Raw genomic sequence first — 57,671 nt, forward strand, 5'->3', positions numbered from 1 at the left:
CGATATGATCGCTATACGCCATATGATGTTCCTTTCACTGTCGTATGACCACCGTGTTGTAGATGGTGCTTTAGGTGGGTCTTTTGTAAGGCGTGTGGCCGATTATTTGGAGAAATGGGATAGCAGCAGAGAGATATAAATTCTTTATTACACAAAACAAGAAGCGCCGGGTAATTTGCCCGGCGTTTCCTGTTTTGGGAGAGCGCTGTTTGGAAATTAAATTTTAAATTTTTACTAATGAAGCATATAAATGGTTTCAAGCCTCAAATCACGTTTATAGCGGAAATTCTGTGAAAATTCGTATTAACTTTGCCTTTGAAAATGGCTTACAAGTATATTGATAATTACCGCGAACAGGGCGCCCGTAAAAGATTGGTTGATGTTTTAAGAAAAAAGGGAATTGGCGATGAACACGTTTTAGAAGCTATTGGCAAAGTGAAACGTCATTGTTTTTTTGATGAAACTTTCTGGAACCAGGCTTACAGGGATATTGCGTTCCCGATAGGCGAGGGTCAAACTATCTCGCAACCCTATACTGTGGCCTATCAAACCGAACTGCTGCATATCCGTAAGGGAGATAAAGTACTTGAAATAGGCACGGGTTCTGGCTATCAAACCTGTATCCTCCTTGAGCTTGGGGCCACTGTTTATACAATAGAACGTCAGGAAAAACTCTACCACCGCACCAAATATGTATTGCCTAATGAAATGGGGTATAATGCTCACTTTTTTCTTGGCGATGGCTCCATCGGCATATCCGAATACGCACCTTATGATAAAATTATTGTTACTGCCGGTGCACCAACTGTTCCGGAGGTACTGTTAAAGCAATTGAACATAGGCGGTATCCTGGTTATCCCGGTTGGGGATGAAGAAACCCAACAGATGGTTACAATTTTGAAGGTAAGCGAAAATGACTATGAGAAAATCGTGCTGGATACCTTTAGGTTTGTGCCGTTGGTAGGGGATAAGGCGTGGTAGCCCCCCAGCCCCCTAAAGGGGGAGCTTTTGGCGCATTAATCAAATATTTAACTAACAAAATAAGGCCCGGATTTCTAAACCCGGGCCTTATTACTAAGTATGCCAATCAAAAGCTCCCCCTTTAGGGGCTGGGGGGCTATCTCTTCATCACCCTGTCTAGTTCAATTTTAGTATCGCGCTCTTTCATAGTTTCGCGTTTATCATATGTCTTTTTGCCTTGTGCAAGGCCAATTTCCAATTTGGCAAAGCCTCGTTCACTGATAAATAATGCCAGCGGAACTATGGTTAACCCTCGTTCTTCGCCGCGGGTTTGGAGCTTTTTGAGTTCTTTTTTGTTTAACAGTAAGATACGGTCGCGTTTAGCTTCATGGTTATAAAATGAGCCAAACGAGTACTCAGAAATATGCAGATTGCGTACATACAACTGGTTGTTGATGAAAGTGCAAAATGCGTCGTTAATGTTAGCTTTCCCTTGCCTTATCGATTTGATTTCGGTACCCAGCAGTTGTATGCCTGCCACATATTTGTCAAGTATATGGTATTCAAAGTAAGCTTTTTTATTTTTTATATAGATGTTATCCTGGCTCATAATTATCAAACCGCAAACTTACAAAATTAGTTTGATTGTGGCTTTACCACCAGTACAGGCACATTAACCATATGCCTCACGGAATTTACAGTAGTGCCAAATATAAGATCCTTCAATGCTTTGTGCCCGTGCGAGCCCATTACAATAAAATCAACATTTTGATCTTTCACAATTTCAGCAATGGCGCCGGCCGGATTGCCATACCCAATTTGCCCCTGCGCGTTATAACCGAGATTTTTTAGTGCGCACACATATTTATCCAGGTTGTCAAAATCAACCTGGGTTTCGTTATCCATTACCTCTCCTCCATAGTAACGGGCACCGGCAGTTTCAACAACGTGTATTAATGTATAACCAGCTTTTTTTCCTCCCTGCATAATGGCGTGACGCAGGCATTCTGTGTCATTTTTTGAAAAATCTATCGTTATACCGATATGATCATAAGTTATAGCATTGAGCTCAGTTATAGCATTGGCTATACCATGTGGTACGATAGCAGGCCGGTCGTAATGTTTAAACAACAACGGGCGTATAAACACATAGATCAGCAATATTGCTATCCCAATGACAATCGGAACCACTATAGCATAGATCCATACCGGTGATGATGTGCCGTTTACCCAATCGCCAATTTGTTCATATACCAGTTTGGCATTTAGGGCAACAATTAATAGTGCGCTTCCCCATGCCAACGCCCTTGTTTGGAAGTTGATAGCAAACTTGCCCATCCTTTTTCTGTCGGATGTGAAATGGATAAGCGGGATTACGGCAAAACCCAGTTGAAGGCTCAGTACAACCTGGCTTAAGATCAGGAGTTTTCCTAATCCTTCCTCTCCGTAATAAAGTATAGTGAATACAGCCGGTACAATAGCCAGCACCCGGGTTAAGAGTCGGCGTAACCAGGGTTCTATCCGCAGGTTGATGTGCCCCTCCATAATGATTTGGCCGGCAAGTGTGCCGGTAATGGTTGAGCTTTGGCCTGAGGCGATGAGCGCTATCGCAAATAATGTAGGAGCAATAGCTCCGAAAATATGTTCCAGTAGCTTAAATGCATCCTGAATTTCTGCAACCTCAAAATAACCATTCCTGAAAAAAGCGCTTGCAGCCAATATTAAAATAGCCGCATTTACAAAAAAGGCGAGGTTAAGGGCAATAACGGTATCAAATAGATTGAACTTAATAGCTGCCTTGAACCCTTCCTCTGTACGGGTTATTTGCCGGGTTTGTACCAGCGATGAATGCAGGTACAGGTTATGAGGCATCACCGTAGCACCAATAATGCCAATGGCTATATAAAGCATTTGCTGGCTTATTTTATCGCCTTTGAACAGATTGCCGGGAATAAAGCCCTTTGCAACTTCTATAACATCCGGTTTAACGATAAACATCTCTACCAGGAAAGACATGCCAACAACGAAGATCATCGAAATGATAAAGCCCTCAAGTTTGCGCATGCCCTTGTTCATGAGATAAAGCATCAGCACAGTATCGGTAATAGTAAGCGATACGCCCCAGATCAACGGCAGGTGAAACAGCAGTTTTAAACCGATGGCCATACCTATGATTTCGGCAAGATCGCAGGCTACTATTGCTATCTGTGCCAATATGTACAGCCAGAAGTTTACAAATCGTGGGTAGGCATTTTTAGAGGCCTGCGCAAGGTCGAGCCCGCGCACTATTCCTAATCGTGCTGCCAGCGATTGCAGGAGCAACGCTATCATGTTTGATACAAACAGTACCCAAATCAGCTTATAACCAAAAGCACTACCACCGGCAATATCTGTAGCCCAGTTTCCCGGATCCATATAGCCTACGCTTACCAGGTAAGCCGGGCCCAAAAAAGCCATCAGCTTGCGCCATCCGGTTTTGTTTTCGGTGGTTACAGATCCGTGTACATTACCTAAAGATTCGTTGTGTGTATTGTTCATAGGGCTATAAGCAGGTTATTGGCTACCTCGCGGCTGATATGCACTTCTTTATTGCCTGTTTGCACCACTACCGAATGGTCATATTCAATAATATCAGTGATTATGATTTTGCAGCCGATGGTAAGCTGTTTTTTATCTAGGTATTGTAAAAAGGATGAGCTATGATCACGTACGCCTGCAATAACGCCGCTTTGATTGATAGTTACAGCCGAAACCGGTTTTAATTCGTGCGTGTCAAAACGGCCATTACAATCCGGTATCGGGTCGCCATGAGGGTCATGTTTGGGATAACCCATAAACTTGTCGAGGCGGTCAATCAGTTCTTCCGACGAAATATGTTCCATCTCTTCAGCAAGGTCATGTACCTGGTCCCACTTAAAGTTGAGTTTCTCAACCAAAAAGTATTCCCACAACCGGTGTTTACGGATAATGCCTATAGCTATCTTTTCGCCTGAAGGGGTAAGGTTCACGCCCTGGTAAGGAGTGTAGTTGATGAGTGCCTTATCGGCAAGTTTTTTCAGCATGTCGGTAACCGAAGATGCCTTGGTATTTAGCGAGGATGCGACTTGATTTGTACTTGCATTTCCATCATTTACAGCAAGATGATAGATGGCTTTTAAGTAGTTTTCCTCGGCTAAAGTATTCATTTAAACAAATCTAATAAAAAATTTAGACTAATCTAAAAAAATAAACGTTAGGAAATATGTTTTTGTTGAAGTACTTTAAAGAAAAATTAAATTTTGCGAAGCGAGGAAAATACTATATTTGCATACAACTATGGCCGCCGAATTAGATAAAATAGACCTACAGATACTCAAGATTTTACAGGAAAACGGAAGGATAACCAATCTCCAGCTGTCTAACGAGATAGGGCTTTCACCAGCACCTACTCTTGAACGCGTGCGTAAACTTGAGAACGCCGAATACATAAAAAGCTACCATGCCCTGGTAGATGAGGAGAAGTTAGGATTAGGTATCAAAACCTTTATCCAGATCTCGCTTGATTTTCATCAGAAAAACACTATTCAAACTTTTTTGGATGAGATCAAGAATATTAAGGAGGTAACAGAATGTCATCACGTAACCGGTCAGTGCGATTTTTTACTAAAGGTGTACGTGCGTGATATTAAATCGTACGAGCAACTGATCATGGAAAAGATTAGCCGCATCACTGTGGTAAAAACATTCCAGACAATGATGATCATGTCGACCAGTAAAAAAGAGCCTATAGTGCCGCTGGAGTATTAGCCCCCCGGCCCCCTAAAGGGGGAGGTTAGGTACATATAATATAAACAAGAAAAGCTTTGCATTGGCAAAGCTTTTCTTGTTTATAAGACCTCCCCCTTTAGGGGGCCGGGGGGCTAATGTATTTGCCAGTCAATTTCTTTTTTGCCCTCTTTCTTCAATATCTCATTGGTTTTTGAAAAAGGCTTACTGCCAAAAAAACCGCGATCGGCTGAGAAAGGCGAGGGATGAGGGGAACGAATAATAAAATGTTTCTTTTCGTCTATCAAAACTGCTTTTGATTGGGCAAAAGCTCCCCAAAGTATAAATACAATGCCTTCTTTTTTATCAGAGATGGTTTTGATCACCTCATCAGTAAATTCTTCCCAACCTCTTTTTTGGTGCGAGCCTGCATTGCCAGCCCTAACGGTTAGTGTAGCATTCAATAACAACACACCTTGTTTAGCCCATTCTTCGAGGTTGCCATGCGCTGGGATTTTAAATCCCGGAATATCGTTTTGAAGCTCTTTATAGATATTCATGAGTGAGCGGGGGATGGCAATGCCTTTTTGCACTGAAAATGAAAGGCCATGAGCCTGGTGCGGCCCGTGGTAGGGGTCCTGCCCCAATATTACTACCTTTACATCATCAAAATGTGTGGAGTTAAAAGCATTGAAGATCTCGCCGTTTTTAGGATAAACAACTTGCCCCGATTGCTGCTCTTCCTTTAAAAATTGTTTAAGTTTTACCATGTAAGGTTTATCAAATTCATGTTTTAAAACCTCGAGCCATGATGGTGGTAATGCAATCGCCATAAATATTTAGATAGAAGTTGATTAAGCGTACAAATAAACAGATATTTGCGCTAATATTAGTATCACAAAATTATGTCAAATATTGTTCGGTTAGTTATTGCTTGTGTAGTGATGGGTACGGCGGTCGCGCTTTGTGCATTCGGCTTTTGGGGATGGGGTATTCCAGTTTTGTTAATAGGCGGTATCATACTGCTTAGCTTCTTCTTTAACGAAAACATGATCATTGCCCAGTATTTTTTACGCAAGGAAAATTCTGAAAAATCAGAAGAGTGGTTGTTAAAAATTACCGATTACGAAAAACAGCTGCATAAAAACCAGCATGGTTATTACAACTTGCTGATCGGCTTGATTGAATCGCGCAAAGCGCCAATGAAATCGGAGAAATACTTTAAGAAAGCTTTATCGCTGGGAATGAAGATGTCGCATAATGTTGCGTTGGCGAAGTTAAGCCTGGCCGGTATTTCAATGGCAAAACGTAACAAGCGCGAAGCCCAAATGTATTTGTCAGAAGCTTCAAAGGATGATAAGAACAAATTGCTTACCGAGCAGATCAAAATGATGAAAGGCCAGTTGGCACAGATGGATAAGCAGGTAGTAAGGGGTGGATATCGTCAGTTCTAAGAAAAAGAACAAATAGAAAAAAGGAATAAAAAATAAAAGGGACGCGAAAACCGCGTCCCTTTTATTTTTCTTCAATGGCGCTGAAATAATCAGGCGTAGCTGAATGGTTTTGATAAGGCTGAACGTAGCTGTCTGTGTATGATGAATATTCAGATTCTTCAGACGGGTTGGCCACTTCAACAAGTTTCAATAAACTCCTGATGAACGACAGGTTGAAATTGCTCCTGTTAAGTTTGATCAGGTATTCGTTTTCGGTGATCTCCAATATTGAGTTGGTCATGATATTTTGTAATATATGTTTATTACAATATTAGCTAACTCTTTTTAAATGAAAGTATTATTTTTTTTAAGCTTTTGTTAAGAAATTGTGATAGCCGGATTTTCGTTTGTTAGCATTTATTTAAAAAGCAGCGAAGGTAAGCCAACGCCGATACCAATACCGTAGAAAAAATCGGCCCAGAAGAAACGCAGCACATTAAATAGATAAATCAGTCCGATAATTGGAAAAGATACGATGGCTAACACGTTTTTTTCTTTGGCTTTCACTTTTGCCTGGTCAAATAAGTTTTTGGCATCCTGGTTTGATGGTATTGCATGCATACCTATCGACACGCCAAGCCACATCAAAAAATACGATAACGGGTGATCGACATTGAAATAACTAATGGGGATATAAGCCGGGATGCAAATAAGCAGGCATAATAAGGTATTTATAAAAAACGGGCCCATGCTTATTAAAAAGGTTGTATAAAAATTGTTGGTGTTTTCATGAATCACATAACCTACCGGGTTGGCAAATCTGAAATAACAAACATCGAAAACAGCTACTTTGCGTAACCTGCAAAAAAACAGGTGTGCAAACTCATGTACAATAACGCCGGGAAAGGTAGCAATAGAGATAAGAATACCAGGAATGAACATATTTATTTGTTTAAAGCAGAGGTGTAACCATTAGGGAATTTTTTCAGAAACTCGTCACGACTGATGATTTGTTTGCTATCAATCCTATATAAGATCCGGCCTGTATAATCTTTTGATACAGCGCTGGTATCATCCATTTTTCTGGCCTTTTGAAGGTATTGCAGCGAAAGCTGTTTTAGCGAGTCCTGTCCATTTTGTGCGTATAAACAGGCATATGCCGAGGCTACTCCTGCCCATGATTGGGCTACTGTAGAATCAAGCCCTAAAATAGCTCTTGATGTTTTTAAAAACATGGGGTAATCTTTTTTGTCATAAGCAACGCCAATTTCGGAGTTGAGTACCCACTGGTTAATGTGAAAATCAGCGCCCAGGTCTGTGCATTTGTTAAATTCGGCTAAAGCAAAAGCTGATTTATCTTTTGACAAAAATTCAATACCACGGAAATAGGCGGCCATTTGTACAAGATCGCGGGTTTCGGGCACCTCCTCGGCCGCTTTGGTCATTAATTGTGCCGCATTTGAAACATCTGATTTTGAAAAAGCCATATTGGCTTTGTTTAAATTATTGTACGCCGCATAAAAGCGCCAGTTCCAGAATATGGAAAATACAACCAGCAATAGTACACCGCCAAAAAAGAGCTTAACCCACAGCGGGAAGATCTTTTTTTCGAGATCGACGCTGCAGCTGTCGCAAATAGGATAAACCGAAAGTTTGTTAAGCGGTGTTCCATAATCCGTTTTGCATAATGCGCATACCGCATCAGGATTTGCTATTTCTTCAGGAGTTTTGGCTTCTTGAGCCGGCACACTATTTTCATTGGTTTCCGGAAGTTCTCCTTCGCCCGAAAAATATGCGGTAAAATTAGAGGTTGGCCGCATTATGGCCTTCTGAGGGAAATGTTCTCTTTTAAAAGTGAGAACGCGCAGGTTTAATTTCATTAAAATGTGATATGATCAAGGTGGATTTACACAGTGATTTTTATTGCTGTGTAAATCCTATTTCAAATATATCACAAAATGCAGAATTAAAAAAAGAAGTTACTGTTATATATCACTATGCAAACCAAGCCATTACCTCTTCTTTGGTTGGCATAGTAATATCCAGTTTTAATTTTTTGCGCATTCCGCCAAGATCGTTAAATACTTTGTTGGGGTTAGCTGCTTTTAACTCTTCAACGGTATTGAAGCCCATTGCATTTAAAACCGGTATCCACTCGGTACGTACACCGATTTTTACAAAATCTTCGGCTGTTGCAACTTTAGCCTTTTTCTCGGGGCGCATTTGGGGGAAGAATAATACTTCCTGGATGGTGCTTTGATTAGTCATCAACATAACCAATCTATCGATACCAATACCTAAACCTGATGTTGGCGGCATACCATATTCAAGGGCGCGTAAAAAGTCGTCATCCATTGCCATGGCTTCATCATCACCACGACCGGCAAGGATCAACTGCTCTTCCAAACGCTCGCGTTGGTCAATTGGATCGTTAAGTTCAGAGTAAGCGTTTGCTATCTCTTTACCATTAACGAATAACTCGAAGCGCTCTACCAGCCCGTCTTTAGTACGGTGCTTTTTGGCAAGCGGAGTCATTTCGATAGGGTAGTCGGTAATATAAGTAGGCTGGATCAGGTGATGCTCAACTTTAGCGCTGAAGATCTCATCGATCAGCTTGCCTTTGCCCATACTTGGGTTGATTTCTATTTTCAATTCTGCGCAAACCTCGCGTAAACCAGCTTCATCCATGGCTGATACATCGATACCAGTGTATTTCAGGATCGAATCATACATGGATAGCTTTTCGTACGGGCCTGCGAAGTTAATTTCATTGCTGCCAACCTGTACAACAGGGATGCCGTGAACCGCTCTTGCAACAGTCTCCAGACATTCTTCAACCATGGCCATCATCCATATGTAGTCTTTATAGGCTACATAAATTTCCATAGCGGTAAACTCCGGGTTGTGGGTACGGTCCATACCCTCGTTACGGAACATTTTACCAAACTCATAAACACCGTCAAAGCCGGCAACAATAAGCCTTTTTAAGTAAAGCTCATTAGCGATACGTAAAAACAGCGGCATATCAAGCGTGTTATGATGGGTAGCAAACGGACGGGCCGCTGCGCCACCATGTACAGGCTGCAGGATAGGGGTTTCAACCTCCATCCATCCCTGACCATTAAAGTAATTGCGCATAGCGCTGATCACTTTTGAGCGGTTGATGAAAATTTGTTTATAATCCGGGTTAACGGTTAAGTCAACATAACGCTGACGGTAACGCAATTCAGGGTCGGTAAAGCCATCGTGGATGGTTCCGTCGTCTTCACGTTTAACAACCGGCAGTGGCTTCAACGATTTTGAAAGTACAACCAATTCACGTACGTGAACCGAGATCTCGCCGGTTTGGGTAGTAAAAACGTAGCCTTTTACGCCAACGTAGTCACCAATGTCCAGCAGTTTTTTAAATACAGTGTTATATAAAGTTTTATCCTCACCAGGACAAATATCATCGCGTTTCAGGTAAATCTGCATGCGACCGGTTGAATCCTGTAATTCAGCAAACGATGCGCTGCCCATGATACGGCGGGTCATGATCCTGCCTGCAATTACAACATCCTGGTAGGCCTCGGGTTTATCCTTAAAATTATCGGCTATGTCCTGTGCCCAGGCGTTAACATTAAAAGCTTCGGCAGGGTAAGGGTTAATACCCAGTGCACGTAACTGTTGTAAAGATTCGCGGCGAATGATCTCCTGTTCGGATAATGCAATACTCATGTGATGTACGGTATTTTAATAAAGGTGCAAAAATAGCGTTTTTAATGCGTTCTTTTTAATCAAAATTTTGATTGGTAATAAATGAGTAGATAAGGAGGAAGGAAGTGGAGATACCATACAAATCCACTACTTGTATCAAATATTTTACCCCTGTAAAATAATCAGTCTCAAAAACATATTACTTTAGCAAAACCATTATAACATTCCGTAAACTATGAAAAAACTCCCTGCTCTTATTCTGTTTATATCGGCACTGTCAGTTAAGGTATTCGCCCAAACTGAAACCAATTTGTACGAACCCAATACCAAACCTCAGTTAGTGGCCAAACAATTTTCGTTTACCGAGGGACCTGCTGTTGATAAAAAAGGTAATGTGTTTTTTACCGATCAGCCTAATAACAAGATCTGGAAATACGATACTGATGGCAAGCTTTCTGTTTTCCTGGATAGCGCAGGCCGGTCAAACGGGATGTATTTTGACAAAAAAGGTAACCTGATTAGTTGTGCCGATGCTGACGACCAGCTTTGGTCTATCAGCCCTAAAGGTAAGGTGACTGTTTTACTGAAAGATTACCAGGGGCATAAATTTAACGGCCCTAATGATGTTTGGGTACGTCCGGATGGTGGCATTTACATCACCGATCCCTATTACCAGCGTGATTACTGGACCCGCAAACAACCGGACCTCGACGGACAAAAACTGTATTTCCTGGCCAAAGGCAAAGCACCGGCTATAATGGTTGATGATAAATTTGTACGCCCTAATGGCATCATAGGCACACCGGATGGCAAGACCCTGTATGTTGCCGATATCGGTGATAACAAAACCTACCGTTATGATATCAATAAAGATGGTACCCTATCTAACCGCACCCTGTTCATCGCTATGGGATGCGACGGGATGACAATAGACGAACATGGCAATATTTATATGTGCGGCAAAGGTGTTACTATAGTTAATCCCAAAGGCGAAAAGATAGGCCATATCGATATTGACGAACCCTGGACGGCCAATATCTGCTTTGGCGGCAAGAACAAAGATTTATTATTTATAACGGCATCAAAGGCAGTTTACACCTTTAAAATGAATGTAAAAGGAGTGGACTGATCTCACCCTAATATGGTATCAGTATTAGTAAATAAGCATAAACGGCAGGTGTTCAATTTTTAAAAGTGTGAACACTTGTTGTTTTTGTTTGAGTTTATTGCTTGATAATCAGGTGTTTATAAATAATAAAAAATGTATGATAAGCTGAATTGAACGGCTTGTTTCTGATAATCAGATAGTTGTAAAAACGAATTTAAAAAAGCTGAACACCCGTTTTTAAAAAGTTGAACACTTCAAAAATATCAACAAAAAGCCGAAGGTAGTACCTCCGGCTTCTTTTTTTCAAATTATTGGCTTTTAAGATCCTGAAGCGCCGGTATCTACCTTAACTTCAAGTGCTGTCCTAACTGAAGCAGGCAGGCTTGATAGCAGAGTATAGCCTGTTGCGGTTTCAATATCCTTGATGGTAGTAATGTACTTAGTCCAGTCAGAATTGATGGTGTTGATATTAGGCGTGTTTACCGCTATAACCCTTGTTGAAGCGGTAACCCTTGCAACATCACCGTCACCTTTTGGAATGATGAGGGCAACTTTCCAAACGTTGCTTGGTACGTTTACGTGACCGCTGTTAATTGTGCTGGCGGCACCGTTTGTTCCGATACCCCCGGTGCCATAGCTGCCCATAATAATATAAACCTCGTTACCGGCAACTACCTGCTCGCGCAAATAATTTTCAAGGTTTGCCCAGGTTTGCTGATTGTTTTGAGGCGCCTGCGGTATCATGTTGGTCATGAGGAAAGTTGATGAGTTAGCATCAGTTGAGCTGGTACGGTCGGCCGAAGGGCAATTATGCCCCCTGTCAAACCCGCTGCCCGAGTAGCTGTTGCTCTCTACCTGGTACCATGTTGCCGGCAAGCCGCTCCAGCCTGCAAAATTATCAAGGCGACTGGTAGCATTGGTTGTATTGGTAGCATCAAGGTGCCAGCTAACCCAGTTTGGCTCGCCTTTGGTTGCGTTATATGACTCTACATAGTATTTCTGGTCTATCAGATAGTTATCCATTGAGGCCAGTGTAGAAAGCGCGTTTGATGGGTTGCCGAAAAGCAGGTTACTGTTATCGCCGCTTGTGGGGGGCGCATCAGCACCGGCAGTAACATCACGCGGAGTTGATGCACTTGAGCCTCCGGCTGTATCGCCGCTGCCGGTATCTGGTGTACCAATGGTTATACCCGGATCGCCGGTACCTTTAAAGGTAATATCATCAATATTGATGCGGGTTGTACCTGCTTTTTTAATCTCGAACCTGACTTTGCCTGTAACGCTAACTTTAAATGAGTCGGTTACCAGTGTTGTATTGGTTTCGGTAATATCTGCGCCTACCTGGGTGTAATTCGCTCCTCCGTCGGTCGACATCAGCAACTGCCATGTCGATGTGGCATCGGTACCATATTTGCCGTGTTTTATATACAAAGTTTTAAGGCCATTGATATCAAAATTCATGGTGATATCCCCGGTACGGATCCTTACCGATTTACTGCCATCTTTCAGGTCGGCGGCAAGATTACCTATTAGTGCATCGTTAAAATTCCAGCTGCCTGTACTCAGGCTTACATCTGCCGCTGCATAGGCAGTTTTACTTCCCTGTTCAAAATCCTCGGTAATGGTATAAGGAACTGGAGCAGGGGGCGTTGTTACCGTAGTATCGCCGTTTTTTGGTGGGGTAGGCGAGTTTTTGAGGTCTTTTTGAACATCCGGCAAAGGTTAAGGTCAAACCCAGGCCGATTAGCAGGTTGTTGATTTTCATAATCGTTGTTTTTTATGACAGATAAATACAAAGCACAGCCAATGCGGTTACGCTGCGCTAATTTTAAAACCGGAAAGATTTAGGGGAAACAGAACACAGGAGCATGCAATTCACATGCTCCTGCGTGTAAGATTATTGCGCAATTACAAAGTCGTTGCCGTTGTAAGTGAACGTTTTAGAAGTATTGGAAGTTTTTCCGAAACTGTAAACCGTATAGGTCACAATATATTTCTGGCCCGGGTTAGCTGTGGCCTTATATTTTTCAACTAACACAGCGCTAAGGGCGGCGTTCAGATCAGCATCGCTCCAGAAAGTAGCGTCAGTAGCGGCACTAATGTTAAAATCAGGGTATTGCGCAACGTTAGCCCTTGCAGCAGCGGTGCCGGCTGTAGTTTGCGTACCGATATAGGTATAGTCATCTTTAACCAAAGTATAGCTGATAGCGCTGTTAAGCAGCCATTTGCTGTTATTCCTTTCAAACGATAACGTTTCGGCTGTTGAACCGGTAATCCAGTTGTTGCCATCAAACGCAAGTGCAATGACCCTTTGGCTTGTAACCTTGCTTGCACTGTAATAATTAAAGCTCACATATTTAACGTCGCCGGTTTTGGCAGTTGCCATAAGCGCTATATCAGCCTTTAATATCCCATTGATATAAGCTGTAAGGCTGGCATCATCGGCAGAGGTGAACTGGTTGTAGCTTGACCTGCCTACCGAAGCATATTGAGCCGGAGTAAGCATATAAATTTGCTGCCATGCGCCATTCAGGTACAGGTATGAAAATGTTTGTACCGTTGTAGTGCCCGAGTAATAGTTAAATGTTAATACCGCCAGTTGATTTGGCACCGGGTTTTGTGTTTTAGGGCCGTAAGGCAACCATGACAATATCTGCGCAGCACTAAAATCGGTATACTTGTTGCCTGGTAACAGTAAATAATCGGCATTGGTGAGGGTATAGGCAACATCTTTATAAACGCTATCTGCTAAGGTGATTTTTGGCGTACCTATAGCAAACGTTACGTCGGCTGTTGATTTGTCATCAACCCGCGGGTATTTTGCAGCTAAGATCTGCGGTACATATAGCTTGGCGTCGGCATCCGAAGCAAAGTTATTGCTTGTTGATGCGTAGATAGTTGCATCCAGTAATTTATAATCGGCAGGCAATAGTGTTAGCGTAAGTGCCGGGGTATGTTTAGGAGCCGAATCAGGGATTACAGGCTGTTTTTGACATGCCGTAAAAAACAAAGCTGTAAAGGCTAATAAATAAAATATCTTTTTCATTTTAATTACTTAAAAGTTTTATTAAAATTTAATTTTTAAACTGGTTACAAACGTTCTGCCTAAGCCGTAGTAAACCAATGTGCTGGCTGCATTGCCGGTTAGGTTAGCGTCATACGAGTCGGCTATATATTTGGTGTTAAGCAGGTTGTTTACGTTGCCAATTAATACAGCATTTAAACCTGCAATTTTAAACCTGAACACACCGTTAAGGTTCCAGATAGAGTAGTTCGGCAATTTGTATGGGTGCATATTCGGCTGCCCCGCATTTGCAAAGTTGAAGTCTGAATAGTAGTTGCCATAGTAAAAGTAATTACCGCCGATAGTCAGATCAGGCAATACATCTATATCAGCACCTAAAGCCGCTGTAGTTTGTGCAGCATCGCCCACTTTAATATCTTTCAGGTAAACTTTGTTAACTGTTTTTACAGCCTGCTGTTGCGAGTTATAAACGGTAGACGGGCCTGCATCATTGGTGTAATGCCAGTCGCCGTATGATAACATGCCGTTTAAAGTGATCTCTTTAATAGGCTTTAATTTCATTTCAAGTTCAAGGCCCTGGTGCAATTCGTCAACACCGGCAACGTTCACTGTATAAAGCTGGTTGGTAGCCTGATCAAAGTAAGCGGTAGCAAATGATTCGTCGTTATATTGAGTTCTGTAGGCGTTTAATTTAGCACTGAAGTGCGCCAGTTTAAGGCCATAACCCAGCTCATAGCTCAACAGTTTTTCAGATACTGAACTTGGGTTGATATTGTTGGTGAACTTTTGGAATATGTTGTCAAAGTAAGGCGGTTTGGTCATGTAACCTACGTTGGCAAACACGTTCATGGCATCATTGATGTTGTAGTTTGCACCGCCTTTAGCCTGGTAGTTAAAGAAGTTTACGTATTTGCTGGTTTGGTTCGGATCGCTGTTCAGGTAGTTATAATAGTCGGTACGTTTGTTGCCGGTACCGGTTCCTGTAACGGTTACAAAGGCCGAGAAATCATCTTTTGAATATTCGGCCTGAGCAAACGCGCCGCCCGATATTACGTTGTCTTTGTTATAATAACCAATTTTATCGCCAACAATAGCACGATGCTCAGGGTTGTTGATATCGCCCGAACGGCTGCCAAGGTTACTGGCCGAAGTAAACGGATCGTAAACATAATCGGCACCTAATAAATCGGTTACTGTTTTATAGTGAGTGCCTTTGTATGATCTTAAGTCGACACCAGCCGATAGGTTGATTGATTTGCTTAACTCGGTACGGTAGGTACTTCTTACGCCATACCAGGTATGGTCATTATGTGATGAGTAGAAGTAAGTGCTTGCAGAACCATCCGGATTAGCAAAGTTTGCTTTTTCGGCTGCCGTATAGTCATATGGCGAATAAAGGTTGCTTATCCTTGGCGCTTCGCCCTGGATGCCGCCACCACCACCTGTACCGTAAGTTGCGTAAAATACAGTTGATAAGCTTGAGCTGCCATTGATATTCCACTCATGGTTTAAAGAGAATAATGGCTTGCTGAAGTTGTTGTTATAAGGATTGATCTGTTTGCCATCCTTAACACCCAGCTCATAGTTCCAGCGGATGCCCTGAGGTGCGTTTTGCCAGTCGGAGATCAGCTCATCCGGCCTTTGGCCGTGCGTTTGGTTAGCACCCATTACCGAAAGCGATAATGTTTGGTTTGGTGTAAGCTGTTTTGATATGTTAAAGAAGTAGTTATAACCTAAAAAGTTTAAGCCATCGGCATTACCACGACCTTGAGTCCTGCTGCCTTGGAAGGTTGCTGCCCAGCCATTTTTATCCAGGCCGGTTGATAACAGAACGGCTGTTTTTTCATAGCCATCGCTACCGATGCCCTGCGAAATATAGCCACCTTTTTCGGTCTCGGTACCGCGGGTAGTGATGTTGATGGTACCACCAAAAGAAGGCACAATGATTTTTGACGCACCTAAGCCGCGTTGTAATTGTAATGAAGTAGTAACATCAGTAAGGCCCGAAAAATCCGACCAGTACAATGAACCATTCTCCATGTCATTAACAGGGATGCCGTTAATGGTTAAAGCAACGTTACCTTTTTTTGATCCGCTGTTGAAACCGCGGATGTTTATGCGCGAATCGCCATAGCCGCCATCACCCTGGGTGGCCATTACACCCGGTACAACGCTCAATAATTGCGGAATATCCTGGTTGCCCAGTTTTTCTTCAATAAAACGCTGATTTAAGGTTGTTACAGCAACAGGTGTTTTACGGTCAATAGCTACGTCGCCGGTTACTACAACTTCGTGCATTGAGCTTGCGCTTGATTTAAGCTCAATTTCACCAAGATTGTTAGTGCCCGAAAGCGTAATTTCTTTGGTGATATAACCGATGTAGGAAATAACCAACACAGTGCCATCACCATTTTCAAGGTTTAATTTGAAAGTACCGTTCAGGCTGGTTGAGGTAGCTTTGCCGCCACCTTTAACACCAACTGAAGCGCCGATAAGTGGTTCTTTAGTAGTTGCGTCAATAACTTTACCGGTGTACAAGGAGGCCGGCGCGTTTGCTGAGTTTGCAGATGCCTGTGTGTTTTTTTCTTTTACTACAATAGTATGGCCTACAATAGCATAAGTAACAGGCTGGCCTTTAAACACCCTGTCAAGCACTTTTGTTAAGGCTTCGTTTTTTACATTTAACGATACCTTGTTGCTGCCTGCAAGCAGTTCGGTTTGCATAAAAATGTCGTAACCGCTTTGCTGCTCAATTTTGTTTAGTACTGTTTGGAGACTGCTGTTCTTTTCGGCTAAAGTGATGTTTTGGCTGAAACTTTTAGCGCTGAGATGCATGCAAACTGCAAATAACAGGACGGCGATAAGCTTAATCCGCATAATAAATTTTCTTTTTGTATCCGGGCTTATCCGGAAAAAACCTTTGGTGGCGTTTTTGAATTTATTTACCCGGCCATCGTTGTGTACAGGCACAGGAAATGTAGAAAAATCCATATTTTTGTTTTGGGTTGATTAGTTTAAAAAGTATTTAGTCGATATGATTTGGATTATGTTCGCCCGAAAATATAGCCGGAAGTGGTTGCAACACTTTCGGTTTTTTTATGGGCCAAATTTGGTAAACCGGCCTTGCCGTTTACTGCATATTGGATCTTGTTATGATTTTACTATAATCTTCCTCCCGTTAATTGTGAAGTTTAAGCCACTTGTTTTTAGAATTTCAAATATTTGTGATACAGGTACATTGCGCGATATACGCCCCATGTAATGTTTTTGTGCTGTTTTGCCCTGGTATTCCACATCTACATCATACCAGCGGGACAGCTGGCGCATAATGGTTTGCAGATCGGTATTGCTGAAAACAAATTTTCCGTTTTTCCAGGCCACAGCTTCGTCAACATTGGCATTCTCAGTGATATTAATGCTGTTTGATATATTGATGGCCTGTTCACCGGGTTTTATTTTAACCGACTGGCCGGCATTATTGGTAACCCGCACACTGCCCTCAAGCAGGGTGGTTTTAGTTGCACCTTCGTCGGTGTAGCTGTTTATGTTGAAATGTGTGCCCAAAACAGTAACTGTTTGGCTTGCGGTTTTTACATTGAATGGTTTTGAAGGGTCTTTGCTTACCTCAAAATAAGCTTCGCCGGTAAGCTCAACCCTGCGTTCGTTGCCGGTAAAGGCAGTTGGATATTTTATTGATGATGCCGCGTTTAACCAGACTTTTGTACCATCGGGCAAAACAATCTGGTATTGGCCGCCGCGTGGGGTAGCCAGCATATTCATAGCAATGGCTTCGGCAGGAGCGGGGGCTGTTGGGCTTTGGGCATTATCAGTAGCTTCATAAACTACCTTGCCGTTTTCATCTTCTTTAATTACTGCATGTTGCTGACTTGCAATTTGGCCGTGTTTGGCGCTGTCCAAAACTATAGTTGAGCCATCAGCAAGCGTAAGCACTGCTTTGTTTGTTCCCGGCGGGATATCCTTATACTGATTGACGAGATTTTGCGGCTGATCTGAAGGGCGGCGTTTGTTTAGAGTAATGGTTAATGCGGCCAGCAAAATAACAGCGGCTGCGTATCCTATCCATAGTAAGTTGCTGCTTTTACGTTTAAACCCTGTGCCTTTGGCGATATTTTGCCATGCTTTGGCTTTATTAGTTGCCGAAAAAGTTTCCAGTTCATTATTGAGCTGGTGTTCGTCGGTTAACTTTTTGAATAATTCCTGATTGCTGGCGTCAGCCTGGAGCCATTGGTCAAGCTGGAGTTTTTCCTGTTCGCTCAGTTCGTTTCGCATATATTTTGCGATCAGCTGGCCCAGGTCAAAGTATGGGTCGTAATTATTCATTTTTCCTTTTCGTACATAAAGACACCTTTGTTTTGAAAGTGGATAAAGGCAGGTGCATATTTTTTAATTTTTTTTGAGTGATGGAAAATTGCGTTTGAAATAAAGCGCAAATACGAGGCACCTACGTAGCCGAAACGTTGTGCATTATGTCTACAAACACGTTACTCCTACGGAGTTTTGTATACATACTGTAAATACACAACAGTATTATCTCAAAGTCGATAAACTTTTTTAGGACGAGACACGTAGTTTTTCCAAACTCCGTAGGAGTAACGTGTTTGTAGACAAAATCAGAGATATATTTTGGCTCCGTAGGTGCCTCGTGTTAAAGAAGAGGGAGGTTAATATAGCAGCAGGAGGAAGATTACCGCTTAAAAAAGCTTAAACCAAGCGCTATAAAAGCAGTAAACATTTCGGGCGAAAGTTTTACTCGCATCAGTTCAAGGGCGCGTTGCTTTTGTTTTTGACGGTATTTACCGACATATCCAGTTCATCGGCAATTTCCTGGTTCTTTTTACCATCAAAATAGCCCATTATAGATATGGTGCGGTGGCTTTCAGGTAGGGAATATAATGCGGCGTGAATTTCGGCTACAGCTTCGGCCGTGATGATGGCTTCAATTACCGGCGCTTCTTCCGGTTCTTTATTGCCTTGATACTGAATGTATGCTTCAACAACTTTACTGTGTCTGATGGTATTTAAGCTTGCGTTGCGGACTGTACTGTACAGAAAGTTTTTTATGGCGATCTTATCCTGCATTACACTTTCGCGCTGGTTCCAGTATTTAATGAAAGCGTCCTGCACAAGATCTTCGGCCTGGTCTTTATCTTTTATCAGTTGGAGCGAGAAGTATACCAGTCTGTCGTAATATTCTTTGAAGAGAACATCCAGATCAACATTTTCTGCTGAAGCGGTAGTGTTATTCTTTTGCCCAAAAAATCCCTTTACAATACTCATTTATCTTTCTGGCAGAAATAAAACCTGAACCCAACGAAACAGCACCTTTTGTGCCGATAAAAACTTAATTCAAAATTGAACTTTATGTGTTCAATTTAAGTTAAATCAATGTTAATAAATGGGTTTTGAATAGTAACTTTTCAGTTGCAGAATTGCATTGTGAATAGAATTTTCGGCCCCCAATATTTTGTTTAACATTTTGATTTTCAATGCAAAAAGCCTTTATGCTGTTGCCGGCATAAAGGCTCTTATTTACTTGCTGTTACGTTAACTTATTGCTTTGGCTTGCCATCAGCATCAAGTTCAACAATAGGATACCCCAATTTTTGCAAACCAGGATAAATCCTGGCCTTATCGCCAACAACCAGGATGATCATGTTTTCGGGGTTGAGGTATTTTGAAGCCAGGCTGGTAATTTCGGCAGGAGTGATGGTTGATAAGATCTTGTTTTGCTCATCAACAAAAGTAGGTTTAAGATCATACTCCTGTATGCGTGATAAAAATGCCGCTTTTTGCGCATTGGTTTCATAGCGGCGGGCATCACTTTGACCTATGGAGGTTTGTGTAAATTTTAACTCTTCGGGCGTGATACCTGTTTTTTGATAATTGGTGATCTCCTTCATGAACTCAACCACCGAGCTATCGGTTGCGGTTGCCAGCACACCGGCCGAGGCTGTAAAATCGCCGCCATATTTGCCTGAACTGAAAGATGACCGGGCGCCGTAAGTCCAGCCTCTCTTTTCACGTAAGTTAAGGTTGATGTGACTATTGAAAGCACCTCCTAAAATGTAGTTGGCGATATTCAGTTTGTAATAATCACCTGTAGGGTCGTAGTTAAGTTTGTCGAGATAACCAATACGGATTTCGGATTGTGCGGCGCCCGGGATGTCAACGAGGTACAAGGTTGTTTTATCAAACGTTTTGCCTTCAACCGGGGCAGGCACGGTTATCTTTTTATCTTTCCAGGTGTTTAAGAAAGCAAGCGCCTTTTTTGCAGATGTCTCGCTAACATCGCCCACCACAACAATTTTAGTTAATGACGGTGAAAAGTTTTTATCGTAATAATCCTGAACGTCCTGTAAAGTTATAGCCGCAACAGTTTCTTCATTGCCGCCGGCAGCGTAAGTGCGCACATTATCGGTACCGTAAAGGATTTTGCTGTAAACTGTGCTGGCTACGCCTGCGGGTTGGGTTTTAGCTTGTTTAAAACCTTCCAACGTTTGTTTCTTGATCCTGTCAAGTGCATCCTGGGTGAATTTAGGATGATATAGCCTTTCTTCGAGCAGTGACATGGTTTTGCCCAGGTTTTTGGTGAGCGACGATACTTCGGCGCTAATCTGATCTAAACTGGCGTAGAAAGTGATGCTGCTGCCCAGTTTGTCCAGCTCGGAGTTAAAGTCCTCGGCAGTGTACTTCTGCGTTTCTTCATTCATCATGCGCCCCACAATGCCTGCCAAACCCGCCTTTGACGGATCATTGATGGCAAACAAGCCGCCACCTTTAATGGATATCGACATAGATACCGATGGGATCTCGTTATTTTGGGTACCGATGATATTGATACCATTTGGCGTATTTGCAGACCAAATAACTGGTACTTTAATAGCTGGATTAGGGCCTACACCAGGTTTTACAGCACGGTCGAAACTATCTTTAGGTTTATGATAAGTTAAACCATTGTAACCATAATCAGGTGCTTTGTAACCTGTTGTGTCAATAGTAAAGTTATCGGGTGCAACCGGCTGCAGGTTACCGCCTTTAGGCAGCACACTTAATATAACTGCAGGTTTGCCTTTAATGTATTGGTTATAAACGCGCATAACATCCTCTTTAGTAACCGCGCGGATGGCTGCCAGTTCACGGCCGATCTGGTTAGGGTTACCGGTAAAGGTTTGCGCCTGCGCCAGTTCGGATACTTTACCGCTTACGCTCGATAAGCTGTTGATATAATCGGCTTCGGCAGTGGCTTTAAAACGGGCCAGGTCATCATCGCTCACACCTTTTTTCTCAAACTCGGTCAACGATTCATCTACCAATTTTTTTGCCTCAGCTAAAGTTTGACCAGGGAATGGAATAACCCGCATGCTGATCTCGCCGGCTAGTTCGGTATTTGACGAACTCATGGTAGCCTGCGCCGCCTTGCGGGTTTTTACAAAGTTTTTATAAAATATAGAGTTACGGCCCTGGCCAATAATGGCTGATAAAGCATCAAGCGGCGACATATCCTTGTCGTAGATTTTAACGCCAGGATAGCTCACAGACAATAATGGGAATTTGGCGTAGTTATCAGTATAGGATACATACCTGTCGGCTTTTAATACCGGTGCCGGTAACGACATGTTTTTTACCATTGGGCCTCTTGGGATGCCGCCGAAATATTTGCTTACCCAGGCTAATGTTTGTTTAGCGTTAAGGTCTCCGCCAATGGTGAGCGTGGCGTTGTTAGGGCCATACCATCTCAGGAAAAAGTTTTTAAGGTCGTTAACACCTACTTTGTTCAACTCCTCGATATAGCCGATGGTGAGCCATGAATAGGGGTGACCGTATGGGTAAAGTGTTTTAGAAGCATACTGACCAACTAAACCGTACGGACGGTTATCATAATTCTGCCCGCGTTCGTTTTTTACAGTTGCACGCTGAACCTCAAATTTTTGTTGTGTAACGGCATCAAGCAGGAAACCCATTCGGTCTGATTCAAGCCAGAGCATTTTTTCGAGTTGATTAGCGGGTACTGTTTCATAGTAATTGGTGCGGTCGCGGTTAGTTGATCCGTTTAGCGTACCGCCGGCTTCTGTGATGATCTTGAAATGGTCGCCATTGGCTACATGGTCCGATCCCTGGAACATCATGTGCTCAAAAAAATGTGCGAAGCCTGATTTGCCGATCTCCTCGCGCGCCGAACCTACGTGATAAGTAATGTCAACGTGAACAAGTGGGTCGGAGTGGTCTTCGGCCAAAATAACGGTTAAGCCGTTAGGTAATACATACTTTTCATAAGGGATCACCAGCTCAGTTCCCTTGCGGGTGACTTTTTCAATGAGCCTGGGTTGCGCGCCGGTTTGGGCAGCGGCGTTAAAAGCCAGTGCAGCAATTGATGGGGCAATCAATGCATGCTTTAAAAGTTTGATCATTTGTGTTAATTGTTTAAGTAATAAGTCAGTCAATTGATGCTTCCTTTGGCAAGCATCGAAAGCTACTATATTAAGCAATTTATACTACTGGTTAATATTGTTGCGGTGTAATTTGATTTGTGTAACGGATTTGTGACGGGTGTGAAGTGGAAGCCTAATTCCCTCCCTTGGGAGGGGTGCGGCAGGATGTACGGTGGCGGGAGGGGTTTATACGACTTGGCAACGATCCGGCATCTTGCTGAAACCCCCTCCCTACACCGGGAATCGCACATTCCCACGCTTTTAAAAGCTTCAGAAATCAACATAACAAAAATGGGTACCCGTTATAAGTACCCATTTTTGTTAAAGTCAAGTCTTTATTATCTCCAGCCGCCACCTACAGCCTGGTATAAGTTAACCGAGCTTAAAAATATATTACGTTTAATACCGGCCAGTTCAAGTTCGGCATCAAGTACGCTGCGTTGTGCTGTTATTATTTCAAGGTAATTAGCCCGCCCAACAAGGTACAGATCGTTGGCAACAGACAGGGCGTTATTTAGTGATTGTAACTCCTGCTGTTTAAACTCAAAAGCGCGGTTGAAATTCTCTATCCCGCTCAGGTTGTTTTTCACTTCCTGAAATCCTGACAGGATACTTTTTTGATAATTGTAAACCGCTATTTTCTGTTCGGCAATGGTCCGCTCATATTCGGCTTTGATAGCTTTGCGGTTAAAGATAGGGGCGGTGATGCCTCCTAAAATACCATATGTAAACGAAGCCGGGTCAAATAACAGGTTTGCCCTGAAACTGTTGTATCCCACATATGGAGTTAAAGTAAAGGTAGGGAAAAAGTTAGCTCTTGCTGCTTTAATGTCGGCATTCATGGCGGTAAGTTCCAATTCAGCGCCACGGATATCAGGCCGGTTCAATAACATTTGCGAAGGAACACCCGTACCAATCACTACAGGTAACTTGGTTTTCATGATAGAAGTATCCCGTGTTACCACCCCTGAATAGCTTCCGGTTAAAAAACGAAGTTGGTTCTCGGTTTCGGTGATTTGTTGACGGGTGGTATATTCCAGGCCTTTAGTACGGGATAGCTGTGCCTCAAATTGCTGAACTGCCAGCTCTGTAGCACGGCCACCGAGTTTTTGGATTTTAACAATCTCCAGCGCGTGTTCCTGAAGTTTGATGTTCTTTTTAATGATGCCCTGTTCGGTATCATAAGCCAGCAACTGGTAATAAAGCCCCGCAATTTGGGCTGTGAGTGCGGTTGTAACCAAACGATAACCGCTTTGACTGGCCAGGAAGCGGGCGAAAGCGGCCTTTTTCTGGTTGCTCAGCTTGTCCCAAAGGTCAACCTCCCATGAGCTTTGAAAACCCAGGAAATAGTTAGGCACCGGGTTGGGGATATGCTGATCGCTATTGATGTTATTTGAAAAATTGGTATCATAATTACCCACGCCGTTTTGCGTGTAATCGCCATATTTTTCAACTCCGGCATTAGCAGCAAGGTTTATGGTAGGTAATAGCTTTGAAGAGTTGAATCTTATGTTAGCCCGTGCAGCCTCAACCCTTTGCAGGGCGCTTAGCAGATCGGGATTTGCTTTAAGGGCAGTGTCAATCAGGTTAACGAGCCTTTGATCGGCAAAAAACTGAGCTACCGGCAGGCTTGCGACGGTGGCTGTATCTGTATTATTGTTAAATGTTGACGGCAGATTATCGGCTACTTCCTGGCCCGTGACCGGTTTATAGCTTTTACAGCCGGCCATGATCACCAGCAAAAGTGTCGTGTTAAGTATATAGAAATTTGCTTTTTTTAGCATTGCAGGTCTTAATTAATTGTTGACGATATCGAGCTCATGATGAGTTACTTCTGTGGTCGACTTGTTCTTTTTATTCCGTTCGGCTAAACCGGCGAAGATGACATATAAGCCAGGGATAAGGATCAAGCCGAAAATGGTGCCCATCAGCATCCCTCCGGCAGCGGCCGTACCGATAGAGCGGTTACCCATGGCACCCGCACCGCTGGCCACGCAAAGCGGGATCAAACCGGCTATGAACGCCAGGGAAGTCATCAATATCGGCCGCAAACGGGAAACCGCGCCTTCAATAGCTGCTTTTAAAACGGTAAGTCCTTCTTTTTGCCTTTGGATAGCAAACTCAACTATCAGGATGGCGTTTTTACCCAGCAAGCCAATTAGCATTACCAGGGCTACCTGGGCGTAGATGTTATTTTCGAGCCCGGTTATCTTCAAAAAGAAGAATGCGCCGAAAATACCGGTAGGTAATGATAGGATAACCGGAAGCGGCAGCAAAAAGCTCTCATACTGGGCAGCCAGTAACAGGTAAACGAATATTAAACAGATCACAAAAATATAAATAGCCTGGTTGCCTGACAGGATCTGCTCACGCGTCATACCCGACCATTCAAAGGCGTAACCTTTCGGTAGTTTTTCGGCAGCTATCCGTTCAATGGCTTTAATCGCGTCGCCGCTACTGAAACCTTTATCAGCATCACCGGTTACCATGGCCGATGTGTACATATTGTAACGGGTAAGCTGCTCTGGGCCAAATACTTTCTCCATTTTTATGAACGTAGAAAATGGCACCATTTCGCCTTTATCATTCTTAACCTGCAGGTTTAAAACATCTTCCGGTCGCGACCTGTATTCGGGCGAGGCTTGTACCATCACCTTATACATTTGCCCGAACCTTATAAAATTGGAAGCATAAAAACTACCCATCAGTGTTTGCAGGGTCGACATGGCCTTATCAACAGTAATACCCTTTTGCGCCGCCGTTTGTTGGTCAACAGAGATCATATACTGCGGAAAGTTAGGGTCGAAACTGGTAAATGCCCCCGCAATCTCTGGCGAAGCATTAAGCGCATCGACAAAGTTTTTGGTAACATCGGCAGCCTTTTGTAAATCACCCTGGCCACTTCGGTCAAGTACCCGGATCTCGAAACCGCTGGCATTACCAAAACCAGGAACAGTAGGTGGCGGGAAGAACTGGATAGAGGCGTCGCCGATATTCTTTGTTTTGGCAGTCAGCTCGGCAATGATATCCTCCAATGATTCACTGCGTTCGTCCCATGGCTTAAGGTTGATCATGGCCATACCGTATGAGGCACCGGCTATCTCATTCACCAAACTATAGCCCGAAAGGGTTGAAACTGATTCGATAGATTTCATCGATTTGGTTTTGGCTTCAATCTCTTTCAAAACCTGTTCGGTACGTTCAACCGTTGCGCCGGCAGGTGTGGTTACGTTTACGTAAAGCATACCCTGATCTTCCGTAGGGATAAAACCCGTTGGCAAAATAGCACTGGTACCCCAGGTTAGTATGAAGAAGCCTGCCAGTAGCATCAAGGTAATTCCCTTACGAGGCGACAGATAGGTCATGAAAGTGGAATACTTCCCTTGTAACCTATTGTATTTATCATTAAAGCCACCAAAAAAACGCTGCATCAGGCTTTTCTTTTTGGGTGCGTGATTGTGCTTGAGCATAATAGCACAAAGGGCAGGAGTAAGCGTTAATGCGTTTACACCCGATATCACAATGGAGATAGCCAGCGTAAGCGAAAACTGCCGGTAAAACACACCAACCGGTCCCGACATGAAGGCCACCGGAACAAACACAGCCGACATTACCAAGGTAATGGCCACAATTGCCCCGCTGATCTCGCGCATAGCGCTAATCGTGGCATCCATGGCGTTCATGTGGTTTTCGGTCATCTTTACGTGTACGGCTTCCACAACAACAATCGCGTTATCCACCACGATACCTATAGCTAACACTAATGCAAATAATGTAAGCAGGTTAATGGAGAAGCCCAGCATCTGCATAAAAGCCAGTGAACCAATAAGGGCCACAGGTACTGCTAAAGCAGGGATCAACGTTGACCGGAAATCCTGTAAAAAAATAAATACTACAATGAAAACCAATATGAAAGCCTCAACCAGCGTACGTAATACTTCATGTATAGATGCATCCAGAAAGCGGGATACGTCATAGTTTACGTTAAAGGTCATCCCGGCCGGGAACGAGCTTTCTTTAAGCTCGGCCATGCGAGTTTTGATGTTATTGATAACGTCGCGGGCGTTTGAGCCGGGACGTTGTTTTATCATGACTGATGCCGAAGGCTTGCCATCAGTATTGGATACCATACTGTAGGTTAACGACCCAAATTCAACATCAGCAATTTCTTTCAATCTTAATACCGAGCCATCTTCTTCGGCGCGGATCACAATGTTTTCGTATTGCTTAGGTTCAAAAAATTTACCCGGATAGCGCAATACATACTGCAGCATCTGCGGGGTTTTATCCGAGCTTTGGCCGGTTTTACCCGGTGCAGCTTCAACGTTTTGCGCACGGATAGCATCTATTACCTCATCGGTTGATACCTTGTAGGCCATCATCCTGTCGGGCTTAAGCCATACACGCATGGAGTATTCTTTAGCGCCCATGATCTCGGCCCTGCCTACACCATCAATTCGCTTAAGTTCCTGTAAAACGTTGATATCCGTGAAGTTATAAATGAACTTTTCGTCCATGCTGGTGTCCTGGCTCATGATGTTCAGGTACATCAGCATACTGTTTACTTCTTTCTCTGTAGTAACTCCGGCTTTAATAACCTCTTCCGGCATTTCGTCAATAATGGTGGCTACCCGGTTTTGAACGTTCACCGCAGCCTGGTCGGGATCAATACCCACGTTAAAATAGATCTGGATTACTGTCAAACCGTCGTTACTACAAACGGTAGACATGTAGGTCATGCCCGGAACGCCGTTGATAGCGCGCTCTAGCGGAGTAGCCACGGCTTTGGCACACACCTCAGCATTGGCGCCGGTGTAATTAGCGGTAACAGTTACCGATGGTGGCACGATATCCGGGAATTGTGTAACGGGCAGTGTTATCAAAGCCAGCACACCCAGCATGGTAATTATCAATGAGATAACAAGCGACAGCACTGGCCGCTTTATAAAAGTTTCGAACATAGTTTGTTAGGGTAAGTGTACAATAAACCTGTGCCGCGCGTTTACGCGGCAGGAAATGGAAACATGGGCAATTGATTACTTCATTGCCAGTAATGAATCTTTTGCCATTTTCCGTGGTTTTATGATCATACCGTCACGTACGTTCTGTGCTCCCTGAAACAAGATCCTGTCGCCAGCCTTCAAGCCGTCTTTTACAATGTAATAGGTAGAAAAACGGGTTTGCGGCAAAAATGCCTGCATGTGCAGTTTATTGTTCTTGTCAACTATGTATACGTAACTTTTGTCCTGGATATCAAATACCGATTGCTGTGGCACCATGATCACGCTATCAGCTTTAGTTGAGATGTAAAGTTTACCGGTAGCGCCATGCCTTAACAGCTTGTTCGGATTGGGAAACTTTGCCCTGAAGTTGATAGAGCCTGTTTTTTGCTCAATTTCGGCTTCTACAGTTTCTATTTCGCCCTGGTAGGGGAAGTCAAGCCCATCGGCTAACACCAGCTTAACCTTATCGCTTGTTTGGCCTGGTGCAGATTCTTTTTTGCGGATATATTGCAGGTATTCATTTTCGGGAAAACTGAAATAAGCATACATCGAGCTGATGTCCGAAAGGCTGGTAAGCAATGTGCCCTCATCAATTAAACTGCCCGATTTAAGCGGGATCCTGTCGATGATGCCATCAAACGGCGCACGGATGTAAGTATAGGCCAATTGGTCTTCGGCGCTTTGCACCATGGACCGGGCTTCTTCAATGGTTGCCTTGTCGGCATTCATTTTTGATTCGGCAACTTCAAGTTCTGATTTGGAAATTACTTTCTTGTCAACCAGTAGTTTAACCCGTGTTACTTCAAGTTCTGTTGCCTTGGCATCGGCCATGGCGTTACTTAGTGCTGCTTTAGCTTTTGATAGGTTTACTTTAAATTCCTGGTCGTTAAGTTTAAACAGCAGCTGGCCTTTTTTAACCTGCTTGCCTTCGTCAATAAATATTTTTTCGAGGAAGCCGCGAACACGTGAGCGGATCTCGATATTTTTTTGCGCCTGAATATCGGCAACATATGATTTTTGAAGAACTGTATCTCGTGTATTTAAGGTAAGCACAGGTAGCTGAAGGGTATCTGAAGCAGCAGTTTCGCTGCTGGTTTTAGCTTTTGAAGAGCAGCCCGTGACAAATATACCGGCAACTATGGCCAGTAAGGGCATATAAATAATTAACCTTTTCATTTTTTCCGAATGGGGGTAATAGGCAAAGCAGTGCATATCACGTACTGTTAGCCAATGTTAAATTTGATTGTTTAAAACAGGGGTTTGCCGCGAAAGGCATTTGAGACGGAAAAAGGATCAGAACGGACTGAGCCTGAAAAGGAAATTATAATATGCAGGCAAAAAGCCCTTAATGGATTTATTCTGATTGTGCTGTTTTGCTGTTGTTGATATAACATCGGCCAGTAAAAGCTGTTGGCCTGGTAATAATGCCGACGAGTAGTTTACCCTGCTGGGTAAAAAGCGGATAACGTTACGGGTATGGGCAGCTTCGTTGCCATCAGAATCAGGTGAATCATCCTGTACTTCCTGCTGCTGAATTTGGCCGATAATCCTTTGATGGGTTAGGGAAATTAAATCGGCAGACCGGCCTGATTTTTTGTAGTGCGTTAAAATTGATTCGGCGTTAGCAGGGGCTACAGCTAATGCAAGCTGGAAAAAAAATAATGCAAAGAATATTTTTTTTATCGTCGACGCCATGATTGCGAAATTACCAAAATTTTTGAAGCTATCGAAATGACTTTGTATTTTTTTTGATATAAAATGACTTTATTTTTATTTTTTATTGCTGTTTTTTAGGATTTTATCTTTTTGAGTCTCAATTTTTTATTCAAAAATTACCTCAATGTTATCAGAACAGTAAAAACTATTATTTGTTCGGATTTTCTTAATGTGCTTAATACAAGCACCGGTAAACTTTACTCGCCGAATAATTGTATTTTAGCTACATGCTGCATCATGTTATTCTTCAATGTACCTGCCTGTTAGCCGTTATCCTTTTTGTGGTAATGCTGGCGCAAAAAATCAAAATAGCTTATCCTATATTACTGGTTTTAGTTGGCCTGCCGCTTGGCTTCGTTCCTTTTTTAAAAGGCATCGAAATCCAACCCGACCTGATCTTCGTGATCTTTCTGCCTCCTCTACTATATGAATCGGCCTGGAATACTTCCTGGAAAGACTTCTGGAAATGGCGCCGGGTGATCTCCAGCTTCGCGTTTTTGATCGTTATTTTAACTTCCTGCCTAATAGCCTTTGTATCCAATAGCCTTATAGCGGGTTTTACCTTGCCGCTGGGTTTCCTGCTTGGAGGGATCATTTCGCCGCCCGACGCCGTATCGGCCAGCAGTATTCTTAAAAACATCAAAGTACCCAAGCGGTTTATTGCTATTGTTGAGGGTGAAAGCCTCATGAACGATGCATCGAGTTTAGTGATATTCAGATTTGCCCTTGCAGCGGTGATTACCGGTAAATTTGCTTTTGGGCAGGCCGCTTTAAGTTTTGTATTGGTTATTGTGATGGGCGTTGTTATTGGTTTGGCTGTGGCGCTGATATTTTATACCATACACCGATGGCTGCCAACTACGGCCAACATTGACATTATCCTTACGTTTATTACACCATATGCCATGTATATGGCGGCGGAAGAATTTCACTTTTCGGGAGTATTGGCTGTAGTAAGCGGGGGATTGTTCCTTTCATCACAAAGGCATGTGATACTAAGCTATCGTAGCAGGTTGCAGGGTATAAATGTTTGGGAAACAGTAGCTTTTGTTTTAAATGGTTTTGTGTTTATACTGATAGGGTTAGAATTTCCGGTAGTTATAAAAGCCCTCGGTCCTGACGGACTTAAACCGGCAATAAACTATAGTTTGATTATAACAGGTGTATTGATAGTGGCCCGTTTGGCCAGCACCTATGGAGCTACAATATTTACCATATTTATCAGCCGTTACATCACCACAGCCGACCCAAGTCCGGGCTGGAAAGGACCATTGTTATTAGGCTGGGCGGGCATGCGAGGGGTAGTTTCGTTAGCAGCAGCCTTAAGTATTCCGGAGCTTTTACCCTCGGGGGCAGCTTTCCCTCAGCGGAACCTTATCTTGTTTATCACATTTGTAGTGATCATGTTTACCCTGGTTGTACAGGGGCTTACTTTGCCAATATTGGTAAAGCTTGTAAATATGCCTGATCGTGATTACATAGGTTCGCCGGAGCAGCAAAAGCAACTGGTAAGGAAGAAATTATCAAAGTTAGCTCTGCAAATACTTGAAGATAAATATGCAGATCATCTGACCGGGAATGATATGGTTAAGGCATTTAAACTGAGGCTGAGCGCAGATATGGAACTCCTGAAGGATTGGGAGCAGGAAAATAGCGAACAGCGTGCTGATTCTTTTTACCATGATTACCGCATGATCTTAAATGACGTGATGAATCAGCAGCGCACCCTGCTGTTAACCCTTAACAAAAAGGAAAACATCAGCGATGATATCGTAAAGCAACAACTGGACCTGCTTGATCTGGAAGAGGAGAAGTTTCGGCAGCATTTTGAGGTGGTGTAAACTGAAAAATAAAGGATTTAAACGTTAAGAGAATAAGCTGTATTGGTTTGCGTTATAACGATAACTTAAAACCTATTACAAATGATGCCCACAAACATTAGGAAATTTATTAAAGCATCCATCTTAATCATTCTTGCTTTATACAGTGGAAATTTATGTGCACAAGTTGCCCTGGTTCAAAAAACCATTGATAATTTAAAGAGCCATAGAAATTTCAGCTACCAATCTACCAGCAGAGTCAAGGAATTTTTCACGAGCGATACCGTAACAAACCAAACCGAAAATATTATATTAAATGCACCTGAAGATAAAACTTTAGGCTACCTGTATAAAACAACAACTCTGTACAAAGCCGATAATTTAACATTGACAAGTTTATACAACGGGAAAAATTTAATAACAATAAACCCGACAGACAGCTCTTATCGCATAGATGAACTACAGCCTGTCATTGTGCATAACGTTCTTACTGATTTAAATTGGATTAAGGATTTTATAATGAGAAAGCCATCTAAATTAACAACGAGCGCAGATACAGCTATAAACAAAATAGTTTGTTCGCACCTGATTGTTAATACTCGTGATACCGTTGTCAATAAAGAGCACTTGTATACCTATATCCATTTATTTATCGGGAAAACATCAGAGATACCGATTAGCATTAAACGGTACTCAAGAAGTGCCGGCATTGGGAATGGAGTTACAAATTTTTACGCAGGAGACTTTTTTTTGATTACAAGTTTGATCAGGATGAGGTTAGCGCAAATGATTTGGTTATTCCGAATGGGTTTCATAAAAAAAAGGAAGAGGTAGAAGTTCCATTACTCGCGCCAGGAACAATAGCTCCTGATTGGGTTTTAGATGCTACAGATGGCAGCAAGAAATCATTAAGCCAGTTAAAGGGTAAGGTTATATTGCTCGATTATTTTTTCATTGGCTGTTCTGGTTGTATGTATTCTCTTAAACCACTTAATAGCATTCACGAAAAGTATAAAAATCAAAACGTGGCGATAGTTAGTTTAACCGAACGTGACAGTAAAAAGGCTGTTGTTGAATTTCAAAAAAATTACAATATCAAATACCCTATCTACATAAATGGACGTGATGCCGTTAAATCATATCATGTAACCGGTTTTCCTACTTTGTATTTTATTGATAAGGAAGGGAAGATAGCCAATATAATTGTTGGGTATAGTGACGACTTTGAGAAGAACGCGACTTCATTGATTGATAAATTATTGAAGTAAGTAACCTAAAACCAGCCTGAATGGCGATGATATGATTTTCTTTAACCAAATCATTAACCTGTATTTCTTTCCGGTATAATGGCTACTTTTGCCGCCCTATACACATCATACTATAATGAACTGGGATCAACTATTATCGGCAAAACGCTGGGGTTACGAGGATAAATATATTGCAAACCATATCGATGCACGATCGGAATTTCAGAAAGATTACGACAGGATAATTTTTTCGTCTCCATTCAGAAGGTTGCAGAACAAAACCCAGGTTTTTCCTCTTCCGGGGAGCGTTTTTGTACATAATCGCCTTACGCACAGTTTAGAGGTAGCCAGTGTAGGGCGCTCATTGGGCCGTATGCATTTTAACAGGATGCTTAAGGAAAATCCCGAAGTAGAAAAGAAGTATCCGCTTATCAGCGAGATCGGTAATATGATAGCGGCAGCTTGCCTGGCCCATGATTTGGGTAACCCCGCTTTCGGCCATTCGGGCGAATCGGCCATCTCACATTATTTTGCAGAAGGCGATGGCAATGGTTATAAGGATACTGTTACTCCACAGCAATGGGAAGATCTGACTCATTTTGAAGGTAATGCCAATGCTTTAAGATTATTAACACATCCGTTTGCCGGTAAAGGCCGGGGGAGTTTGGCGTTAACTTATTCAACCATAGCTTCCATTGCAAAATATCCATGCTCATCTGTAGCGGGGCATAGAAAGGGTATAATCCATCGAAAGAAATATGGATTCTTTACTTCTGAACAACAGGATTTTGAAAAGATAGCCCAAGATTTGGGTTTGATCAGGGTAGAGGATAATGAACTTGTTTACAAAAGGCACCCATTGGTATACCTTGTTGAGGCCGCGGATGACATTTGCTACAACGTTGTTGATCTGGAAGATGCTCATCGCCTTAAAATACTCTCCTATGAAGAAGTGAAGGCCTTGCTGATGCCCCTGTGTACTATTCCCAGGATGGGGGAGCGATTGGAGGAATTTGACGATACTGACGCCAAAGTGGGCTATTTGAGGGCAATAGCAATAAATACCCTGGTAAATCAATGTTCAAACCTGTTTTATGACAAGCAGGATGAGATCATGAATGGCGATTTTAATTCGGCGTTGATGAATGCGATCGAAGAACCGTTGCGATCTGCCATGAAGGCGATTGAAAAGGTATCTGTAAAAAAGATCTACAACTATAGCTCAGTAGTGCAGAAGGAAGTTGCGGGTTACAAGGTGATGGGCGGTTTATTGGAAGAGTTTGTTCCGGCTTATTTAAAAAACAATTCAAAATACCACGAGAAACTGATCGAACTGATCCCCAAACAATTTTTAACCAAGGCGGAAGACGATTATTCAAAGATCCAGACCATCCTTGATTTTGTTTCGGGAATGACCGACCTGTATGCTGTTGAATTGTTCAGAAAAATTAAAGGGATTTCGTTTCCTTCGATGAGCTGATACACACGAATTCCTTAGCGGGGCATTTATATTGAATCGAAATACACGGATTAGCCATCTGGTAGAATTCGCGTAATTCGATTTTATTCGTAATAATTAGTGCAAATAATAGTTATTATTGCTTACTATGCCGAAAGAGATCCTGCCTGTACAGATGCATACCATGGAGCAAATGCTTGCCCCGCTTGGTATTACCAATCAGTATAAAGGTCTGCATATTATGTCGTTTAATCCGGGGGATATTGAGGTGCCTATTTTGCATCCCTTCCGGTCAGATCATTTTTTTTTAATGCTTGTTCATGAAGGTGAGGCATCAATCAATGCGAACCTTTTGGAGTACAATTTAAAAAAGAATAACATCCTGATGGTAGCCCCCAATACTGTTCGTCAGTTTTTGAATGTTTCACCGGATTGCAGGCTTACCTCGATCATATTTACCTCAGCTTATCTATCTGGTACCAGTATCCACACGAAAAATGTAGAAGCCTTTGATTTTTTATCATCGCAGGTAAATCCTCTACTGGTTATTGATGAGGAGTCGGCCGATACGCTTATATCGATTATGAAAATCCTTGAAAGTAAAATGGATAATCGTAATGATCTGGCATTCCAGGGTGAAGTTGTGTTAAGCATATTTACGGCTTTTATTTATGAGATTGGTGCGCTATATCAAAAGCAACAAAAAATAGCCGAAGTAAAAGGTACACGAAAGGAAGAGCTGACTTTTCGGTTCCTAAAAATCCTTCCGCAGCATTTTAAGGAAGAAAGAAGCGTGCAGGCTTATGCTGCTATGCTCAATATCACCCCTAAATACCTTTCACAAGCCGTAAAAGAAATTACCGGCAAAACCGCAGGCGAGTTTATCGACGAGATCGTGATTCTGGAAGCTAAAGTTGCCCTTAACGATCCGGCGTTAACCATAGCCCAGATTGCTGCCTATCTTAATTTCGCCGATCAGTTCTTTTTCAGCAAGTTCTTCAAAAAACAATGCGGTATCAGTCCCAGTAAATATCGCCAAATACCTCAATAATAAACGATTATTATTTCGAACGAGCCCTTGGGGGGATCGCGCACCGGTGGTGAGGAGAAATCTTCTACAAGCGTCGCTGCAGTTATGAATGGCGGATAAGATTTCTCCTCGCGCCCGGCTTTTCCCTGCGCTGGCTCGTTCGAAATGACATTTTTTGTTATATGAAAACTTGTCGGCACATCGTAGCTCTCCGGAGGAGTTCTCTCCGCTCAATCTCAAAGATCCATTAAATAATAGATGCTGTTGTGATTTTCATCGCAAATTAAAAGTGTCGTTGCAACCCTGCAATCAAAATTACCATTCTATTACAATGTTTTCGGCAAAAACGACTTTTTGACATATCGCACCATCCTTCAAACATTCTGCAAAAACGATAATTGAGCCAATTTTGCCCTGTCATCAATCATTGATGCCATCGGGCATAATAGAGTGCCTGATTAAATGCCGTTTGTTTTATGCCAATAAGGGATACAGGTGCCGAGCAATTAATTAAGGACACCGCTAAACATATTTTTTTTGCCGAAGGCCGGCTCCATGCTAATACCCAGGATATTGCCGATGCGGCTGGGGTAAGCCGCACTTTATTAAACTACTATTTCCGCACCAAGGATGTCTTAATTGAACAGGTGTTTAGAGAAGCTATGCTTGCTTTAACTACCCGTCTTGACGCTGTCATGGCGTCTGATCAGCCATTTAAAAAGAAAATAGAGAGCTTTATTGATCTGTTTTTAACCGAGTCAAATGCCTATCCCTACCAGGAAACCTTCCTGATCACCGAGATCAATTCAAACACCTGTAAATACGCTTACGAGATTAAGCCGCATCATATCAGTATGTTCCTTGAACAAATTGAGGCCGAAATGGCGGCAGGCAATATTGAAAAGATGAACCCTATGCATTTTGTGCTGAACCTGTTCTCGCTGATGTCATACCCGCTTATCATGAGCCCGATCTATAAGAAGTCGTTTAACCTGAGTGATGAAAGTTACACCCGCCTCATTGTTGAACGAAAGAAGATGATCTGTAAAATGATTTTCCGCTAAAAAATTTACCCTGTGATTAACGCAAATGTTAAACAAAATAATCAATACGTACCACAATGCCTTTTATTTCAATTCATTCCAATAGCTACAAGTTTATATTTATGAAAAATACAGTTCAACTGCTAACCGGCTTTAGTGCCGCCTTAATTTTATTATCGTCATGCGGCGGTGGTCAAAACCAGGGTGCTGCAATGGCCGCAGGCGGCCCGCAACCGCCCCAGGCTTACCCGGTTTTTAAAATCAGTTTACATGATGCTACACTGAACAGCGAATACCCCGCCACTTTGCAGGGGCAACAAAATATCGATATCCGTCCGAAAGTTGACGGTTACATAGATAAGATCTATATAGACGAGGGCAGCGTGGTAAAAAAAGGCCAGTTGCTGTTCAAACTCAGCGCGCCGCAATATGCCCAGGACGTTAATACGGCCACAGCTGCCATCAGCAGTGCCGAAGCTGATGTAAGCGCGGCTGAGCTTCAGGTTAATAAAACCAAACCCCTGGTTGAAAAAGACATCATCAGTCACTATGAGCTTGAATCGGCCGAGTACACTTTAAAGGCCCGTAAAGCTGCTCTTGCCCAGGCAAAAGCCAGTTTAGCCAACGCAAAAACCAATTTAGGTTACACTGTAATCACCAGCCCGGTTGACGGTGTGGTTGGCGCTATTCCTTATAAATTAGGAAGCCTTATTACCGGCTCAACAGCGCAGCCTTTAACAACGGTATCAAACATTGGCAAGGTGTACGCATACTTCGCCCTGAATGAAAAACAATTGCTTGATTTTTCAAGGACAGTAAAAGGCAGCACTATGAACCAAAAATTAGCGAATACGCCGCCTGTTTCACTGGTATTGCCAGATGGAAGTACTTACCCCGAAAAAGGTAAGGTTGAAACCATCAGCGGGTTGATCAACACCGAAACCGGGTCGGCAAGTTACAGGGCAACATTTCCTAACCCTATTGGTCTGATCCGCAGCGGCGGAAGCGCCACGATACAAATCCCCCAAACAATTAAAGATGCCGTGCTGATTCCTCAAAAAGCCGCCTACGAATTGCAGGGAAAACATTTTGTTTATGTAGTTGACGGCAAAGGGGCAGTTAAGAATACCGAGGTAAGCGTGATGGATCTTACCGCAGGCCAGTATTATGTAGTTACTGATGGTCTTAAAGCCGGCGATACCATTGTTACGGATGGTGCAGGCAGTTTAAAAGACGGTATGGTTATCAAGCCCGAGGCACAGGACAATGCCGCAGTATACAAGGATCTAAAATAATTTAACAGCACCTGCCTGGGCTTTTTGCCCGGCATCAACATAAATAATATGTTACGTACATTCATTGAAAGACCAGTACTATCTACCGTAATATCGGTAATTATAGTAATACTGGGTATCCTGGGCCTTACCACTTTGCCCATATCCGAATACCCCGATATAGCGCCGCCTACGGTGCAGGTATCAGCATCATACCAGGGCGCCAACGCCGAAGTGGTAATGAAAAGTGTTATCGTACCGCTCGAAGAACAGATAAACGGCGTGGAGAAAATGACCTACATGACCTCGACAGCAAGTAATGATGGCAGCGCGGTTATCACGGTATATTTCAAACAAGGCACGGATCCCGACCTTGCTGCGGTAAACGTGCAAAACAGGGTATCAAAAGCTACCAGCCTACTTCCTGCCGAGGTTACCAAGGCGGGTGTTACCACCAGCAAGCGCCAGAGCAGCATGGTGATGGTATTTTCCCTGTCGAGCGATAATAAAAGCTACGACGAGAAATTTCTACAAAACTATGCCAACATCAACCTGCTGCCACAGATCAAGCGTATCAACGGTGTAGGTGATGCCTCATCATTTGGCATACAGGATTACTCCATGCGTATTTGGTTAAAGCCCGATGTAATGGCTACTTATGGCCTTGTACCGGATGATGTGAACAATGCCCTTGCCGAGCAAAATATTGAAGCAGCGCCGGGTAAAGTAGGAGAGAACGATAACCAATCGTTTCAATATGTATTAAAATATAAAGGCAGGCTCACCAGCGTGCCCGAGTTTGAAAACATCGTGATCCGCTCATCAACGAAAGGGCAGCTATTGCGTCTGAAGGATATTGCACGGGTAGAGCTTGGCGCGCAAAGTTATGCCAATGCCACTACCATGAATGGCAAACCGGGTATAGCCATAGCCATTTATCAAACAGCGGGTTCAAATGCGCATGAGTTAATTAAAAACTGCGAGCAAACTATTGAAGCGGCTTCAAAAACATTCCCGACCGGCATTAGCTATACATCCCTTTTTAGCGTTAATGACTTTTTGGATGCCTCTATAGAAAAAGTTGTACATACGCTGATAGAGGCCTTCGTGCTGGTGTTCATTGTGGTATTTGTATTCCTTCAGGATTTCCGCTCTACACTGATCCCGGCAATTGCGGTGCCTGTGGCCATTGTGGGTACTTTCTTCTTTCTGCAATTGTTTGGCTTTACCATTAACCTGCTTACGCTGTTTGCCATGGTGCTGGCTATTGGTATTGTGGTGGATGACGCCATTGTGGTGGTTGAGGCCGTGCACGCCAAGCTTGATCATGGGGCTAAGTCGGCAAAAGCCGCCACTATTAGTGCCATGAATGATATCAGCGGCGCTATTGTATCCATTACTTTGGTGATGGCGGCTGTATTTATCCCGGTTTCGTTTATTACAGGCTCAACCGGTGTGTTTTATAAACAGTTTGGTTTAACGCTTGCTATCGCGATATTAATCTCGGCAGTAAACGCTTTAACATTGAGCCCGGCATTATGCGCACTGTTGTTAAAACCGCATCCCGAAGGTGAGCACCATAAAACCGGTCTTTTGCAGCGGTTTTATACAGCTTTCAATACCAGCTTTGATACGCTTACCCGTAAGTATAAAAAATCGGTTGGCTTTCTTGCTGCAAAAAAATGGCTCGCTATTGCGGGGATCGCCGTTTTTGGTTTGATTTTCTGGTTCCTGCTTAAAACAACACCATCTGGTTTTGTACCTAACGAAGATCAGGGATTTATTATTGGCGATGTGTCCTTACCGCCCGCTTCATCATTAGAGCGTACTACCCAGGTTATCGACCAGGTATCAGGTATGGTAAGATCACTACCGGAGGTAGAGTCGACTATCAGGGTTGCTGGCCAGGGCATCTTGAGTGGTGCGGGCGGTTCATACGGCCTGATCATGATCAAGCTGAAACCATGGGATAAACGTACAGCCAAAGGAACGGATGTGAATACTGTTATCGGTAAACTTTTTGGTATGACAGCCGGAGTTAAAGGGGCTACTGTTCTGTTTTTTGCTCCGCCAACTTTACAGGGCTTTGGTAACAGCAGTGGTTTCGAGTTCCAGGTACAGGATAAAACCGGCGGCGATATTGTGAAATTTGCCGAAATAAACGGCAAGTTCCTTGGTGCATTAAATCAACGCCCCGAAATCCAATATGCATCTACATTCTTCAATACCAACTTCCCCCAGTATTTGGTTGATGTTAACGTAGCCAAATGTAAAGATGCGGGCATAACCGTAAACTCGGTATTAAGCACGTTGCAGGGATATTTTGGTGGTGTTTATGCTTCTAACTTTAATGAGTTTGGCAAGCAATACCGTGTAATGATCCAGGCCGATGCCGCTTACAGGGGCACCACCGGCAGCCTCAACAATATGTATGTGCGCAATGCCAATAATACCATGGCGCCTATATCAGAGTTTGTTACGCTGAAAAGGGTTTACGGTCCGGAGTCGATCAACCGCTTTAACCTGTTCACCTCAATCTCAGTAACAGGTGCGCCGAAACCAGGTTTCAGTACGGGCGATGCCATTAAAGCAATACAGGAAGTTGGGGCTAAAACACTGCCTGCCGGTTATGGTTTCGAGTTTTCAGGGCTTACCCGTGAGGAGATTGCAAGTGGCAGCCAAACCATTTTCATTTTTATGTTGTGTTTGGTGTTTGTGTACTTTTTGCTGAGTGCGCAGTACGAGAGCTATATCCTGCCGTTTGCAGTATTGCTTTCACTGCCTATAGGTTTGGCCGGCGCGTTTATCTTTGCCAAAATCTTCGGCATTCAAAACAATATTTATTTGCAGATCACGCTCATCATGCTCATTGGCCTGTTAGCCAAAAATGCCATCCTGATAGTGGAGTTTGCCGTAGCCCGCAGGCGCAGCGGAGAAAGTATTGTACAGGCTGCTATTGATGGTTCGGTTGCCCGTTTGAGGCCTATTTTGATGACATCCTTTGCGTTTATACTCGGGTTAGTGCCATTGATGCTTGCGTCAGGTGTTGGTGCCGAGGGTAACCGGTCGATAGGTACAGGCGCTGTAGGGGGGATGGTTGTTGGTACCGTATTCGGTGTGTTTGTGATCCCGGTGCTGTTCATCATTTTCCAATCGCTTCAGGAACGCATAAGCGGCAAACCTACTCCGGAAGAAATAGAAATTGAAACCGAAACGGTAGCCTGATAACAGAGTTTTTAAGAAATAATAAAGAAGCATACAATGATCTATTCATATAAACGGCAGATACTGGCTACGTTGGCAGCAACGGCAGTATTTGCCTCATGTGTAACAAAAAAATATCAGCAGCCGGTAGTAAATACCGATAAGCTTTACCGTGATACCACCATCAGCGATACTACGTCAATGGCTAATATGCCGGTGAACCAGCTGTTTTCAGATACCGTACTGGTAAATCTGATCCAGGAAGGCCTGCGTGAAAACCTCGATTTGAAAACTGCTGTGCAGCGTATTAACGAGGCTCAGGCAACATTTAACCAAAGCAAGGCAGCTTATCTGCCAAGCCTGGAGGGAAGCGCATCAGCTACAAGGGCAAAAACATCGGCGGCAAGTTTAAACTTTCCGCCGGAGTTTGCCAGCTCGTTCAATCTTAAAACAACCACCTACCAGGCAGCCCTCAACACCAGTTGGGAGGCCGATATCTGGGGCAAATTGAGCAGCGCAAAAAGGGCGGCCTTAGCGTCGCTGCTGCAAAGTGATGCGGCGAAAAGGGCAGTACAAACCCAGCTGATAGCCGATATTGCAAACGCTTACTATAATTTGCTGGCGCTTGATCAGCAATTGGCTATCACCCAACAAACGCTCACCATACGGGTAAAAGATGTAGAAACTGTAAAAGCCCTGAAGGAAGGTGCGGTTGTAAACGGCGCGGCTGTTGTACAAAGCGAGGCTAACCGTTATGCTGCCGAGGTTACTATTCCCGATCTTAAACAAAGTATCCGCGAAGCGGAGAACGCGTTAAGTATTTTACTGGCAAGGGCTCCGGGTACCATCAAGCGCACAAGCCTCAATGAGCAGAAACCCATTGCAGATCTGAAGACCGGTATTCCTTCACAACTGCTGAAAAACCGCCCTGACGTACAGGAGGCAGAGTTTGCTTTCAGGAGCGCGTTTGAAAATACCAACCTCGCACGTACCTATTTTTATCCGCAGCTTACCATAACCGGGCAGGCGGGTTTATCAACCCTGCAGTTGAAAAACTTTTTTGATCATTCCATCTTTTACAATTTTGTTGGTGGTATTACCCAGCCTATTTTTAATAAAGGCCAAAACAGGGCACGTTTAAGAACTGCGCAGGCTCAGCAACAGGAGGCATATTATGCTTACCAAAAATCATTGCTTACAGCAGGGCAGGAAGTAACCAACGCACTGTTCTCTTATCAAAATGCAATCGAAAAGCAGGGCTCAAGAGCTAAACAGTTACAGGCACTTGAAAAGTCGGTTGATTATACCAAAGAGTTGCTTCGCTACAGTTCGGCAACTAACTATACTGATGTTTTAACTTCCGAACAAAGCCTGCTTGCGGCGCAATTAAGCGGCGTTAACGACCACTTGCAGGAGTTGCAGGCAATAGTTAACCTTTACCGCGCCCTGGGCGGCGGCTGGAAATAAACAGGTTTTTAATTCCCCTGTTATTCATGAAGCCCGGTTTGCTATTGAGCAGCCGGGCTTCTTTTATTACTGGTGGTGATTTTGACATATTTTGAAGTTGTTTAAACATTTATTATCTATGCCAACTAATTGATATTTAAAAAACCTGTTACAATACCATTGTCTATAAATTATGTTAATAAATAATGTATCTAATTATTTATTAATGAGTAAATTAAGGTAAAATATGCTTGTAGCTACGAGGTTAAACCATGGGAAGTAAAGAACGGATATTGCGGCAAAAGGACGATACCCGCCGAAAAATACTGGATGCAGCATTGGATATGATTAAATGCGAGGGATGTGATGCGTTAAGTATGCGAAAACTTGCCGACCATATTGAATATACAGCTCCCGCTATTTACGAGTATTTTGAAAGTAAAGAGGCCTTATATACCGAGCTTGCCCGCAAGGGACACCTGAAACTTACGGCTTTAGTGAAACAGGCAAAAGAAGGGCATACCAAAGCGGCAGAACAAATGGAAGCCATGTGGTTAGCCTACTGGGATTTTGCCGTTACTTATAAGGAGCTTTACCAACTGATGTTTGCTGTAGGTACCGGCTGCAGCCCGGTAGAAAACCGGATAGCCGAAGCATTGGTTTTTCCTGAACTGGTTTCGGAAGTGATACGGGCGCTGTATGCACCCCGGGAGGTAAGTGATGAGGAAGTTCAAAAAAAATACTACACCTATTGGGCGGTAATTCATGGGCTGATAGCCATTAACATGATCCAGCTTACCCGGGATGAAAAAATGAACCAGGAAATCCTGATTGGCGCCATCAGGGGGATCAACGCTTTGATAACAGGATAAAGCTATGGTTGATAAGGAGCGGATCTTAAGCGGGTGTGAACAGCTTTTTCTGGAAGCGGGCATAAAAAGTATCACCATGGATGATATTGCCCGGCATTTGGGCATCTCCAAAAAAACAATTTATCAGCATTTCAGGGATAAAAAAGAACTTGTTACCACGCTGGTAAAACAGCGGCTTGCCGATGATGAGGCCATGCTTTGTGCTATTATTAGTGATACTGGAAATGTGATGGATGAGATGGTTGAGTTAACCCGGTGTACAGGAGAAATCTTTTCGAGGGTAAACCCTGCTGTATTGTTCGATTTGCAAAAGTATCATCACGAAGGCTGGGGATTGTACCTGCAATTTAAAACTGGCTTCCTGGTAAATATTATCGAAAAACTTTTAAAAAAGGGTATTGATCAGGGCTACATCCGCCCCGAAATTGATGCAAGGATCATAGCCATGATGCGGGTTAACCAAATTGAACTTGGTTTTAACGCTTCTGTATACCCTCATGCTGAGTTTAATTTATGGGATGTGCAGCTACAGCTTTTAAACCATTTTAACTATGGCGTTTGTACCATAAAAGGTATAACGGTTTTAAATAACGCCGATTAAACCTTTTGTTGAGGTAAAATAGTCCTGATCCCGTTTTCTCCTGCTATAATCGCTTTGGTTGCTATTTGATAGAATAAAGAGTGTTCAACAACACCCGGTATCATTTTTACAAGTGTATTTAATTTAGCAGGTTCAGGTAATTCAGTAAACAGTACATCCACCAGCATATTGCCATTATCTGATATCAGCGCGCCATCTTTTTGATTGCTCATACGTTGTGTAAGCGTAGCAGCAGGGAAAAGTGCACTTAGCTTTGACAGTACAATTTGTAAAGCCTGCGGCAGGATTTCGATAACAAGCGGATAAGTTGCATTAAGCAGAGGCGAAAATTTTCCTTCATCACCCAGTAAAATAAATTCCTGTGCCATTGAAGCCAGTATTTTTTCGGTAGTATGGATGCCGCCGCCGCTTTTCAGTGCATTGAGCTCGCTGTCAAACTGATCGCAGCCATCAAAGTAGATATCAAGTTTATGAAGCAACGCCGGCGACTGGATCCGTAACCCGTGCTTGTTTAATAGTTGTGTTGTTTTAAATGATGATGATGTAAATGTTAACGAAGCTGCAAGCTCAGGGTTTTGAGCTAACATATTAACCAAATGAGCTATGGTGCTTCCGGCTCCCAAACCGATAGTTTGGTTGGGGCTTATTAAGGTTAAAGCGGCTTTTGCTGCTTCCAGTTTGTAATCAATCATGGCGCTAAGATACAGCACCAGCCGCTAATAACCCCGGTCAAATTATTTCTTTTAGTCGTCTATGCCCTCCCATAAGTGCTGGGTATGATGGGCTGATATTGCCTGTGTTTTCATGTTATATTAATCGTTATTTTATTCTTCTGTTATGTTTAAAGATTGCTGCAATTGCTTAGTTCATCTTATACTAATGCAGACGAATGAGCAGCAAAAACATTTTAAAAAATCTCATTTAAAATTTCGTCCCTTGTGAAATACCTCTTTTTGTTTGCTTTGCTGAACCTGCCCTTTGTTTGAACCTGCCGGATAAGGGGCCGTTGTTTCATCGCTTCGGGATAATGTCATTACCGGCTGGTCATCATTACCAACGGTTGTCAATGTGCTTAACAGCTTTGATAAATTAAAACAGCGCCGTATAATAACGTGGATCACCTTGCCTTCAATTTGTAAAACGCCCTCAACCATGAGTAAACGGGACTGAACAATATCCTTACGGTATTTATCAAAGATCTTTTCCCAGGCTACCAGATTGGCAAAGCCTGTTTCATCCTCAATGGTGATAAATAAAATACCCTTGGCAGTACCGGGCCTTTGGCGCACAGTCACCAAACCGGCAACTTTTATCTTATCTCCATTTTTAAGGTTAGGTAACCCGGCAGTTGGGGTTACCTGCAGCATATTGAGCTGCTGCCGTAAAAAACTCACGGGATGTGCTTTTACGGATAAACCGGTAGCCGCATAATCCTGTACCACATGCTCAGCCTGGGTCATAAATGGCAAACTGATCTGGGTTTCTTTAGTACTTTCTGATGGTTGTCCGGTAAACAGGCCTATTGGTTTATCACTAAGGGCCGGTACTTCCCACAGTGCCGCGCGACGATCGAGGTTTAAGGATCTGAAGGCATCGGCATCGGTCAGCTTTTCGATCTGGGTTTGCGGCACGCCCGAATCACTTAAATGACTGATACTGGTATATCCCAAACCCCGACCGGCTACGAGGGCTTGCATATCATTTTCGTTAAGACCTTTAACCTGTCTGAAACCTAGGCGTAATGCCCGGTAATCGCCATCCTGCTCTTCAAGTGTATTATCCCAAAACGAGTGGTTAATATCTACAGGTCGTACTACTACCCCATGCCTTTCGGCATCTATCACAATTTGTGCCGGTTGATAAAAGCCCATCGGCTGGCTGTTTAGTAAAGTAGCTGCAAATACATCAGGGTAATGGTATTTAAGCCATGAGGAGATGTAAACCAAATGCGCGAAGGATGCCGCATGACTTTCGGGGAAGCCATAGCTCCCAAAACCTTCCAGCTGTTTAAAAATGCGATGGGCAAAATCTTCTTCGTAACCTCTCCTTGTCATACCATCAACCAGTTTTTGGCGGAACTGGCTTACCAAACCTTTAGCTTTGAAAGTGGCCATGCTCCGGCGCAATTGATCCGCCTCGGCAGCAGTAAACTCTGCTGCTACCATAGCTATTTCCATAGCCTGCTCCTGGAATAACGGCACTCCTTTGGTACGGCCAAGTATTCTCTCTAATTCTTTTTTTGGATAGCTTTCTTCTTCCAACCCGTCGCGGCGCCTCAGATAGGGGTGAACCATGTCGCCCTGGATAGGGCCCGGGCGTACAATGGCAACCTCGATCACCAGGTCATAAAACTCCCTTGGTTTGAGCCTTGGCAGCATCGACATCTGTGCCCTGCTTTCTATCTGGAAAACCCCTAATGTGTCAGCATCGCAAATCATATCGTAAACCTTCGGGTCTTCGCGCGGCACGTTCTTTAAATCGTATGAAATACCATAATGTTGTTTGATGAGATCAAAACTTTTGCGGATACAGGTAAGCATCCCGAGGCCCAATACATCAACCTTAAGGATACCGAGGGCTTCCAGGTCATCTTTGTTCCATTCCAGTTGGGTACGCTCTTCCATGCGGGCATTCATTACCGGGCATATATCTGATAGTTTACCCTGGGTAATAACAAAGCCACCCGTATGTTGTCCCAATTGGCGCGGGAAGCCCATCAACTGTTCGGTAAGTACCAATACTTTATGCAAGGCCTTATCATCAGGGTTAAGCCCCTGATCAATGATCCGTTGCCGGTCAAAGGCTTCCTCTGAAAAATCCCAGATAGCACCCGACAGGCGGTTAATGGTATCTACGGATAAGCCCATGGCCTTGCCAACATCACGGATAGCGCCTTTATGCCGTTCCTGCGTAACGGTAGCTACAATGGCCGATCTGTCGCGACCGTATTCACTGTAAATCCACTGGATGATCTCTTCCCGGCGCTCATGTTCAAAGTCCACATCAATATCGGGCCATTCATCACGCGCATCAGACATGAAACGCGAGAAAAGCAATTGCGTTTCGGTAGGATCCACAGCGGTAATAGCTAAGCAATAACATACTGTAGAGTTAGCTGCCGAACCGCGCCCCTGGTAAAGTATACCTAATTCTGCCGCTTTGCGGGTATATCTGTAAACCCGTAAAAAATAGGGGGCCAACCGTTTCCGCTCAATAAAGGCGAGCTCAAACTCTATCTGGCTTTTGATGCTATCGGGCACATTATTATTGTACCGTTGCCGGGCACCCTGCCAGGTAAATTTGATTAGCCGCTGCTGCGGGGTAAGGCCGTCGGTATTGGGTTCTTCGGGCTCAATGTATTTAAGGGTATCTAACGAAAACTGGCAGGCTTCGGCTATTTCGGCAGTACGGGTTATGGCATCTGGATACTGGCGAAACAAACGTTCCATTTCATCCGGGCTTTTCAAATACCGTTCGGCATTGGCGTTGAGTTTAAAACCGGCATTATGAATGGTGCATTTTTCACGCACGCAGGTAACAACATCCTGCAGTTGCCTGCGGGCTGCTTCATGGTAATGTACATCATTGGTAGCCACAATAGGTACGCCCGATTGTGCAAGCCTGTGAAGCCGTTTGGCGTCATCAATATTATAAGCACGGGATGCAGCCAGATAAAGTTCATGTCCGAAAGCTTCCTGGTACTCTTTTAAATCTGCCTTGAAGGTATCATCAAAATCAAAACGGCTGTTAAGTGATTCGGGGGGGACAGCTATAAACTTGATGCCTTTAGCGTATTCATACACATCCTGTTTATACAAGTGGCACTGGCCCTTTTCGGCCCGGAGGTTTCCCCGGGTAAGCAGCCCTGAAAGGCGCGACCATGCATCCATATCTGTTGGGTAAGCCAACAGGCTTGCACCATCGAGCAGATCAAGGCGGCAAGCCGGGATAATTTTAATATTGACATCATCCGGCCGGGCGGCTAAGTGTGCACGCACAACTCCGGCCACGCTGTTGCGGTCGGTAATGGCAATTTTGGTATGGCCCAGTGCCGCCGCCTGCATTACCAGTTCTTCGGGGTGCGATCCTCCCCGTAAAAAACTAAAATTGGTGGTTGTCTGTAATTCCGAATAGCTCATAACCTGTTATGCAAAAAATCCGTGAATAAACCATTGCCCCGACTGGCTGCCCGCATAATGCCCTGACCGGAATAGCCAGTACCGCCTGCCATCCTGATCTTCAACCTGGTAGTAATCGCGATGCTCACCCTCGTCAAGCCACCACTCACGTTCTATACGTTCTGGTCCGTCAGATCTTTTAATGTGGTGCGTTTCGTTTTTGTAGATGAACAGCATTGGCGGATAATCGGGAATAGGCGAGGTTACCTCTATCGGTTGCGGACGAGGGAGTAAAATAGATGGACGTGGCCTGTCTTTTCGCCAGGTGGTCTGAGGTTTTTCATTAATGGAGATGGCAGGTTTGATGCTGCGTTCGGGCCAGTAACGTTCCTGGGGCAGATAACGGTGAATACTGCCTGCACCAATTTTATTGGCCAGCCTGTCCAGCAACTCTGCCAGATCCGTATCATCAAGGCCGCAGCTTTCTGATTGCCATAGTACTTCCTGTTCGGGTTCTGTATCATCAACTTTTGGAGCTTCGAGGGTGAAAAGTTCAATACCCAATGCAGGTTCCAGTGTGGGGATTTTAAGTTCAAAGAGCTTAAACAAATGACCAATATGATGCGATGCGCGATTGGTGCCGATATCAGCGCCAATCACCTGCCCATCTACCCGGTAACATTTTAAAATAGCTGTCCGCAAACCTTTACCTTCACCTTGTAAACGGATGCAAAGTTTTTCGAGCAGGGTTTTAATGGCAATTTCAATTCCGGTAGCTGTGCGGATAGGCTCCAGACAGGGTAGCCTTTCAGCGTAAGGTTCAACAGGATGTAATAGTTGCAAAGGCTCGTCTATGTTGCCCAAAGCCTGGTCAAGCCTTAACAATAATTCCGGCCCAAAACGTCGGCGCAATACCGAGCGTCCCATATGTATGAAAGTTTTAATAGTATAAAATCCAAGCTTTTGCAGTCGTTCAATAACCAGTGGTTCAAGGCGCAGGGCAACAGGGGGTAATTGGATTAATGCATCGGCTTGTTCACCGGGAGGGATAATTGGTTTTACTTTACCAAAGCGGGCTATGGCCCATGCTGCTCCGGGGGTATCGGCCATGGCGCCACGAACATCGTAGCCTTTGCTTCTCAGGCGGGTAACAATTTCTTTTAAATATTCCTTTTCGCCACCCCACAAATGGGCACAGCCTGAAATATCAAGCAGTAACCCATCTGGCAAGTCGGCAGCTATCAGTGGCGAATAACGGATACACCATTCGCCCAAAGCTTTGAGCAGTTTATCGGCCTGGCCGGGTATATGATCAATAACCTGGAGATCGACTATAATGGCTTTTGCATCGGCAGCCGTCATACCGGCAGCTACACCCTGTGCCTCGGCCAGGGCGTTGGCTACTGTAATTATAACACGGCCACGAACAGGCGAAGCAAAAACAAAAGGCACTGTTTTAAGCTCAGGCCGCCGAAGGGTGAGCCAGTCTGTCAGTAAATGACGAAACCATAAAGAAACAAAGCGCCTGTTCATCATCATACCTCACTATCCGGCTATCCTTTCGTGTAAATTTATTTGTACAGCTTTTTCTTCCTCTACCGGTATAAAATTGCCGTCGATCCATTCCAGCTTCCAACTGCCAGGGTTGCCATTACGCACCCGCAGCAGGTCAATCTGCCAGCGGGGAAAGCCAATGCCGGGTAATCCATCATGGGGTTGGCTTGGCAGGGGTGTTATTTGCCATCGGGCCACACAGGTTGTTGTACCGGGCTTGCGCGGATCATTGCGCAACAAAAATCCCGTTACCTTACTGTTTTCAACTGCCAGTTGTAAACGCCGCGATTGTGCAAAGCTGATTTCCCTGACTTCGGCTATTACAGCGGCGAGGCCTTCACATTTTAAGGCTTCTTCCATTGCCCAAAGCAGGTCTTTTTCGTGTTGTACATCAATGAATATTATCCGGTGAGGCTCTACATCGTAACTTGCTAATGCCGCCGGAAATAATTGCCTGTGCATGCTCACCCATAAGCACACGCCCCCCTGTTTCATGAGCCGGGTAAGCAACCCTGCTATCAGTCCCCCGGTAGCTGCAGCATGCTCGGGGGTAGGGCATATCATTTCATGTATTGTACCGGTAGGGAAAACACCGTTAGGAAAAGCCGATTCAAGCGGGCCTAAACCAATACCCTTGGCTTTACATGCCAAAGGCGGCGTAAAGCCCTGCCAAAGCAAAATATCCTTTTGCAAACGGCTGATGATATCTTTTTGAACTCCTGGCATTACCTATCATTTTTAACTATAAACCATATTCAAAATTACTACTGTTGAAATGGAATGACAAATATAATGCTAAAAATATTAGTATTTGTTAATTACTGAATAAATTTATAATTAATTGATTTTTAATTGAATGGCGGTGTGTTGGGCTTGATTGATACGTGCATTGTTAGCTAAAACGCTATAGCCGTCAACTTAAGGATAAAAAGTGGGGAGGATGTGCGTTCGCCTCTTGAAGCTATGGTGTGGATACATCTTTTTAATCTTATCATTAATAGAAAAAAATGTCATTTCGACGAGCCGAGGGTGGGGGTTGTGCGCCAGAGGAGAGGAGAAATCTTCTACGCCCTGCTTTTACAGGTATAGTTGAAGAGCCTGATGTAGAAGATTTCTCTTTCGCTCCATCACTCAGTCCGCCGCCGCTCTATCGAAATGACATTTTCTTAAAGATGCGTTCATACGATAGTCTCAAGAGTGGATTTTAAAACCTTTTATTCGTTTAATTGCTTCAGTTAACGGCTTTTGTTTAAAATACGGGCTTATCAATTTCCACATCTTTTATTTTCCAGGCGGTTTTTAATTGTTGTTTTACTTTATTCAATGCTGTGACATTGCTTGTGTTTTGGTAGGCCTGCTCAAGGCCGGTTAATGCCCATCCATTATTCGGATTAATTACCAGGTCTTTATTTAATACAGCTATAGCTTCGCTGTACCTGCCTGCTTTTAACAGGGCATTGCCCAGGTATTGCCTTGCGGGCAGGGGCCAGTCGCGGGGTTCATTATAGATCAGGTGATCTTCGGCGGTAACGGCTTTTTGTAAGATACTAATGGCTTCGGTATGTTTTTTTTCGGCGGCGGCAATACTGCCCTGTAATATAAGATGTGCAACTCCTGCAGATTCATAGGCACTGCTGAAGTTATCAATTGGTGCCTTTAAAGATGGGTCCTGCATTTTAGTTTCCAGCAATTTGAGCTCATGCCTGGCATTGGTTGCATTGCCCTTGCCGCACCATGCCATCCCTTTTGAAAAATGCAGCAATGCCGATGCATAAACAAGCGAATCAACAGGTTTTGTATCTAAAATATCCGCCCATTTACCAAACCGCACTGCTGTTAACACCGGCTGCATATAAATGTACTGGAAAAAGTTACCATCAGCCCCTTTTGCGGCTAAGTAATAGGGGGGCAGTGCTGCTTTTGCATCATCGGCAGCAGCGAGGGCTGTTTGATAATTGCCGGCCATTTGTGCACAGTTTACTTTTAAATGGATGTTATGGATTTTATATAATATATCCCTGTTTACTACAGGGTTGTACTGTTTTAGGTAAGTATTATAACCTGCAACAGCTGCCGTATTATTGGTAATGCCCTGCTCATAATTGCCGGTACGGATATAAATATGCGAAGGCATATGTGTTATGTGCGATACCAGGGGCATTAGGGTATCCAGTATATGAGCGCTCTTTAAAGCCATTTGTGGGGTTGCGGAAGCTTCCATGGTGTGGATATAAAAATGATTAGCTCCCGGGTGTTTCGGGCAAATGGTTATGGCCTGTTCTAACAGGGAGCGGATTTGGGGTGTCCATGGTTTGGGTTTAAAATCATGAGTATACAGGTCCCATGGATGAAGTAATAATAACGCATCGGCATAAAGGGTTAACACTTCGGCATTTTTAGGGTACTTTGAGTATACCGTTTGCATAGCGCCGGCATAATTGGTTCTTAGCTGTTTTACTGTAAGGGAACTGTCCTTACTATAGCGATGCAGCATAGCGGCGATAAGTTCTTTTTCGAGCGGGGTGCAATTGGTGCTCAGCTTTTTACTTTTTTCTGATGCTTCATAGGCATCGGCTGGCGGGGCATAGCCGTTGGGATAGTTAATAGTGGGGCCCATAGCCAATGACTTTCCGTACCAGGCCATTGCACAGTCGGGATCAAAACGGGTGGCTTTGATAAAGGAAGCTATTGCTTCGATAGAATGAAAGCCATAATACATGCTTATGCCCTGGTTAAAATAAAACTGTGCACTATCTGATGAGGTGGTAATTTTCCATTGGTAATTCCCCCAGCCCTTCAATGCCGGAATATCCGGAATGCTATCTGTTCCGTTATATACAAAACCGCATATTACAGCCTTTTTAACGGTGCCTTTATACAATATTACCGTCGACGTTGTAGTGTTTTTTTGATAACGGAAATAATAAAAGGACTGCGTGGTAAAAAAAACAACCATCAATCCCAAAAAGCTTTTGATTAAAAGAAGTTGATTTTTCATTGTAATACATTGATTAGGTATATGCAATTTAAGCTTTTTACCAAACTAATGCACTCAATATTAGTTAGATTAGTACTCACTTTAACAGGCTTTTAAAATGGCACATAATATAATAACCGTAAACGAAAACGAAGGGCAAACGCTTGCCGTAGTTGGCGATATATACCGCATCATTATTTCGGGTAAACAAACAGGTGGGGCTTATGCCGTTATTGATATGCTGGTACCGCCGGGGGGAGGGCCGGGGCCTCATGCCCATGCAGATATCCAGGAGTCGTTTTATGTAATTGAGGGCGAAATTCAATTTAAAACTGAAGGGGGAATATATAAAGCTGAAAAGGGTTCGTTTGTAAATATCCCAAAAGGCGGCGAAGTACATTGTTTCAGGAATATAAGCAATACCACTGCTCATATGTTATGTACTGTTATCCCGGCAGGTTTGGATGAGTTTTTTGAGGCGATAGGGACACCGGTTGCCCCGGGTAGCTTCTTGCCTCCACCTGTTTTAACTGAAGAAGCTTTGTCAAAGCTGAAATCTGTCGCCGAAAAATACGGCCAAAAGCTCTATCCCCCCGATTACTTAGGATAAAGTATTTTTGATGAATGATGGGTTAAATTGAGCAGGGTTAATCAAAGAAATAATCCTTTTCCTCATAAATTTCAACGCGGCTTTGTTCAATAGGAAAGGTTATCATTAGGGTAACACCAAGGGCATTTTCAACTGCAAATTTCCCCTTTAACTGTTTTCCAAGGGCTTTCATCATTTCCATACCCAAAGAATTAGCTTCATTAAGATCAAAGCCGGGAGGAAGGCCCCGCCCATCATCAGATACTTTTAAAACAGCATAGTCATTGTTCCATGTAAACAGGCTTACCACAATTTCGCCGCCGTTATGATCAAAAGCATATTTTATGGCGTTTGTGATAGCCTCATTTAATATTAAACCAATGGGTACCGCCAAGGCAGGATCAAGGCTTAACGGATTTAATACCTGCCTTATTTTTATATGCCTGAAACTTGTATCAAATGAATCGCTCAGGTAATCAATTAATTCGCCGATATAAGCAGGCATGGATACCAGGGCAGAGGTTGTGCTGCTGTAAAGTTTCTGGTGCAAAAGCGCGATAGCGTTTACCCGGTGCTGGCTACCGCGAATTGCTTCAAGTGCAACATCATTTTGTAAATAAGCCGACTGTGTATTCAAAATGCTCATTACAATTTGCAGGTTGTTTTTTACGCGGTGATGTACTTCTTTCAATAACCATTCTTTTTGCAGCAGCAAATCTTCCAGCAAAACATTTTTGGAACTGATCACCTCGTTGTTTCTTTGCTTATGTACATTTTGCCTGAATAGTAAGCCGGCAATAACCAGTAATAAAAATATAGCGCCGATAGTGAGGTTTTTAACAAGGTTGGCCTGTTGTAAATTAGCTTGCTCAAGCCTGCTCTTTTGGTTTAAAAGTGAAATTTGTGCTTCTTTTTGCCTGGTTTCAAATTCAATTTGCAGTTGCTCTATTTGTTTACTTTTGGTTGCATTAAATATCGAATCTTTAATGGTATTGGCTGATGTAAGGTGATGAATAGCCGACTGATACTGCCGCCGGCTGGTATCCAGGCCAAACCAAAGGGTTTCATTGGTGCCAAGGTCATTGTCGTTACCAATTTTCTTCAATAAAGTTTGGTTTAGTTTGAGATATTTTAATGCCTCAGCATATCCGGCCGTGGCGGTATAATACTTAATGATCAGTTCGTAATAGCTGCTTCGCGCATACAGGTTTAGGTTAGGATTATTGGTTCGTTGTATCAGTTCATCGCAATAGCGTTTGGCAATATTATACTGTTTTAAAGCCAGGTAAATTTTAAGATAGGTTTGACTTACCTCATCACCTCCTTCATACAGTTTACCGGTCGGATAGGCGAATTTTTGAGTTACCTGTGTTAAAAAAGCTTTGGCTTTTTGTGGCTGATTCATCCGCAGGTAAACATCAACTATATTGCCCGCGAGCAGGTATATGGTTGCATTGTCTTTTTCAGATTTTGCAATTTCCAAAGCACGCGAAAAGTAATTGATGGCCTTTGGATTATCGCCAAGCTTCATGAAATCATAGCCCAGGTTATTATTGATCTGACATATCAGCCGCACATTGTCGGCATTGCTTGCGGTAGCAATTTGCAGGGCCCTTAATTGATAATTGATAGCAGTTTTATAGTCGCCTTGGGTATAATAAAGCCTTCCTAATAATGCATAAAGGCCTTGTGTTTCTGTGTAATGTGCCTGACCATAATATTTTAATGCCTTTTTTGCCTCATCAAAAGCTAATGTATAGTTATTCATCATTTGATGCAGGTCGGCCAATAGCCGGTAGCACCGTGCAAGTTCAACGAGGTAGTTTGTACGTTCAAATGCGTTTACCGCCTGGTTTAAACAATGGATCCGGGAAACCATTGTTTGTTGTAGAAAATCCTGGCTGTAATATTCAGATAGTTCAAAATAAGCCTTACCAAGTAAGGGCCAGTTATGTGCCTGTTTAATATCCTGTATGGTTTGTTCAAGTAAAGTACGTCCGCTTTTTAGCTCACCTTTTGATTTATAAAATGCCGAACGGATCAAAGCAATGCGAAAGTTAACCCCGGCCTGCGGCAAGCGGCGATTGAATTGTTCGGCCTGGTTGATAAAGTAAGAAGCGCTATCCAGTTGTTCGGGAGAGGGGTGACGCAAATGGCTGAAAAACTCTGCAAGCTGCAGTACAGAATTAACCTGGTTTGTTGCCGAACCCGAATAGCTCTTTTGTAAAAGCAAAGAATCCACATGTCGCCTGGTAATTTCCTGGGCGTTTACTGATACAACAAAAAGCAAATACAGGGCAATCAGTGTGCATTTTTGCATCATATCAGCTCGTTTCATCTTCTGTTGAGAGCAGGTATGCATCAATCTTTTTTTAAATTTAAGTATATTCAGGTGTATCTGCTAATTTACTGCGATGTTAATTGTTGTAAGTTGTTATTAATCAGTTGTTTTTGGTGGGTGTTTTACTGCAGATCCGGGAAGCCTGTAATGAATTAACATATGCAGCTGTATAGGCGGCTAACAAATGGGCATCAATTTAAACCACCGGTAAACTGAAGTAAAAAACAGACCCTGTACCGCTTTCACTTTCTGCCCAAATCCGGCCTTCATGTCGCCGAATGATCTCGGCACTTAAATAAAGGCCGATGCCAAAACCCGAAATATGGCGTGTGTTATTGCTCTCAACCCGGTAATAACGGTCAAAGATCCTGGGTAAGTCCTGGGCATTTACCCCCATCCCTTCATCCTTTATACTAACCTGCGCAAAGCCATCAACCAATGCACATTGTACTTCAATTTCTCTTTGTTTGGGCGAATATTTAACTGCGTTGCTAATCAGGTTTGAGATTACCGATCCGATCTTTTCCCTATCGGCATTAACCTGTACATGATCACAGATATTAATATGAATAATATGGCTGGAAACAGTAAGTTCGTATTCTTCAACAACTTCCCTGATCAGCAAATCAAGATCAAACACTTCTTTATCAATAGCAATCTTCCCCGATTCCAGGCGCGAGATATTCAGAAAGCCGTTAATCATACTGCTCATCCTTCTCGCTTGTATCTCGGCTTTTTCCATAGCGCCCGCCAAAAAATTATCGGGATTGTTTTTCAACTTGAGGTTTGCCACCTGGATTAGTGCCATCAGCGAGGTTAACGGCGTTTTAAGCTCGTGACTAACCATGCCTATAAAATCATTTTTTCGCAGCTCGTCCTGTTTCTGTTCGGAGATATCCCTGGCTATCTTGGAAACCCCTGTTATATTTCCCTGGCTGTCACGTATAGGGGATATGGTGAGGGATACGTCAAGGATCCGGCCGTCACTTGCCAATCTTTTGGTTTCAAAATGTTCCACCCGCTCGCCGTTCTTTAAGCGTGCAATAATCTGTGGCTCTTCATCCTGCCTGTCCGGAGGAAGCAGTTTAAGAATGGAATGGCCAATCATTTCAGACGCCGGGTAACCAAAAATCCTTTCGGCCGATTTGTTCCAGCTGGTGATTATACCATCCAGCGATTTACCGATGATAGCATCATCTGAAGATTCGACGATGGCAGCCAGTTTGGCGCTGTGTTCTTCTGCTTTTTTCTGGTCGGATATATCCAAAGCAATCACCAGTCCGGCATAAACCATTCCCTGCTCATCTGTTAACGGCACGTAATCCACCTGCAGATCATCACCGCCGGCGCTTTTAAGTTCAGTCCTGATCTGCTCGCCGTTCAGCATCCGGTCATAGTATTCCCTGGTTGCTTCATATTGCCCGGGAGAGGAAACATCGCTCAGGTGCATGCCTGCATAGCTTTCAGCATGGTAACCTAATTTTTCCATGAGGTCACCTTCCATGGTTATCAGGTTATGGTTCTTGTCTATAACAAGGATTAGTGACCGGGGGATATTTACAGCGATAGAGCGGAACAAACGCTCTTGTTTCTGTATTTCCTCCCTGCTTCTTTGCAACTCCTCGTTGCTTGCCAGCATTTCTTCGTTTGATGCTGCAAGTTCTTCATTAATTGCTGTAAGTTCCTCATTAAGGGCTTGTGTTTCTTCTTCACTCTTTGCCAGGGATCTGGTACGGGCCTCTACCAGTTCTTCCAGCGATCCGTTCATCAGTGAGAGTGCCTTTTGAGCTTCAAAAAGTTCTTCATTAATTGATGTGAGCTCTTCATTGGCTGTAGTAATCTCTTCGTTGGCGGCTGTAAGTTCCTCGTTAAAAGCGGCAGTTTCCTGTTCTTTGAGTTGTAATTCCCGCTGCAGGCTGTCTTTTGTATGCACATCACGCATTATATTAAAATAGGATAGTAATGTGATTACGATTGCAATTGAAAGGGCCGTTATGATAGCTGCCGGAGCAATATGCGTATAACGTTCTAAAACTGCTGCACGCTCGTTCAATAGTTTACGTTCGGTGTTTTCCGCCCGGTCAACAGCAAGGCGCAATGCATCCATGGCAGATTTCCCTTCTTCCAGATTGACGGTAGAAATGGCCTGTTTTTGTTGTTTTTTTGAAACCAGGTCCTTCAGGATCGCCATTCGGCGGGTTAGTATCGTACGGATCGCGGCCAGGTTAGCCTGCTGTCGCGGATTATCAGCGGTTAAAGTGCTTACTTCAGTAATGAGGCCTTGCGCTTTAAGGTAAGCGCCGTTATAAGGGCCAAGGAAGGATGCCTTGCCCGTAAGCAAAAAGCCCCGCTGGCCTGTTTCTGCATCTTTCATTAGTGAAATTGACTGTTCGAGCTTTTGAATTACCAATGTGCTGTGGCCTACAGCTTTGTTGCTGTTCAGTAAATTATTAATCGTATTATAGGAAACAGTTCCGACGATTAGCAGGATCAACACCGAAGCGCCATAGCCAAGCTGTAAGTTGCGGGTAAAGTTTAGTCGCATAATGATACCGGATATCACAGGTGTAAGTAGATGCAATAAAGTTATGCTTTTAAGAAAAAAATCGGCGGGAGTAATTGGATGTAGCGGCTAATAAGCGCTTGTGGTAACATAAATGTTACAATAATTAATAGGTTTTAAATTTACTTAATAGTTTAATTTAACTCTGCGGCTTAATTTCTTTAATAAGTAACTTATAACCCCAAAAAGACGTTTAAAACTTTGATTTGATTTTACTATGAGGAAAAAAGGGGCGCTTGGTATAGCCTTTGCATATTTGCTGATCAGCCTGTTATGGATCACGTTCAGCGACCGGCTGTTATTTTACTTTAAAACGATACTAAGCCCCGATCAGTATTTGTGGCTAAGTTTAGGTAAAGGATGCCTGTTTGTTACGGTTACAGCAATTGCTCTTTATG

General features: G+C 43.4%; 43 protein-coding genes (2 of these 43 running past the window's edge). 18 read left to right on the top strand and 25 right to left on the bottom strand.

All coding sequences use genetic code 11. From position 1 onward, the window contains the following. Both ACEN9X_RS24140 and ACEN9X_RS24145 read left to right on the top strand, forming a co-directional pair. Positions 1-139, top strand: the final stretch of a protein-coding gene (locus tag ACEN9X_RS24140; protein ID WP_413667559.1) for a dihydrolipoamide acetyltransferase family protein. It extends 1,430 nt beyond the left edge of the window; 139 of the gene's 1,569 nt are visible here — the last part of the coding sequence; its start codon lies off the left edge, out of view; the stop codon is at positions 137-139. Positions 140-321: 182 nt separating this feature from the next. After that, complete coding sequence (locus ACEN9X_RS24145) at positions 322-981, top strand: protein-L-isoaspartate(D-aspartate) O-methyltransferase (RefSeq protein WP_413667560.1); 660 nt, start codon at positions 322-324, stop codon at positions 979-981. A gap of 136 nt (positions 982-1,117) precedes the next feature. Here the strand turns inward: ACEN9X_RS24145 and smpB are convergent, their stop codons facing one another. Genes smpB through ACEN9X_RS24160 form a run of 3 tightly spaced genes read right to left on the bottom strand, consistent with a single transcriptional unit; the run spans position 1,118 to position 4,145 of the window. After that, a complete protein-coding gene (gene smpB / locus ACEN9X_RS24150) occupies positions 1,118-1,570 on the bottom strand; it encodes an SsrA-binding protein SmpB (protein WP_090527145.1) in 453 nt (150 codons plus the stop codon). A gap of 26 nt (positions 1,571-1,596) precedes the next feature. Next, positions 1,597-3,498 carry an Nramp family divalent metal transporter gene (locus tag ACEN9X_RS24155; RefSeq protein WP_413667561.1) on the bottom strand — a complete coding sequence of 634 codons (1,902 nt, stop codon included), beginning with the start codon at positions 3,496-3,498 and terminating at the stop codon, positions 1,597-1,599. Beyond that, positions 3,495-4,145, bottom strand: a complete 651-nt coding sequence (locus tag ACEN9X_RS24160; protein ID WP_413667562.1) for a metal-dependent transcriptional regulator — start codon at positions 4,143-4,145, stop codon at positions 3,495-3,497. The genes ACEN9X_RS24155 and ACEN9X_RS24160 overlap by 4 nt, the downstream gene beginning before the upstream one ends. Positions 4,146-4,275: 130 nt before the next feature. Between ACEN9X_RS24160 and ACEN9X_RS24165 the strand changes: the two genes are divergently transcribed. Next, on the top strand, positions 4,276-4,746 hold the full coding sequence (locus tag ACEN9X_RS24165; protein ID WP_022832833.1) for an Lrp/AsnC family transcriptional regulator: 471 nt from the start codon (positions 4,276-4,278) through the stop codon (positions 4,744-4,746). A 113-nt stretch (positions 4,747-4,859) separates the two neighbouring features. On the opposite strand, the gene ung is transcribed toward ACEN9X_RS24165, so the two are convergent. After that, positions 4,860-5,537 (bottom strand): uracil-DNA glycosylase, encoded by a 678-nt coding sequence (ung, locus tag ACEN9X_RS24170; protein WP_413667563.1) that lies wholly within the window; start codon positions 5,535-5,537, stop codon positions 4,860-4,862. A 72-nt stretch (positions 5,538-5,609) separates the two neighbouring features. Between ung and ACEN9X_RS24175 the strand changes: the two genes are divergently transcribed. Further along, complete coding sequence (locus ACEN9X_RS24175) at positions 5,610-6,158, top strand: DUF2892 domain-containing protein (protein WP_413667564.1); 549 nt, start codon at positions 5,610-5,612, stop codon at positions 6,156-6,158. Between the two features lie 61 nt (positions 6,159-6,219). On the opposite strand, the gene ACEN9X_RS24180 is transcribed toward ACEN9X_RS24175, so the two are convergent. The 4 genes from ACEN9X_RS24180 to lysS all read right to left on the bottom strand — a co-directional run bounded on the left by ACEN9X_RS24180 (position 6,220) and on the right by lysS (position 9,854). Further along, the gene (locus tag ACEN9X_RS24180; protein ID WP_090527160.1) at positions 6,220-6,438 is read right to left on the bottom strand and encodes a hypothetical protein; all 219 of its coding nucleotides are present in this window, start codon (positions 6,436-6,438) and stop codon (positions 6,220-6,222) included. 116 nt (positions 6,439-6,554) lie between these two features. Further along, a complete protein-coding gene (locus ACEN9X_RS24185) occupies positions 6,555-7,079 on the bottom strand; it encodes a hypothetical protein (RefSeq protein ID WP_413667565.1) in 525 nt (174 codons plus the stop codon). Positions 7,080-7,081: 2 nt separating this feature from the next. Continuing rightward, a complete protein-coding gene (locus tag ACEN9X_RS24190) occupies positions 7,082-8,017 on the bottom strand; it encodes a hypothetical protein (RefSeq protein ID WP_413667566.1) in 936 nt (311 codons plus the stop codon). A 115-nt stretch (positions 8,018-8,132) separates the two neighbouring features. Then, a complete protein-coding gene (gene lysS, locus ACEN9X_RS24195; protein ID WP_413667567.1) occupies positions 8,133-9,854 on the bottom strand; it encodes a lysine--tRNA ligase in 1,722 nt (573 codons plus the stop codon). A gap of 214 nt (positions 9,855-10,068) precedes the next feature. On the opposite strand from lysS, the gene ACEN9X_RS24200 reads away from it, so the two are divergent. After that, a complete protein-coding gene (locus ACEN9X_RS24200; protein WP_413667568.1) occupies positions 10,069-10,962 on the top strand; it encodes an SMP-30/gluconolactonase/LRE family protein in 894 nt (297 codons plus the stop codon). 297 nt (positions 10,963-11,259) lie between these two features. Here ACEN9X_RS24200 and ACEN9X_RS24205 read toward each other — a convergent pair whose 3' ends face one another. The 10 genes from ACEN9X_RS24205 to ACEN9X_RS24250 form a co-directional block, all read right to left on the bottom strand. Next, the gene (locus ACEN9X_RS24205; protein WP_413667569.1) at positions 11,260-12,660 is read right to left on the bottom strand and encodes a DNA/RNA non-specific endonuclease; all 1,401 of its coding nucleotides are present in this window, start codon (positions 12,658-12,660) and stop codon (positions 11,260-11,262) included. 178 nt (positions 12,661-12,838) lie between these two features. Further along, a complete protein-coding gene (locus ACEN9X_RS24210) occupies positions 12,839-13,987 on the bottom strand; it encodes a hypothetical protein (protein ID WP_413667570.1) in 1,149 nt (382 codons plus the stop codon). A 21-nt stretch (positions 13,988-14,008) separates the two neighbouring features. Further along, positions 14,009-16,957: a TonB-dependent receptor domain-containing protein gene (locus ACEN9X_RS24215; RefSeq protein ID WP_413667571.1), complete on the bottom strand. Its 2,949-nt coding sequence runs from the start codon at positions 16,955-16,957 to the stop codon at positions 14,009-14,011. 159 nt (positions 16,958-17,116) lie between these two features. Beyond that, positions 17,117-18,307, bottom strand: a complete 1,191-nt coding sequence (locus tag ACEN9X_RS24220; RefSeq protein WP_413667572.1) for a FecR domain-containing protein — start codon at positions 18,305-18,307, stop codon at positions 17,117-17,119. 435 nt (positions 18,308-18,742) lie between these two features. Next, positions 18,743-19,264: an RNA polymerase sigma-70 factor gene (locus tag ACEN9X_RS24225; protein ID WP_413667573.1), complete on the bottom strand. Its 522-nt coding sequence runs from the start codon at positions 19,262-19,264 to the stop codon at positions 18,743-18,745. Between the two features lie 272 nt (positions 19,265-19,536). Further along, positions 19,537-22,395 carry a M16 family metallopeptidase gene (locus ACEN9X_RS24230; RefSeq protein ID WP_413667574.1) on the bottom strand — a complete coding sequence of 953 codons (2,859 nt, stop codon included), beginning with the start codon at positions 22,393-22,395 and terminating at the stop codon, positions 19,537-19,539. Between the two features lie 359 nt (positions 22,396-22,754). Next, the gene (locus ACEN9X_RS24235; protein ID WP_413667575.1) at positions 22,755-24,200 is read right to left on the bottom strand and encodes a TolC family protein; all 1,446 of its coding nucleotides are present in this window, start codon (positions 24,198-24,200) and stop codon (positions 22,755-22,757) included. 12 nt (positions 24,201-24,212) lie between these two features. Continuing rightward, positions 24,213-27,377 carry an efflux RND transporter permease subunit gene (locus ACEN9X_RS24240; protein WP_413667576.1) on the bottom strand — a complete coding sequence of 1,055 codons (3,165 nt, stop codon included), beginning with the start codon at positions 27,375-27,377 and terminating at the stop codon, positions 24,213-24,215. Positions 27,378-27,452: 75 nt separating this feature from the next. Next, positions 27,453-28,595: an efflux RND transporter periplasmic adaptor subunit gene (locus ACEN9X_RS24245; RefSeq protein WP_413667577.1), complete on the bottom strand. Its 1,143-nt coding sequence runs from the start codon at positions 28,593-28,595 to the stop codon at positions 27,453-27,455. Between the two features lie 117 nt (positions 28,596-28,712). Continuing rightward, entirely contained in the window at positions 28,713-29,114 is a 402-nt protein-coding gene (locus ACEN9X_RS24250) for a hypothetical protein (protein ID WP_413667578.1), read from the bottom strand. A gap of 248 nt (positions 29,115-29,362) precedes the next feature. Between ACEN9X_RS24250 and ACEN9X_RS24255 the strand changes: the two genes are divergently transcribed. The 11 genes from ACEN9X_RS24255 (at position 29,363) to ACEN9X_RS24305 (ending at position 43,131) form a co-directional block, all read left to right on the top strand. Beyond that, complete coding sequence (locus tag ACEN9X_RS24255; RefSeq protein ID WP_413667579.1) at positions 29,363-30,976, top strand: Na+/H+ antiporter; 1,614 nt, start codon at positions 29,363-29,365, stop codon at positions 30,974-30,976. Between the two features lie 81 nt (positions 30,977-31,057). Further along, entirely contained in the window at positions 31,058-31,789 is a 732-nt protein-coding gene (locus ACEN9X_RS24260; RefSeq protein ID WP_413667580.1) for a hypothetical protein, read from the top strand. Further along, entirely contained in the window at positions 31,747-32,223 is a 477-nt protein-coding gene (locus tag ACEN9X_RS24265) for a peroxiredoxin family protein (protein ID WP_413667581.1), read from the top strand. The genes ACEN9X_RS24260 and ACEN9X_RS24265 overlap by 43 nt, the downstream gene beginning before the upstream one ends. Before the next feature lie 115 nt (positions 32,224-32,338). After that, the gene (locus ACEN9X_RS24270; RefSeq protein ID WP_413667582.1) at positions 32,339-33,682 is read left to right on the top strand and encodes a deoxyguanosinetriphosphate triphosphohydrolase; all 1,344 of its coding nucleotides are present in this window, start codon (positions 32,339-32,341) and stop codon (positions 33,680-33,682) included. 127 nt (positions 33,683-33,809) lie between these two features. Beyond that, on the top strand, positions 33,810-34,712 hold the full coding sequence (locus ACEN9X_RS24275; RefSeq protein ID WP_413667583.1) for a helix-turn-helix domain-containing protein: 903 nt from the start codon (positions 33,810-33,812) through the stop codon (positions 34,710-34,712). 455 nt (positions 34,713-35,167) lie between these two features. Further along, on the top strand, positions 35,168-35,755 hold the full coding sequence (locus ACEN9X_RS24280; RefSeq protein WP_413667584.1) for a TetR/AcrR family transcriptional regulator: 588 nt from the start codon (positions 35,168-35,170) through the stop codon (positions 35,753-35,755). Positions 35,756-35,856: 101 nt separating this feature from the next. Then, positions 35,857-37,029, top strand: a complete 1,173-nt coding sequence (locus ACEN9X_RS24285; RefSeq protein WP_413667585.1) for an efflux RND transporter periplasmic adaptor subunit — start codon at positions 35,857-35,859, stop codon at positions 37,027-37,029. A 48-nt stretch (positions 37,030-37,077) separates the two neighbouring features. After that, positions 37,078-40,233 (top strand): efflux RND transporter permease subunit, encoded by a 3,156-nt coding sequence (locus ACEN9X_RS24290; RefSeq protein WP_413667586.1) that lies wholly within the window; start codon positions 37,078-37,080, stop codon positions 40,231-40,233. A gap of 36 nt (positions 40,234-40,269) precedes the next feature. After that, positions 40,270-41,679, top strand: coding sequence for an efflux transporter outer membrane subunit (locus ACEN9X_RS24295; RefSeq protein ID WP_413667587.1), 1,410 nt, complete (start codon positions 40,270-40,272; stop codon positions 41,677-41,679). A 251-nt stretch (positions 41,680-41,930) separates the two neighbouring features. After that, entirely contained in the window at positions 41,931-42,530 is a 600-nt protein-coding gene (locus ACEN9X_RS24300; RefSeq protein ID WP_413667588.1) for a TetR/AcrR family transcriptional regulator, read from the top strand. A 4-nt stretch (positions 42,531-42,534) separates the two neighbouring features. After that, positions 42,535-43,131: a TetR/AcrR family transcriptional regulator gene (locus ACEN9X_RS24305; RefSeq protein WP_413667589.1), complete on the top strand. Its 597-nt coding sequence runs from the start codon at positions 42,535-42,537 to the stop codon at positions 43,129-43,131. Here ACEN9X_RS24305 and rpiA read toward each other — a convergent pair. The 5 genes from rpiA to ACEN9X_RS24330 all read right to left on the bottom strand — a co-directional run bounded on the left by rpiA (position 43,128) and on the right by ACEN9X_RS24330 (position 51,801). Then, positions 43,128-43,823 (bottom strand): ribose 5-phosphate isomerase A, encoded by a 696-nt coding sequence (rpiA, locus tag ACEN9X_RS24310; RefSeq protein WP_413667590.1) that lies wholly within the window; start codon positions 43,821-43,823, stop codon positions 43,128-43,130. The two genes, ACEN9X_RS24305 and rpiA, sit on opposite strands and share 4 nt — an antisense overlap. Before the next feature lie 225 nt (positions 43,824-44,048). Beyond that, on the bottom strand, positions 44,049-47,270 hold the full coding sequence (locus tag ACEN9X_RS24315; protein WP_413667591.1) for an error-prone DNA polymerase: 3,222 nt from the start codon (positions 47,268-47,270) through the stop codon (positions 44,049-44,051). Positions 47,271-47,276: 6 nt separating this feature from the next. After that, a complete protein-coding gene (locus ACEN9X_RS24320) occupies positions 47,277-48,782 on the bottom strand; it encodes a Y-family DNA polymerase (RefSeq protein WP_413667592.1) in 1,506 nt (501 codons plus the stop codon). Between the two features lie 12 nt (positions 48,783-48,794). Continuing rightward, positions 48,795-49,529: an ImuA family protein gene (locus ACEN9X_RS24325; RefSeq protein ID WP_413667593.1), complete on the bottom strand. Its 735-nt coding sequence runs from the start codon at positions 49,527-49,529 to the stop codon at positions 48,795-48,797. A 523-nt stretch (positions 49,530-50,052) separates the two neighbouring features. Beyond that, the gene (locus ACEN9X_RS24330) at positions 50,053-51,801 is read right to left on the bottom strand and encodes a tetratricopeptide repeat protein (RefSeq protein WP_413667594.1); all 1,749 of its coding nucleotides are present in this window, start codon (positions 51,799-51,801) and stop codon (positions 50,053-50,055) included. Between the two features lie 97 nt (positions 51,802-51,898). Between ACEN9X_RS24330 and ACEN9X_RS24335 the strand changes: the two genes are divergently transcribed. Next, complete coding sequence (locus ACEN9X_RS24335; RefSeq protein WP_413667595.1) at positions 51,899-52,390, top strand: cupin domain-containing protein; 492 nt, start codon at positions 51,899-51,901, stop codon at positions 52,388-52,390. Positions 52,391-52,427: 37 nt separating this feature from the next. On the opposite strand, the gene ACEN9X_RS24340 is transcribed toward ACEN9X_RS24335, so the two are convergent. Further along, positions 52,428-54,707, bottom strand: coding sequence for a histidine kinase dimerization/phosphoacceptor domain -containing protein (locus tag ACEN9X_RS24340; protein ID WP_413667596.1), 2,280 nt, complete (start codon positions 54,705-54,707; stop codon positions 52,428-52,430). A 199-nt stretch (positions 54,708-54,906) separates the two neighbouring features. After that, complete coding sequence (locus tag ACEN9X_RS24345; RefSeq protein ID WP_413667597.1) at positions 54,907-57,255, bottom strand: PAS domain S-box protein; 2,349 nt, start codon at positions 57,253-57,255, stop codon at positions 54,907-54,909. 235 nt (positions 57,256-57,490) lie between these two features. Here ACEN9X_RS24345 and ACEN9X_RS24350 point away from each other — a divergent pair, with 235 nt between their 5' ends. After that, positions 57,491-57,671, top strand: the 5' portion of a protein-coding gene (locus tag ACEN9X_RS24350) for a PAS domain S-box protein (RefSeq protein WP_413667598.1). 2,138 nt of this gene lie beyond the right edge of the window; 181 of the gene's 2,319 nt are visible here — the first part of the coding sequence; it begins with the start codon at positions 57,491-57,493; its stop codon lies beyond the right edge, outside the window.

Origin of the sequence: Mucilaginibacter sp. Mucisp86, from assembly GCF_047324315.1 — a bacterium.
In the GTDB taxonomy this organism is placed as follows: domain Bacteria; phylum Bacteroidota; class Bacteroidia; order Sphingobacteriales; family Sphingobacteriaceae; genus Mucilaginibacter.

Excerpts from the sequence above, each read along its gene's own strand:
- ACEN9X_RS24315 (WP_413667591.1), bottom strand. The coding sequence starts at position 47,270 with ATGAGCTATTCGGAATTACAGACAACCACCAATTTTAGTTTTTTACGG.
- ACEN9X_RS24330 (WP_413667594.1), bottom strand. The coding sequence starts at position 51,801 with ATGAAAAATCAACTTCTTTTAATCAAAAGCTTTTTGGGATTGATGGTT.
- ACEN9X_RS24200 (WP_413667568.1), top strand. The coding sequence starts at position 10,069 with ATGAAAAAACTCCCTGCTCTTATTCTGTTTATATCGGCACTGTCAGTT.
- ACEN9X_RS24280 (WP_413667584.1), top strand. The coding sequence starts at position 35,168 with ATGCCAATAAGGGATACAGGTGCCGAGCAATTAATTAAGGACACCGCT.
- rpiA (WP_413667590.1), bottom strand. The coding sequence starts at position 43,823 with ATGATTGATTACAAACTGGAAGCAGCAAAAGCCGCTTTAACCTTAATA.
- ACEN9X_RS24305 (WP_413667589.1), top strand. The coding sequence starts at position 42,535 with ATGGTTGATAAGGAGCGGATCTTAAGCGGGTGTGAACAGCTTTTTCTG.
- ACEN9X_RS24185 (WP_413667565.1), bottom strand. The coding sequence starts at position 7,079 with ATGTTCATTCCTGGTATTCTTATCTCTATTGCTACCTTTCCCGGCGTT.
- ACEN9X_RS24220 (WP_413667572.1), bottom strand. The coding sequence starts at position 18,307 with ATGAATAATTACGACCCATACTTTGACCTGGGCCAGCTGATCGCAAAA.
- ACEN9X_RS24240 (WP_413667576.1), bottom strand. The coding sequence starts at position 27,377 with ATGTTCGAAACTTTTATAAAGCGGCCAGTGCTGTCGCTTGTTATCTCA.
- lysS (WP_413667567.1), bottom strand. The coding sequence starts at position 9,854 with ATGAGTATTGCATTATCCGAACAGGAGATCATTCGCCGCGAATCTTTA.
- ACEN9X_RS24155 (WP_413667561.1), bottom strand. The coding sequence starts at position 3,498 with ATGAACAATACACACAACGAATCTTTAGGTAATGTACACGGATCTGTA.
- ACEN9X_RS24275 (WP_413667583.1), top strand. The coding sequence starts at position 33,810 with ATGCCGAAAGAGATCCTGCCTGTACAGATGCATACCATGGAGCAAATG.
- ACEN9X_RS24165 (WP_022832833.1), top strand. The coding sequence starts at position 4,276 with ATGGCCGCCGAATTAGATAAAATAGACCTACAGATACTCAAGATTTTA.
- ACEN9X_RS24215 (WP_413667571.1), bottom strand. The coding sequence starts at position 16,957 with ATGGATTTTTCTACATTTCCTGTGCCTGTACACAACGATGGCCGGGTA.
- ACEN9X_RS24325 (WP_413667593.1), bottom strand. The coding sequence starts at position 49,529 with ATGCCAGGAGTTCAAAAAGATATCATCAGCCGTTTGCAAAAGGATATT.
- ACEN9X_RS24340 (WP_413667596.1), bottom strand. The coding sequence starts at position 54,707 with ATGAAACGAGCTGATATGATGCAAAAATGCACACTGATTGCCCTGTAT.
- ACEN9X_RS24160 (WP_413667562.1), bottom strand. The coding sequence starts at position 4,145 with ATGAATACTTTAGCCGAGGAAAACTACTTAAAAGCCATCTATCATCTT.
- ACEN9X_RS24260 (WP_413667580.1), top strand. The coding sequence starts at position 31,058 with ATGATGCCCACAAACATTAGGAAATTTATTAAAGCATCCATCTTAATC.
- ACEN9X_RS24300 (WP_413667588.1), top strand. The coding sequence starts at position 41,931 with ATGGGAAGTAAAGAACGGATATTGCGGCAAAAGGACGATACCCGCCGA.
- ACEN9X_RS24180 (WP_090527160.1), bottom strand. The coding sequence starts at position 6,438 with ATGACCAACTCAATATTGGAGATCACCGAAAACGAATACCTGATCAAA.
- ACEN9X_RS24175 (WP_413667564.1), top strand. The coding sequence starts at position 5,610 with ATGTCAAATATTGTTCGGTTAGTTATTGCTTGTGTAGTGATGGGTACG.
- ACEN9X_RS24295 (WP_413667587.1), top strand. The coding sequence starts at position 40,270 with ATGATCTATTCATATAAACGGCAGATACTGGCTACGTTGGCAGCAACG.
- ACEN9X_RS24190 (WP_413667566.1), bottom strand. The coding sequence starts at position 8,017 with ATGAAATTAAACCTGCGCGTTCTCACTTTTAAAAGAGAACATTTCCCT.
- ACEN9X_RS24335 (WP_413667595.1), top strand. The coding sequence starts at position 51,899 with ATGGCACATAATATAATAACCGTAAACGAAAACGAAGGGCAAACGCTT.
- ACEN9X_RS24145 (WP_413667560.1), top strand. The coding sequence starts at position 322 with ATGGCTTACAAGTATATTGATAATTACCGCGAACAGGGCGCCCGTAAA.
- ACEN9X_RS24345 (WP_413667597.1), bottom strand. The coding sequence starts at position 57,255 with ATGCGACTAAACTTTACCCGCAACTTACAGCTTGGCTATGGCGCTTCG.
- ACEN9X_RS24230 (WP_413667574.1), bottom strand. The coding sequence starts at position 22,395 with ATGATCAAACTTTTAAAGCATGCATTGATTGCCCCATCAATTGCTGCA.
- ACEN9X_RS24245 (WP_413667577.1), bottom strand. The coding sequence starts at position 28,595 with ATGAAAAGGTTAATTATTTATATGCCCTTACTGGCCATAGTTGCCGGT.
- ACEN9X_RS24225 (WP_413667573.1), bottom strand. The coding sequence starts at position 19,264 with ATGAGTATTGTAAAGGGATTTTTTGGGCAAAAGAATAACACTACCGCT.
- ACEN9X_RS24235 (WP_413667575.1), bottom strand. The coding sequence starts at position 24,200 with ATGCTAAAAAAAGCAAATTTCTATATACTTAACACGACACTTTTGCTG.
- ACEN9X_RS24320 (WP_413667592.1), bottom strand. The coding sequence starts at position 48,782 with ATGAACAGGCGCTTTGTTTCTTTATGGTTTCGTCATTTACTGACAGAC.
- ung (WP_413667563.1), bottom strand. The coding sequence starts at position 5,537 with ATGGCGATTGCATTACCACCATCATGGCTCGAGGTTTTAAAACATGAA.
- ACEN9X_RS24250 (WP_413667578.1), bottom strand. The coding sequence starts at position 29,114 with ATGGCGTCGACGATAAAAAAAATATTCTTTGCATTATTTTTTTTCCAG.
- ACEN9X_RS24210 (WP_413667570.1), bottom strand. The coding sequence starts at position 13,987 with ATGAAAAAGATATTTTATTTATTAGCCTTTACAGCTTTGTTTTTTACG.
- smpB (WP_090527145.1), bottom strand. The coding sequence starts at position 1,570 with ATGAGCCAGGATAACATCTATATAAAAAATAAAAAAGCTTACTTTGAA.
- ACEN9X_RS24285 (WP_413667585.1), top strand. The coding sequence starts at position 35,857 with ATGAAAAATACAGTTCAACTGCTAACCGGCTTTAGTGCCGCCTTAATT.
- ACEN9X_RS24255 (WP_413667579.1), top strand. The coding sequence starts at position 29,363 with ATGCTGCATCATGTTATTCTTCAATGTACCTGCCTGTTAGCCGTTATC.
- ACEN9X_RS24270 (WP_413667582.1), top strand. The coding sequence starts at position 32,339 with ATGAACTGGGATCAACTATTATCGGCAAAACGCTGGGGTTACGAGGAT.
- ACEN9X_RS24290 (WP_413667586.1), top strand. The coding sequence starts at position 37,078 with ATGTTACGTACATTCATTGAAAGACCAGTACTATCTACCGTAATATCG.